Origin of the sequence: Echinicola jeungdonensis (assembly GCF_030409905.1) — a bacterium.
GTDB lineage: Bacteria > Bacteroidota > Bacteroidia > Cytophagales > Cyclobacteriaceae > Echinicola > Echinicola jeungdonensis.
The window spans coordinates 230,685-288,355 of record NZ_JAUFQT010000001.1; the positions used below are offsets into that span (position 1 = coordinate 230,685).

The 57,671-nt window shown below is 40.3% G+C and carries 42 protein-coding genes (2 of these 42 cut by a window edge); 19 read left to right on the plus strand and 23 right to left on the minus strand.

Annotation, left to right across the window (positions count from 1 at the left end; genetic code table 11):
• On the minus strand, window positions 1-229 hold the beginning of the coding sequence (locus QWY93_RS00980; RefSeq protein WP_290246330.1) for an efflux RND transporter periplasmic adaptor subunit. 1,067 nt of this gene lie to the left of the window's left edge; the window shows 229 of its 1,296 coding nt (coding positions 1-229); its start codon is at window positions 227-229; the stop codon falls past the left edge of the window.
• 10 nt (window positions 230-239) lie between these two features.
• Window positions 240-1,586: a TolC family protein gene (locus tag QWY93_RS00985; protein ID WP_290246331.1), complete on the minus strand. Its 1,347-nt coding sequence runs from the start codon at window positions 1,584-1,586 to the stop codon at window positions 240-242.
• Between the two features lie 263 nt (window positions 1,587-1,849).
• Between QWY93_RS00985 and QWY93_RS00990 the strand changes: the two genes are divergently transcribed.
• Window positions 1,850-2,665, plus strand: a complete 816-nt coding sequence (locus QWY93_RS00990) for an aminotransferase class IV (protein WP_290246332.1) — start codon at window positions 1,850-1,852, stop codon at window positions 2,663-2,665.
• A gap of 8 nt (window positions 2,666-2,673) precedes the next feature.
• Here the strand turns inward: QWY93_RS00990 and QWY93_RS00995 are convergent, their stop codons facing one another.
• The 4 genes from QWY93_RS00995 to QWY93_RS01010 all read right to left on the minus strand — a co-directional run bounded on the left by QWY93_RS00995 (window position 2,674) and on the right by QWY93_RS01010 (window position 9,040).
• Window positions 2,674-3,468, minus strand: coding sequence for a thymidylate synthase (locus QWY93_RS00995; RefSeq protein ID WP_290246333.1), 795 nt, complete (start codon window positions 3,466-3,468; stop codon window positions 2,674-2,676).
• A gap of 280 nt (window positions 3,469-3,748) precedes the next feature.
• Window positions 3,749-4,627: a YicC/YloC family endoribonuclease gene (locus QWY93_RS01000; RefSeq protein WP_290246334.1), complete on the minus strand. Its 879-nt coding sequence runs from the start codon at window positions 4,625-4,627 to the stop codon at window positions 3,749-3,751.
• 32 nt (window positions 4,628-4,659) lie between these two features.
• Complete coding sequence (locus QWY93_RS01005) at window positions 4,660-7,965, minus strand: biopolymer transporter Tol (RefSeq protein WP_290246335.1); 3,306 nt, start codon at window positions 7,963-7,965, stop codon at window positions 4,660-4,662.
• Window positions 7,966-7,987: 22 nt separating this feature from the next.
• Entirely contained in the window at window positions 7,988-9,040 is a 1,053-nt protein-coding gene (locus QWY93_RS01010; RefSeq protein ID WP_290246336.1) for an NAD(P)/FAD-dependent oxidoreductase, read from the minus strand.
• 57 nt (window positions 9,041-9,097) lie between these two features.
• Here QWY93_RS01010 and QWY93_RS01015 point away from each other — a divergent pair, with 57 nt between their 5' ends.
• Genes QWY93_RS01015 through QWY93_RS01035 form a run of 5 tightly spaced genes read left to right on the plus strand, consistent with a single transcriptional unit; the run spans window position 9,098 to window position 16,196 of the window.
• Window positions 9,098-9,751: an MBL fold metallo-hydrolase gene (locus tag QWY93_RS01015; protein ID WP_290246337.1), complete on the plus strand. Its 654-nt coding sequence runs from the start codon at window positions 9,098-9,100 to the stop codon at window positions 9,749-9,751.
• Window positions 9,748-10,446, plus strand: a complete 699-nt coding sequence (gene pssA, locus QWY93_RS01020) for a CDP-diacylglycerol--serine O-phosphatidyltransferase (RefSeq protein WP_290246338.1) — start codon at window positions 9,748-9,750, stop codon at window positions 10,444-10,446. Before QWY93_RS01015 ends, pssA begins: the two co-directional genes overlap by 4 nt.
• Window positions 10,436-13,708 (plus strand): type IX secretion system sortase PorU, encoded by a 3,273-nt coding sequence (gene porU, locus QWY93_RS01025; protein ID WP_290246339.1) that lies wholly within the window; start codon window positions 10,436-10,438, stop codon window positions 13,706-13,708. Before pssA ends, porU begins: the two co-directional genes overlap by 11 nt.
• Window positions 13,705-14,919, plus strand: a complete 1,215-nt coding sequence (porV, locus tag QWY93_RS01030; protein ID WP_290246340.1) for a type IX secretion system outer membrane channel protein PorV — start codon at window positions 13,705-13,707, stop codon at window positions 14,917-14,919. The genes porU and porV overlap by 4 nt, the downstream gene beginning before the upstream one ends.
• Window positions 14,920-14,921: 2 nt before the next feature.
• Window positions 14,922-16,196 carry a M16 family metallopeptidase gene (locus QWY93_RS01035; RefSeq protein WP_290246341.1) on the plus strand — a complete coding sequence of 425 codons (1,275 nt, stop codon included), beginning with the start codon at window positions 14,922-14,924 and terminating at the stop codon, window positions 16,194-16,196.
• 152 nt (window positions 16,197-16,348) lie between these two features.
• Here QWY93_RS01035 and QWY93_RS01040 read toward each other — a convergent pair whose 3' ends face one another.
• From QWY93_RS01040 to QWY93_RS01050, 3 genes are read right to left on the minus strand one after another with little or no spacing between them, the layout of a single operon-like run.
• Window positions 16,349-17,305 carry a glycosyltransferase gene (locus tag QWY93_RS01040; protein WP_290246342.1) on the minus strand — a complete coding sequence of 319 codons (957 nt, stop codon included), beginning with the start codon at window positions 17,303-17,305 and terminating at the stop codon, window positions 16,349-16,351.
• 5 nt (window positions 17,306-17,310) lie between these two features.
• Window positions 17,311-18,225 (minus strand): GNAT family N-acetyltransferase, encoded by a 915-nt coding sequence (locus QWY93_RS01045; RefSeq protein WP_290246343.1) that lies wholly within the window; start codon window positions 18,223-18,225, stop codon window positions 17,311-17,313.
• A complete protein-coding gene (locus tag QWY93_RS01050; RefSeq protein WP_290246344.1) occupies window positions 18,203-18,646 on the minus strand; it encodes a sugar 3,4-ketoisomerase in 444 nt (147 codons plus the stop codon). The genes QWY93_RS01045 and QWY93_RS01050 overlap by 23 nt, the downstream gene beginning before the upstream one ends.
• 526 nt (window positions 18,647-19,172) lie before the next feature.
• Between QWY93_RS01050 and QWY93_RS01055 the strand changes: the two genes are divergently transcribed.
• A complete protein-coding gene (locus tag QWY93_RS01055) occupies window positions 19,173-19,769 on the plus strand; it encodes an IMPACT family protein (RefSeq protein WP_290246345.1) in 597 nt (198 codons plus the stop codon).
• Here QWY93_RS01055 and QWY93_RS01060 read toward each other — a convergent pair.
• From QWY93_RS01060 to QWY93_RS19630, 4 genes are all read right to left on the minus strand, one after another.
• A complete protein-coding gene (locus tag QWY93_RS01060; protein ID WP_290246346.1) occupies window positions 19,753-20,364 on the minus strand; it encodes a 3'-5' exonuclease in 612 nt (203 codons plus the stop codon). The genes QWY93_RS01055 and QWY93_RS01060 overlap by 17 nt on opposite strands.
• The gene (gene nhaC, locus QWY93_RS01065) at window positions 20,361-21,842 is read right to left on the minus strand and encodes a Na+/H+ antiporter NhaC (RefSeq protein WP_290246347.1); all 1,482 of its coding nucleotides are present in this window, start codon (window positions 21,840-21,842) and stop codon (window positions 20,361-20,363) included. Before nhaC ends, QWY93_RS01060 begins: the two co-directional genes overlap by 4 nt.
• Window positions 21,843-22,480: 638 nt before the next feature.
• A complete protein-coding gene (locus tag QWY93_RS01070; protein ID WP_290246348.1) occupies window positions 22,481-22,867 on the minus strand; it encodes a hypothetical protein in 387 nt (128 codons plus the stop codon).
• A gap of 39 nt (window positions 22,868-22,906) precedes the next feature.
• Window positions 22,907-23,185 carry a CPBP family glutamic-type intramembrane protease gene (locus QWY93_RS19630; RefSeq protein ID WP_353959605.1) on the minus strand — a complete coding sequence of 93 codons (279 nt, stop codon included), beginning with the start codon at window positions 23,183-23,185 and terminating at the stop codon, window positions 22,907-22,909.
• Between the two features lie 322 nt (window positions 23,186-23,507).
• Here QWY93_RS19630 and istA point away from each other — a divergent pair, with 322 nt between their 5' ends.
• Window positions 23,508-25,085, plus strand: coding sequence for an IS21 family transposase (gene istA, locus QWY93_RS01075; protein ID WP_290246349.1), 1,578 nt, complete (start codon window positions 23,508-23,510; stop codon window positions 25,083-25,085).
• 18 nt (window positions 25,086-25,103) lie between these two features.
• A complete protein-coding gene (istB, locus tag QWY93_RS01080; protein ID WP_290246350.1) occupies window positions 25,104-25,826 on the plus strand; it encodes an IS21-like element helper ATPase IstB in 723 nt (240 codons plus the stop codon).
• 1,342 nt (window positions 25,827-27,168) lie between these two features.
• Here istB and QWY93_RS01085 read toward each other — a convergent pair.
• The 7 genes from QWY93_RS01085 to QWY93_RS01115 all read right to left on the minus strand — a co-directional run bounded on the left by QWY93_RS01085 (window position 27,169) and on the right by QWY93_RS01115 (window position 32,722).
• Window positions 27,169-27,357 (minus strand): hypothetical protein, encoded by a 189-nt coding sequence (locus tag QWY93_RS01085; RefSeq protein WP_290246351.1) that lies wholly within the window; start codon window positions 27,355-27,357, stop codon window positions 27,169-27,171.
• Between the two features lie 49 nt (window positions 27,358-27,406).
• Window positions 27,407-27,925 carry a hypothetical protein gene (locus tag QWY93_RS01090; protein WP_290246352.1) on the minus strand — a complete coding sequence of 173 codons (519 nt, stop codon included), beginning with the start codon at window positions 27,923-27,925 and terminating at the stop codon, window positions 27,407-27,409.
• A gap of 136 nt (window positions 27,926-28,061) precedes the next feature.
• A complete protein-coding gene (locus tag QWY93_RS01095; RefSeq protein ID WP_290246353.1) occupies window positions 28,062-28,643 on the minus strand; it encodes a CPBP family glutamic-type intramembrane protease in 582 nt (193 codons plus the stop codon).
• A gap of 50 nt (window positions 28,644-28,693) precedes the next feature.
• On the minus strand, window positions 28,694-28,855 hold the full coding sequence (locus QWY93_RS01100; protein WP_290246354.1) for a hypothetical protein: 162 nt from the start codon (window positions 28,853-28,855) through the stop codon (window positions 28,694-28,696).
• A 98-nt stretch (window positions 28,856-28,953) separates the two neighbouring features.
• The gene (locus QWY93_RS01105) at window positions 28,954-29,289 is read right to left on the minus strand and encodes an HTH domain-containing protein (protein ID WP_290246355.1); all 336 of its coding nucleotides are present in this window, start codon (window positions 29,287-29,289) and stop codon (window positions 28,954-28,956) included.
• Window positions 29,290-29,377: 88 nt separating this feature from the next.
• Complete coding sequence (locus QWY93_RS01110; RefSeq protein WP_290246356.1) at window positions 29,378-31,531, minus strand: peptidase domain-containing ABC transporter; 2,154 nt, start codon at window positions 31,529-31,531, stop codon at window positions 29,378-29,380.
• A 24-nt stretch (window positions 31,532-31,555) separates the two neighbouring features.
• Complete coding sequence (locus tag QWY93_RS01115; RefSeq protein WP_290246357.1) at window positions 31,556-32,722, minus strand: HlyD family secretion protein; 1,167 nt, start codon at window positions 32,720-32,722, stop codon at window positions 31,556-31,558.
• An 894-nt stretch (window positions 32,723-33,616) separates the two neighbouring features.
• Here QWY93_RS01115 and QWY93_RS01120 point away from each other — a divergent pair.
• Both QWY93_RS01120 and QWY93_RS01125 read left to right on the plus strand, forming a co-directional pair.
• Window positions 33,617-34,096, plus strand: a complete 480-nt coding sequence (locus QWY93_RS01120; RefSeq protein ID WP_290246358.1) for an Mpo1 family 2-hydroxy fatty acid dioxygenase — start codon at window positions 33,617-33,619, stop codon at window positions 34,094-34,096.
• 414 nt (window positions 34,097-34,510) lie between these two features.
• Complete coding sequence (locus tag QWY93_RS01125; protein WP_290246359.1) at window positions 34,511-36,535, plus strand: monovalent cation:proton antiporter family protein; 2,025 nt, start codon at window positions 34,511-34,513, stop codon at window positions 36,533-36,535.
• 299 nt (window positions 36,536-36,834) lie between these two features.
• Here QWY93_RS01125 and QWY93_RS01130 read toward each other — a convergent pair whose 3' ends face one another.
• Complete coding sequence (locus tag QWY93_RS01130; protein ID WP_290246360.1) at window positions 36,835-39,123, minus strand: patatin-like phospholipase family protein; 2,289 nt, start codon at window positions 39,121-39,123, stop codon at window positions 36,835-36,837.
• Window positions 39,124-39,299: 176 nt separating this feature from the next.
• Here QWY93_RS01130 and QWY93_RS01135 point away from each other — a divergent pair, with 176 nt between their 5' ends.
• The 8 genes from QWY93_RS01135 (at window position 39,300) to QWY93_RS01170 (ending at window position 54,406) form a co-directional block, all read left to right on the plus strand.
• Window positions 39,300-40,013: a DUF4494 domain-containing protein gene (locus QWY93_RS01135; protein WP_290246361.1), complete on the plus strand. Its 714-nt coding sequence runs from the start codon at window positions 39,300-39,302 to the stop codon at window positions 40,011-40,013.
• Window positions 40,014-40,362: 349 nt separating this feature from the next.
• Window positions 40,363-43,110, plus strand: coding sequence for a substrate-binding domain-containing protein (locus QWY93_RS01140; RefSeq protein WP_290246362.1), 2,748 nt, complete (start codon window positions 40,363-40,365; stop codon window positions 43,108-43,110).
• Window positions 43,111-43,779: 669 nt separating this feature from the next.
• A complete protein-coding gene (locus QWY93_RS01145; protein ID WP_290246363.1) occupies window positions 43,780-46,932 on the plus strand; it encodes a SusC/RagA family TonB-linked outer membrane protein in 3,153 nt (1,050 codons plus the stop codon).
• 12 nt (window positions 46,933-46,944) lie between these two features.
• Window positions 46,945-48,687 carry a RagB/SusD family nutrient uptake outer membrane protein gene (locus tag QWY93_RS01150; protein WP_290246364.1) on the plus strand — a complete coding sequence of 581 codons (1,743 nt, stop codon included), beginning with the start codon at window positions 46,945-46,947 and terminating at the stop codon, window positions 48,685-48,687.
• A gap of 396 nt (window positions 48,688-49,083) precedes the next feature.
• Window positions 49,084-50,421, plus strand: coding sequence for a sugar porter family MFS transporter (locus QWY93_RS01155; protein WP_290246365.1), 1,338 nt, complete (start codon window positions 49,084-49,086; stop codon window positions 50,419-50,421).
• Window positions 50,422-50,601: 180 nt separating this feature from the next.
• Complete coding sequence (locus QWY93_RS01160) at window positions 50,602-52,101, plus strand: glycoside hydrolase family 32 protein (RefSeq protein ID WP_290246366.1); 1,500 nt, start codon at window positions 50,602-50,604, stop codon at window positions 52,099-52,101.
• 72 nt (window positions 52,102-52,173) lie between these two features.
• On the plus strand, window positions 52,174-53,517 hold the full coding sequence (locus QWY93_RS01165) for a sugar porter family MFS transporter (protein WP_290246367.1): 1,344 nt from the start codon (window positions 52,174-52,176) through the stop codon (window positions 53,515-53,517).
• A 1-nt stretch (window position 53,518) separates the two neighbouring features.
• Window positions 53,519-54,406 (plus strand): carbohydrate kinase family protein, encoded by an 888-nt coding sequence (locus QWY93_RS01170; RefSeq protein ID WP_290246368.1) that lies wholly within the window; start codon window positions 53,519-53,521, stop codon window positions 54,404-54,406.
• A gap of 244 nt (window positions 54,407-54,650) precedes the next feature.
• Here QWY93_RS01170 and QWY93_RS01175 read toward each other — a convergent pair whose 3' ends face one another.
• Entirely contained in the window at window positions 54,651-55,733 is a 1,083-nt protein-coding gene (locus tag QWY93_RS01175) for a Gfo/Idh/MocA family protein (RefSeq protein ID WP_290246369.1), read from the minus strand.
• Window positions 55,734-56,422: 689 nt separating this feature from the next.
• Window positions 56,423-57,671, minus strand: the 3' portion of a protein-coding gene (locus QWY93_RS01180) for a transposase (protein WP_290246189.1). 104 nt of this gene lie beyond the right edge of the window; the window shows 1,249 of its 1,353 coding nt (coding positions 105-1,353); its start codon lies off the right edge, out of view — the gene reads right to left on this strand; the stop codon is at window positions 56,423-56,425.

The window sequence follows — 57,671 nt, forward strand, 5'->3', positions numbered from 1 at the left end:
TTTCCCCTGCCACATCAGGACTTAACTTCACCTCAGTTTCGGGTTGGATCACCCCAGAAGCACTTACTTTTTCGACGATGGTTTTCTTTTCAGCTTTGGCCAGCTCCACTTTAACTTCCTCTTTTCCTCCTACCCAACCTGCTTTTCTGGCAATAAAGACAAAAACAATCAATACAGCAACCACTGCCATTAATATATATATTAATTTGTTGGACCTTTTTTTCGCCATGATTTTATTTTTATAATGTTAACGGATTCCCCAAATAGAAATCGAGAACTTTTACACTGAAAATGTATTCATACTTTGCCTGAAGCATATCTGCTTGTGCCTTGAAAAGATTGTTTTGTGAAACCTGAAAATCCACCGCATTGATCACTCCTACCTCAAACTGCTTTTGAGCCATCCTAAATGCTTCTTCCAGAGCCGCTACCTGCTTTCTGGAAGATTGATATGTTTTCAAAGCCCCCGTAGCATTGGTATATGCAGTTTCGATATCTTGTCTCAAGAGGTTTCTGGCTTCCTGTTCCTGCACCTCTGCCAATTGCTTTTGGACCCTTGCCCTTTGGACTCCTGCTTTATTTCTAAAATTGGAGAAAATGGGAATATTTAAATTTAAGCCAACAGCCTGAGAAAGGTTATTTTCTACCTGGGTGCCAAAAGGAGCGCTGTCCCCAAAACCATCTGGTTGATCCACATAATTGGAAAAAATATTTCCACCCAGCCCAAGACTGGGATAAAAATTACCCTTGGCAACTTTTAATCCATAACCCGCACTTTCCACGGCCAACTCCGCAGATTTGATTTCGGGCATATTATTTTCCGCAATTTGATAGGCTTCTTCAACATTATCAGTCGCAATCCAATAATCTTCTGCATTTAAATCCGGAACCGCCACTCCAAAATCTTTTTGAAAGGGAACCTGTATGGCCTGGCTTAAGTCCAATTTGGCCAATCTTAGATTATTTTCTGCATTGGTCAATTCCATCTCGCTGGTGGCATTTTGAGCTTCCAGGTCCAATTGATTTGATAAAGGCAGGGAGCCGACTTCCACCAACTTTCTTGTCCTTTTCAGTTGATTAGAAGTGATTTCCAATTGGGATTTAGCCACCTCTAGTTGTTCTTTTGCAAAAACTACATTGACAAAAAGGTTGATAATATTTAGGGTGATATTATTTTTGGTGGCTTTCAGGTCAAACTCTCCTTTTCTAAGTTCCGTTTTAGCTTGTTGAATACTATTGGTGACCTGTCCTCCGGAATACACGGTCATACTGGAATTGGCACTGAGGTTAATATTCCCAATTCTTCTGGTTTCAAAAAGGTTGGTAACCGGGTTGATGGACCGTCCCCAATTGTACCTTGAGGAAGTTGATGCAGAAAGGGAGGGCAATCGCTGTCCCTTTGCTTCCAACAAATCGGCTTCATTCCCCACTAAGTTTAACTCGCTCCTTTGAAGGTCCAAATTATTTTTAAGACCAATATCAATGCATTCTTCTAAACTTAAGGAGGTAATGTCAGGCTCCTGGCAATAGGCCCTGAAGATAAAAGCCAGCATAAAAAATAGCATTCCTAAAAATTTATTCTTCATTCTTTTCAATATCTCATTTTTCAGCATTAAATAATTTTCACCCTCTATATCTATCCCAAAAATACCCCTTAACCTTAGAAAAGAATTCTTCTACCTTTTGAAGGCAATCCAGGGTTAATATGAATCCTTCATTTTATTATTACTAATCTAATCATTAGGATTCAATTCTCATTTTTTTTTTGCCTAATAAAGGTTGTTCCAAAAAAAATTGTGCTGATTTTTTATTTATTTTGGCGCTTAAGCCTGGAATAAGCCGAATTATCATGAAAGAATTCAAACCTATTTTCATCTCCCCAAGCAAAGCTGATAAGTTTGACATTGTTGCAGATGCCCAACCGGACAGGGCTGCTTTTTTTGGGGATGGATTGTTTGAAACCATGATATTTATGAATGGTAAAATCCGTTTTTCCCAATTCCACCAAAACCGGCTTCAAGAAGGTTTAAAACAGCTTCACCTTTCAGGAAAAAACTTAAGCCATGTGGAAGCATTGGAATTTTTTATATCCAAAAAATGGGGAAAAGATCAGCCCCTTAGGATAAGATGGAATATCTTTCGGGCAGGCTTGGGCAAATACAGTCCCAGCACAACAGAAGTGAAAGAGAATTTTTTGATCCAAACCCATCAAAATTCGCCAAAGATAAAAAAACAAGTTATTGTCAGTAATTCGGTAAAGGTTCATCCATCGCCCTGGTCCCATTGCAAGACCCTTAATGCCCTTCCCTATGTGATGGCAGGGGTAGAAAGAATGGAAAGGAAAGGGGATGAAATTATTTTATTGGACCATGAGGATCATATTTCAGAGGCAGGAGCCTCCAACCTTTTCTGGATCATTGGAAATGAATTTTTCACCCCCTCTCTTTCTTGTGGTTGCATTGCGGGAGTTGGCCGTGCTATAATTTTGGAAAAGCTGAAGGAGTCTGGTATCCCTGTTCACCAAGGCCAATTCAAAATAAAGGAGCTGAATAAGGCGGACAGGTTATTCACAAGCAATGTTACTGGAATTAGTCATATTGCCCAATGTGAAGGGAAATCCTATAACGCTTCCCCCCTGCCATTGATTGAATCAATTTTTGAATAATATTCGGGTTATACAGATACCGAAGCCTTGATATGTGGGTGTGGATCGTAATTGAGCAATTCAAAATCCTCATATTTGAAATCAAAAAGGTCCTTAACCTCCGGATTGATTTTCATGGTCGGTAAAGGTCTGCAGTCTCTGCTCAATTGCAGTTTTGCCTGGTCCAAATGGTTCAAATACAGGTGTGCATCCCCAAAAGTATGGACAAACTCTCCCGGCTGAAGGCCACAAACCTGAGCTATCATCATAGTAAAGAGGGCATAAGAAGCGATATTAAAAGGAACGCCCAAAAATACATCTGCACTCCTTTGGTAAAGCTGGCAAGATAATTTCCCCTCCGCTACATAAAACTGGAACATAGTATGACAGGGAGGCAAAGCCATATTATCCACATCCGCCACATTCCAGGCACTGACCAATAACCTTCTGGAATTGGGGTTATTTTTGATCTGATTTATCAAATTTTTGATCTGATCAATTTCCCCTCCTTTTCCATCAGGCCAATGTCGCCACTGGTAACCATAAACAGGGCCCAAATCGCCATTTTCATCTGCCCATTCATCCCAAATCCTCACTTTATTATCTTTAAGGTATTTGATATTGGTATCTCCCTGAATAAACCAAAGAAGTTCATGGATGATGGATCTTAAATGGCATTTTTTGGTGGTCACCAAAGGAAAACCTTCCTGAAGGTCAAAGCGCATTTGATAGCCAAACACACTAATGGTACCTGTTCCAGTCCGGTCTCCTTTTTGGATACCTGTATCCAATATATGCTGCATTAACTGATGATATTGCTTCATGGGAATTGAGGGATTTTTTTTATCGGATGGCAATTTATGCAATCCTTCAAATTTGTAAAAGGGGATAGAATTTTTATTTAAAATGAAGAATTTTAAATCATTAATTATTCATTCTCAATTTTAAATTCATAATTCAACTTTCACTCTCTTTCCTTATTTCCTGATTTTGAACCAATTAAAGCTGATTTTTGTTCCTTTCTTTCAATTTGGGTGGCTTTGGACCCTTTCAGAACCCGTCGGACCCTTATCAATTACCAATTTCAAATCTCATCCCTATCCCCTAAAGAATATTCAATGCTTGTTCCTTGATCTTTTCCAGTTCATCTTTCATTATGATTACATGCCTTTGGATGGCAGCATCATTAGCTTTGGAACCAATGGTATTGATTTCCCGGCCTATTTCCTGGCTGATAAAGCCAAGCTTTTTGCCTTGTTTTTTACCCTCATTCAAATTCTTTTCGAAATAATCCAAATGGGTGCCCAGCCTTACTATCTCTTCCGTAATATCCAACTTCTCAAAATAATAGATCAGTTCCTGCTCAAAGCGGTTTTCATCAAAATCATTTTCCTCCATCCATTCCTGAAAATTATTCCTGATCCGGTTTTTGATCCTTTCTTTCCGCTTGGGCTCTTCCTGCTGGATTTGTGCAAGCCTTTCCCGGATTTCCTGGAGGTTTTCCATGAATTTATGGAACAATGTTTCCCCTTCATCCTCTCTAAATTGGTTACACTTTTTTAAAGCCTCTTGAATCACATTTTTAACCGTTTCCCATTCTTCAGGGTTTTCACCCTTTTCATTCAAAGAGGTGACCACATTGGGGGCTTGAGCAGCCATTTTAAACAATTCCACATCAGTAGCTCCCACCTTTTTGGCCATGGCCTGGTATTTTTCAAAATAGGTAACAAAAAGTTCCTCATTGATACTCACGGGAAGCTCATTACTGGACTTAGCGGTAAATTCCAGGTTCAAATTCACCTTTCCCCGGTCCAGCATATCCCCTACCCAAGTTCTGACCTCTATCTCCTTATCAGAAAATTGCCGGGGACTTCTGAGGTTTAAGTCCAAAAATTTAGAATTTAACGTTTTTACTTCGGCGCTGATGATATAACGCTCATCTTCAAAATTGGCTATACCATAGCCCGTCATGGATTTAATCATGCTGCAAACTTAATCAATAATAACAGTTCATTTTAGAAATTATACCCCAAAGTCACATAAAAGCGGGTTTCCTCAACATTATAGTTTCTTACAGGCCGGGCAACATCAAATTTCACATAGTAATTGAGCAAAACAGTCCTCAAGCCTCCCCCAAAACTCTGGAGCCATGGGTTGTTAAAGTTATTAAGGGTGATTTTAAAAGGAGACCCTTCCGTGTTGATCACTTCGGTATTTTGGTCATTGACCCTCTCCCATGGGGCGGAACGGTCCCAGGAAGATCCTGCATCATAAAAACCTACCAATTGGAAATTTCTAATAAAATTGGAGGCGATATTTCCCCTGGAAAGATAGGCAAACAAGGGTATCCTTAACTCTGCAGTAAAGGTGATTACATTCTTACCACGGATTTCATCATAATCATAGCCTCGGAGGTCCACAAATTGAGCAAATAGAATATCGGAGTTTTCAACCCCATCATTATTCCGGATTGGACTGGATTCCGGCCGGTTGGAAGGGGGCTGATAAAATTCATTAAAAAGCCAATTATCCATACCACCGACCAGGTAGCGTTGTGGGTTATTTCCAAAATAAGACCCTGCAAAAAGCCTAGTGGCAAATGTGATGCTTTTATGGATTTTTTGATAATTCCTCAGGTCCAGGTAGGCGTTGCTAAATGACCGCTCGGATTTGTCGATACCTTGATAATGGATAATTCCAATCTTTCCCTTAAAGCCTTGCTCCATATAAAGCCCTAAAAGGGTGGTTTTATCCATCACAAATTCTGCTTTACCACCGAGGTAATTTACATCAAAACTATTATCAATCCCCCCATTGCCTCGAATCAGAGAGTCAGAATTCAGGTTAAAATACTGGGTTTTGGCAAAAAATGGTGCCAAAGTCACCCGGCTATGCACATTAATTGGATAAGAAATACCCAATTCTGTTTTATTTAGGACATACCTCTGATGTGTCAGGTCACCCTCCGTGATCACCAAAGCTTTTCGATCATACCTTCCCCTGAAATCAATTCTATGCTTTAAATATTGGTACTCAAAGAAAATATCACTTCCAGACCTGAAATCCATGGTGGTCATCAGCCCTCCGGTAAAGGAGTGGTTATCCAGTAAATCCGTCATTTTTGCATTGAGACTGATTCCAAACCCTCTTAAAGGGTCCACCACAAATGAAGTATTGAGGCTGTTAGCAATGAATTGGGGAATATATTCCCTTGGCCCGGTCACCCTCCTTTGCATACTTTGTTGGCGGAAAGCATCCAGGATATCACTTCTACCGGTTGTATTATCCAGGGACTCTTCCTCCACAGGTTCTGGGACAGAGTCAAATTGGTAATTTTCTATATCAATGCCCCCTTCCCTTTCAAACCTTAACCGATCCAGGTTTATGGATCCTGTTTGGGGTGCTGCAGGTTGTAAAGTATCCAATTGAACTACTGGTTCTTCAGGTAAAGTATTAGAGGCTTCTTTCTCTTGATCTTTTTCCTCATCGGGAGCCTCCCCGGCATTATTATCAATCCTTCTGGTGGAGATCCTTTCATTTAGTTTTTTGGCTTGTTCCAACTGGACCCTGGGTATACTTGGGGTAAACTTGTCCAAATTTGGATAAGGTTCCAGTATCAATTTACTGCGTATGCCGTCATGGTAAGAATAAGCCCAACGGTTTACTGATGGGGCATAATCAAAGCTTTCTAAACTTTTGTCAAAAGCAGAGACCTGGCTGGAAACGGAACTTCCCAAACCCAATCTCATTACATTTGTGATACCACTTTGATCACTGAGATGAAGGACAAAATTCCTGTTCATTACCCTTGGCATATAATTAACCGAATTCATATTGGTAAGCCGGCTGGTCACAATACTATCCCCCAAATCCATGCGGAAAAGGTTAAAATATTCAGGCAACTTGCGGACATCCGGCGTTCGGGTAAGTACACTGTCCGGCAAATCCGCCTTATTGGAAGCAAAAACAATGGTGGAATCGTTGATGAAGGTAGGGGTGATGTTATCAAAAACATCATTGGTCAACTTCTTCCCTCTCCCCCTTATATTGAGGGTATAAATATCACTCCGGCCGTTGGAAATAGCCGAAAGAACCATATTGGTACCATTGGGAGCAAAATCAAGACTGGTAACCTGGGTGATATTTCGGAGGAAAATTTTGTCCTGACTACTTCCATCGATGCTTCTCATTCGAAGTGTGGTTACCCCCCGTTTGAAGGTGGCGATGGTAAGATTCAGAGTATCCCTCCAGGCAATTACCGGGGAGGTAAAATTGGCTTCCTGATCATCTGAAGAATGACCGCCTTTGTAAATGGTTACTTCCCGGTCAGTACTAAGATTTCTAACCTTTACTTTATATTTTCCATTGTTATTCTCCACATAAGCCAAATGTTTGGCATCAGGGCTGAACTTGATATCATTTATGGCTCCTGGTTTACCTTTTGAAGTAGAAGCAATTATTTTTTCCGTATCAGGGGATTCAAAAGTATTGAGCACATTTTCATTGAGCCCCACATAATAATCCCGCCATTGCTGGATAAATTCCTTGAAACTCTTGCCCAATGTATTGGCAATGCTGGTTTCTTCATTCCGGTTGATACGGCTTAAATTCAAAATACTGGAAACATACCGCTTACCATACCTCTCCACAATAAAATTCCATATTGACTGCCCGACTAACTCCGCTTGTTCAGAGTTCAGTTTATAAAGCCTGGGCTGCTCATTTTCCTTTAAATAATGCCTTACAAAATCATCCATTTCCCTGTCCCAACCTTTGGCAAGGTAAAGGGCAGCGCCATCAATAAACCAATCCGGGAAACTGTTGATCAAATTAGACTGAAAAGCATCAGCTATAGTGGACCCGTATAACATTTCCTCAATAATGATTTTGGAGGTTCGGTAAACTAACTCCTCCTTAAAAGTGGCCCATTTCCCAGTGTATGGAACCTCTGCCAAAAGTTTGGAAAAATAGGTCTGGCCGCTGACGGTGTAATTGTTTTCATTGAGGTCCAAATTACTTTGCAACCAGTCTTCTCGGGAATTATAAATATAAACCTTGGGTTTGGTATAGGCCACATAACCGACCATTTGGGTAATACGTTCAAATTGATTTTCCAGGTAGTCGATGGCCATCCGGGCATTTTCCCTTCCGCCATCATAATAATAAACTTCAAAATTGTTTGAACTGTAAAAATACCAATCGAGCTCCTTGTGCTGCAACCTGTTTTTCCCAAACCTTTCCCGGTCAAATTGGGCCTTCAGATCCAAAGTAGATCCAAGCCATAAAAGGGCAAAAGAAATAACAAACAAATATACTTTCATTGATCTTTATAACGTCTTTGTCTTAAATATACTTAAAAAATCGACTTATGTTAACACCTTTTTCCGGTTCCTCACCATGGATCAACAAATCCAACATCACCTTACTGAAATAAGGAACCAAAGAAACCCCTTTGGCTCCAAAGCCATTGAATATATAAACGTTTTTCTCTTGAGGATATTTCCCTAAAAATGGTCTTCTATCCCGGGTAGCTGGTCGTATCCCACTTTTGTGTTGAATAATTTCCCTATCGGAAGCATGAACCAACTTTTCCAATTTTTCCAAAATAGTCCTTTTTCCCTGGCTGCTTGGCCCGGTGTCCAGGTCATGCCGACTATAAGTGGACCCCACCCTTATCAAACCATCAGGCATGGTGATCCTAAACACCCCGCGGTTGATGATTTCATAAGGTTTGAATTCTTCATTTATTTCCAGAATTTCACCTTTAACGGGGGCAAAAGGCAGCCAATCAAAAAACCGGCTTTTCATGGCTCCAATGCCATTGCAATAAATAAGATTTTTGGCTTTTATTTCCCCATAAATAAAACCATCATCCTTTCTGATTAATTTATCCTCATCAAAAGTCGATTGTACCAAAAATCCCTTTTCATTCAACCAACCCGTATAAGCATCCAAAAGAGCAGCCAGGTCCACAAAGCCACAATTTTTCAACAAAATTCCTCCATAAGGGTCATTGACCTCATCATATTTGCTGGACATCCTGACCGTTTCAATATAACCCCTAAACCCCTCATCCCCACTTTTTCCCATCCATTCATTTTGTTCTTCAATACTGACAAAAGGCCTGTAAATGGGCCTAGGGTATATTATTTTTATCCCCAACAGGTCTTCCAGTTCCCGGTATAGCGGAATGATTTCCGGAAAAAGCAGATCAGCATTCCAGGTTTTGACCATTTTCCTCCCGGTAACCGGATTATAAAGTCCAGCCGCCACCCTACTGCTTTTATTTTTTCCAGGTTCATCAATCAGGCCAACGGTTTTTCCGGCTTTTAGCAAACGTTGGGACAATACCGTCCCTGCCAGGCCCTGTCCAATTAGTAAAAAATCTACTTCCATGCCCAAAATTAAATTCTTTCTTTGTTATTTTGGCACGAATTCAAAACTGATTCGCGCATGTTGAATGTTAAAACTTTTACCTTCAATCCCTTTCAGGAAAACACCTACCTACTTTATGATGAAACTAAAGAGGCAATCATCATCGATCCCGGGTGTTATGAAAAAGAGGAAAAGGAAGCCTTGCATCAATTTATCAAGGAAAACCAACTCAATCCCGTCCAATTGCTCAACACCCATTGCCATATTGACCATGTGCTGGGAAATGACTATGTAAAGAGGACTTTTAACATTCCTTTACTGATCCATCCAAAAGATGATCCAGTATTAAGGGCCATCAGTGCTTATGCTTCCAATTATGGATTTCCAGCATTTGATGAATGTGAGGCGGATGATTATATTGAGGAAGGTCAGGAAATCAATTTTGGAAAAACCACCCTCCAAATCCGCTGGGTTCCGGGGCATTCCCCCGGACATGTGATTTTTTATCATCCTGAGACCAAAACCTGCATTGGAGGGGACACCCTATTTCAAGGTAGCATAGGGAGAACGGACCTTCCAGGGGGAGACCATGAAACATTACTGGAAGCCATCAAAACTAAAATGTTTAGCCTTCCGGATGATGTAAAAGTCTATCCAGGCCACGGCCCTACTACCAGTATTGGCTTTGAAAAAATCAACAACCCATTTGTCGGAGAAAGAGCACAGTTTTGAGTATCAAAAAACACATCCCCAATGCCATCACCAGTTTGAATTTGGTGGCCGGAATGGCCGGAATTTTCTTTGTACTTGAAGGCAAACTCACTTATGGGACTTACTTTATTCTGGCGGCAGCTTTCTTTGATTTCTTTGATGGATGGGCTGCCCGGATGCTTGGGGTAAGTGGGGAGATAGGCAAGCAGTTGGATTCCCTGGCAGACCTTGTAACCTTTGGAGTATTGCCCACTTTTGTGGTATTCAAAATGCTCCAAACCGCATTTCCCGATAGCCTCCTGCCCTTTTTGGCCTTTTTTATAGGAATACAATCCGCCCTGAGGCTTGCAAAATTTAATATTGACACCCGTCAAACCGACCGGTTTATAGGTCTTCCCACTCCGGCCAATGCATTGTTGCTGTCTACTCTACCTTTTTTGGCGAATAAATTTATTTGGGCTCAAAACTTAATTTTCCAAGGATATTTTCTTTTGGCCTTTGCCCTGGTACTGGCATTTTTGCTTACTGCTGAGCTGCCATTAATAGCCTTAAAATTCAAGAATTATGCCTTGAGGGAAAACATCTATAGGTACCTGGTGGTCTTGATTGGTATTGTAAGCCTTGCATTTTTGGGTATTGCTGGGATTCCTTTTGCCATTTTGGGTTATATTGTCCTTTCTATAATAGAAAACTGGACAGTTTCCCATGAAGGGTAAGTGGAATATATCATATTTGTTTTGGGCTTTAGCAGGATTTTTCTTTCTCAATGAAACTAAAGCCCAAACGGATTTTTATAAAATCCCCATTACTGATGAAGGCATCTATAAAATCAGCATATTAGAGGCACAATCCTTCGGCGCAAGTTCATTGGAGGACATTACCCTATATGGTTCTCCCGGAATACTTCCCCAGGAGCTGAATAGCATGGCCCTTAAACTCAGGGAAATCCCAACCCTGATCCAGAATAACTCCTTGTATGTTTTCTTGGCCGGCCCACATCAGGTCATTCCCGATGAAGATGGATTGAGTTACCAACACCATTATTACTCAGACACCTTATATTATTTGATTGAAGTTGGGAAAAGCCGCACAAAGGAAATCCCACAAGTTTCAGTACAAAATGGAGAAGAGGCTGGTGGAAAATGGCTTTACCAAGTTGGTGTACATAAAAAAGAAGAAAATAATCTCCTGTCTTCCGGAAGAAAATGGTATGGAGATAGGATTTTTTCAGGCCAATCCTCTACCCTTGCACTTCCACAAACCATTCCGGAAAATGCGCCTTTATTTTTTAAGGCCAATTTTATGGCCCAGTCCACTTCCCAAAGCCAACTATATTTAAGATTGGGTTCCACTGAATTGGTCAATATGTCCATATCTCCCATTCCACAATCTACTTACGGGATCAAAGGCCGGGAAAAATCCTCCTCTGTAATAATTTCCTCAAACAATATTTCGGAAAACGCCCCTCTCAATTTCCAAACCGAAACTGCTGACCCCAACGGAATGGCCATGGTGGATTACATTTTACAGGGAAGGGGATTTGATTCCAAGTTATTGCCTGAAGGAATATATTATAGCCTTGAGGACATTCCCTTTCAGGTAGGAATTCAAAGTCAACAGGAAATCTGGGACATTTCTGATTTTTATGATCCTAGAAGATTGAACCTGCAGCTTGGAACAGCCTTACTTCAAAACAGCCAAAAATTAGCCATTTTTGACCCACAAAATATACCTGAAATCCCCCCAGTAATTCCTGCAGATCTATCCTTAAAATTGCTTCAAAATGAACCGGAATTGATCATCATTGCTGCTCCGGAACTGGAAAACCAGGCCAGAAGATTGGCCGAACATAAGATTTCAAGGGGATTACCCACCTTGGTCACAACTCCTCAAATGATTTATGATGCCTACAGTTACGGCACCCAGGATGTGTCCGCTTTAAGAAATTTCCTTGCTTACCATTACCAGCAGCATCAACAATTAAAAAATGTACTTTTTTTTGGAAAGGGAACATTTGATTATAAAAACATTTCTGGAGGCCGGCCTAACCTTGTCCCTACTTATAGTTCCAGAAATAACCTCAACCCTTTAACCTCCTACAGTTCTGACGATTATTTTGGGATCTTGGAAAATGGTGCCGGAATTTGGGAAGAAAGCAGTGAGGGTGATAGGCCATTAAATATCGGTGTGGGAAGAATTCCTGCCATCAATGTCCAGGAAGCAAAAACGGCAGTGGATAAAATCATCCGCTACGAATCTGATGCTCCATTGGGGAACTGGAAAAGGGAGGTATTATTTGTGGCTGACGATGGGGACCAAAATATTCACTTGGGTCATGCTGAATCCCACTCTCAATTTATACAAAACCAAAATCCTGAAATCAGGGTCAACAAACTCTATTTGGATGATTATGAACAATTAGAGGAAGGTAGTTCTCAATCTTCCCCCGCTGCCAAGTCTGCTTTTTTCCAACATATTGAAGAAGGGACTTTATTCATCAACTATATAGGCCACGGTAATGAATCCACCTTGATGGCTGAAGAAATTTTCCAGGTCACCGACTTGGAAGACTGGCCCAGCAATGAGATTCTTCCCCTTTTTGTAACGGCTACCTGTGAATTTGGCCGGCATGACAGTCCTTATTCCAGGTCTGGGGCAGAGGAATTATTATTTGCCCAAAATAAGGGAGCCATTGCCTTGCTGACTACTGGGAGGCCTGTCTTCAGCAGTCTTAATTTCGCCTTAAACCAGGCCTTTATATCAGCAGTTTTTTCCAAGGAAAATGGTGAATATCTAAGCCTGGGGGAAATCTTTAAAATCACCAAAAACAACAGCCTCAACGGCCCGTACAACCGGAACTTTTCCCTCCTGGGAGATCCCAGTTTAAAATTAGCACTTCCGGAACTTTCCGTTCAAATGGAAGTACCAATAGACCTGGACTCAAAAATGCAAGTGGATACTCTCCGGGCCCTTCAAAAAATAAGCATTAGGGGAAACATCCAAGATCCGCTCACCCAGTCTAACGTTTCCTCTTTTAATGGTGAATACCAAATCACCTTGTTGGACAAGGCTGGAGAATTGACCACCCTGGGGGACGAAAGCCAGCCCATAAGCTATGACAACCCCAATATCCTACTCCATCAAGGAACGGGAAAGGTAAAAAATGGTCAGTTTGAGGCGCAATTGATCATTCCCCAAAATATAGATTACAAATTTGGAGAAGGGATTATCCGCTTATATGCCCGGGAAGAAAGCAGTCAACTGGAAGCATTTGGGGCCCAATCCGTCATTATCGGAGGGTCTGATTCCAGGCCGGCCAATGACCTTGAGGGGCCCCATATACAGCTTTTTGCGGAGGATAGCTTAAAGAAAGTTGAGGTTATTCCCAGCAAACAAATGAGGTTGCTGGTCCATCTTCAGGACTCCAGCGGCATTCAAATTTCTCCCAACAATCTCGGTCAGAACATTACCTTACAGATCAACCAAGGAAAAACTATAATTTTAAATGATCATTATTATTCCATAAATGATGGTTTTACCCGAGGAAGAATTGATATTACCCTTGATGACCTTCGGGAAGGGAATAATATTGTTCAGCTCACCGCCTTTGATAACCAAGGAAACTCTTCCACCGCTCAACTGGAAATACGGGTGGAAGGTTCTGACCAACTGTCCATATTGGACCACATGGCATTTCCCAATCCTGCTGAATCTGATTGCCATTTTTGGTTGGAACATAACCGGCCAGGGGAAACCCTAATTTGCCAATTGTCAATTTATTCTATGGAAGGCAGGGAAATATTTTCCACAAATAAGCGTTTTCCAAAAGCTGATAGGATTGTTGATGGTTTAGCCTGGTTTTTTTTACGAAACAAAACAAGTTTTCCCGCAAAAGGGACTTATATTTACAAATTAGAGCTTATGAGCGAAACGGACAATACGTCTGATTTGGCTAGTGGAAAAATCTATATTCAATGAAAATAATAAAAAACAACTTGAAAGGATTTACTTTTTTAGCTTCGCTATTTTTCATCACATTTATTGTAAAGGCACAAAATTCTGCCATAATCTCCGGTCAGGAAGATGGTAGAAGGGTCATTGCCACTGCTGTTCCATTTTTGAATTTTGCACCTGACAGCAGGCACTCTGCTATGGGTGATGTGGGGGTAGCCACCTCCCCGGATGCCAACTCCGCCCACTGGAATGCTGCCAAACTAGCTTTTATAGATAAAAAAATGGGTTTCTCTCTTTCCTATTCTCCCTGGTTGGGAAAATTGGTTCCTGATATGTCCCTCAATTACCTTACTGGTTATCGCAGGATTGATGATGTTTCCACTTTTGGAATTGATTTGAGATACTTTAATATGGGAGATATCCAACTGACCGATGGAAGGGGCCAGGATATTGGAGAGTTTACCCCAAGGGATATCGCCATTGGGGCCACATATTCCAGAAAACTGTCTGAAAACCTTTCCCTAGGAATTTCAGCACGCTTTATCCATTCCAATTTATCAGGAAATATAGGGGCTTCCAGTGGAGCAGAAGGTCGCCCCGGTGTTAGTGTGGGTACGGATGTAGGGGTTTATTACCAAAAAGAAGTCCTTTTTTCGGATAAAGATGCCTTATGGTCACTGGGAGCCAATGTCAGCAATATCGGCCCCAAACTGACATATAACAGTGCAGAGGATCTGGATTATATTCCTACCAACTTCAGAATGGGTACTGCATTGGCCATCAACCTTGATGAATACAATGATTTAACCTTTGCCCTTGATTTGAACAAATTAATGGTCCCTACTCCCCCTATCTATGCAAGAAATGAGGATGGCTCCTTACGACAGGACAGCAATGGTGATCCCATTATTGAAAGCGGCAAAGATCCTAACCGCTCCCTGATCAGTGGTATCTTTGGTTCTTTTGCCGATGCACCGGATGGTTTTGGTGAGGAAATGCAAGAGTTTATGATTTCCTTTGGTGTTGAATATGAGTATGCAGAAAAATTTGCCCTTAGGACCGGCTATTTCCATGAAAACCAAAATAAAGGCGGAAGAAAATATTTTACCATGGGGGTTGGTTTTAATATTAAAAGGTTAGGGTTTGATTTCTCCTATTTGGTACCCCAAAAGCAAAACCACCCCTTGGCAGAAACTTTAAGATTCTCCCTGGCTTACGACATTCCAAAACCTTAAACATGACTGTAGTAGACCGATCAAAAGCTCCGGCTTTTCAGATACCAGAACATATAGCATTAACTAAACCTCAAAAGCGGACCTTGAAAAACGGGGTCCCTTTGTATTTTTTCCCCACCCCGGCCATTGATGCCATCAAAATAGAAATCAATACCGCCTCCAATAAGCATTTGGTTGCAAAAGAAAAAGCACTGGTTCCTTTTTTTACATTGCACATGTTAATGGAAGGGACGCAAGAAAAAAACTCTGAGGAAATAGACCATTTTTTTGATCATTATGCCTCCGAAATTGAGGTCATTTCCACATTTGAACAAAGCGGCCTATCCCTGCTGACTACCAAAAAACACTTTGCATCAGTTTTACCTGTATTCCGTTCACTTTTTACAGAGGCTGTATTTCCTGAAAAAGAACTGGAAAAAAGAAAATCCCAAAAATCCCTAACCATTTCCATTCAAAAAGGACAAAATGGAGCTAGGGCCAACCAATTATACAGGAAAGCGCTCTTTGGTTCCCATCACCCTTATGGGTTTGTGGCAGAAGAATGTGATGTGGAAACCGTCCAAAGGGAAGACCTGGTGGATTTCTACCACAATACCTTATTGGTAACCCCAGAAATATTTGTCACTGGGAATTTGGAGGAAAATGAAATTGATCAATTGGTAAAAGCATTTGAAGATTTGCCGGTCATCCAAATCTCGGACACCTTGCCCGATTTTGAAGTTTGGCCTGAAAAAAGGCTGACCGAAATCAAGGAAAAATCCGTACAATCCAGTATCCGCCTAGGACAACACCTTATTCCGAAAACCCACGAGGATTACCATGCTTTGACGGTCTTTAACACCATTTTAGGAGGTTATTTTGGCAGTCGATTGATCAAGAACATCCGGGAAGAAAAGGGCCATACTTATGGGATTTACAGCTCCATAGGCAACTTGCAACTTTCAGATTATTGGGTGGTCATGGCCGATGTCCAAAAGGGATATGCGGAGGAAGTCATCCAGGAAGTTTACAAAGAAATCGAAAGACTTAAAAACACCCCAGTACAAAAGGATGAACTTGAAATCGTCCGCAATTATATGATCGGCAATTTTTTATCCAGCTTTAGCAATGCCTTTGACCTGATCAACCGCTTCAAGAGCATTCATCAGGTGGGTCTGGATTATGATTTCTATGAAACCCAATTGGCTTATTTCAGGGATTTTAAACCTGAAGAAATTATGGAAATTGGCCAAAAATACTTTAAGCCGGAGAACATTATTGAGGTTATTGTAGGTTAGAGATAGGGATTTTTGTTATATAGAATTTGGGGTATTTGGTATGTGGAAACCGAATCCCTACCATAATTCCGATTGTCCAGCCCGATTTTAAGTTGTCCCAACGGCTTAGCCAACGGAGACTAAAAACTCACTAAAATCTCAAGTATCAAGGTTCACCTCTTCACTAATTCATATATCCAAGAAAGATCCAGGCTACTCTTTTGCCAAACATGAAACAATTTCCATTTCCAACCTTTTGCTCCTTGCCTTTTGGCCAATTCCAAAAACTTTCCTGAAACCTCAAAATTAGCTGAAAAAAGGGCATGTTTGGTTTCATGATATATCCTGGAAATCAAAGCTTGGTTTTCGGTTGGGTTTTGATTGAGACGGGAAATTTTTTCGCACACTTTTAAAGTGGACGGCAAAATAATGGATTGCTTTTTTTGGTATTGTTTTCTTGAATATGCCGCCGGATGCAACCTTTTTTTTACCCCCCTATAATGGCTGAAGGAAAACCGGTATTTTCTGGCCATCCGGACCAAAATATCAAAATCCTCATAGGAAAGAGACTCATCATAGCCTCCCTCCTTTTTTAAAGCTCCGCAATCAAAAACTAGTGTGGGCGTGCAGACACAATATCGCTCCACCACATCAGCATAAATCCATCCTTCTGGAATCCATTCCTGAACCTTTCCGTTTTCATCAGTTGGAAAGAAAGTCTTTTTGACTTTCCCATCAGCACTTACCAAATAAGCATTGGAAGAATAAACCTTTGCTTCCGTCTGTTTTGAGAATGCACATACCGCTTCCCCAATATGCTGGGGCATCAATACATCATCTCCTGAAAGATCAAGGACAAATTTTCCATTTGCCCATTTCAAAGCTTTGTTGAATGCTTTACAATAATTGATTTTCTCAGGCAACAAAAACACCTTTGTCAGCTTTATCTTATTACCATTTTGCTCGACCCATTGTGCGATTTGTTCCTGGCTGCCATCCCCACTTCCATTGTCAAAAACGATCAATTCTATAGGTTGATAAACCTGTTCTAAAACAGAATTTAGGGCTTCCTCCACAAAATCTTTTTGCTGATAACAGAGACAAATTACAGTAACCAAAGGGGCATCCATAGGGCTTACAGTTGAATTTGCCAGGTTAATTTGTTGGAGGAATTATTAGCCACTTTTGATTTAAAATGTATCAAGCTGTGGTTGGCGGATCCCTGCCATTCAGAGGAACCCAAATCTATAAAATCGACCCCTAACCTATCTCCCAATTGGATGACTGAATAAATAGCTACCTCACCGGTAAAGGTTTGTTGATTGTTAGGGTTCATGGCCGGCAAAAAATAATATAAACTATTGGAAGTCAACTGGACACAAAGCACATGGGCCACTGCTTCGCCCCCTTCTTCCACAGTTACCAAATGATAGCGGTCAGGATAAGCGCTGACCTGTTGTATTAATTTTTCCTCATCTACTTTATATTCATGGTCCCGTATGGTTCGCCACCATTTTATGTCTTTCAAAAAATTAAAATTTTTTATGGGGCCCACCTCCACGTCTAAATTGAACTTTTCCTGCTTTTTCTTATTTTTTGAAGCCTTTTCCTGCAGGTATTGCTTGATTTCTTTTCTGTTTTCAAAAACCTGATGCATCAACATCTTTTTCATCTTGAAACCCAAAGTATTCAGGATGTAGTGGATCATTGGGTTCTGAGGCTGATAAGGGTCAGGAGCTTGAGTTATCTCCAGGGACCTCCCCCCTAATCCCCTAATGGCAATCAATAATTGCTCTACAAAAAACTGAAAACTTTCAGAAGAAATTTTCTTTTCCACCCAAAAACCACCAAAGGGCGCCTCCTTAAGGGAAGTCATCTCTCCATTTTCCTGAAACTGAAAATAAATCGAAGCCTTTAGTTTTTGTTTTTTGAACAATTGGGCACAATAATATTTTTCCCCATTTGAAGGGGAATAATCGTGTAAAAAATAATCATGATCCACTTGACCGACTTCTTTGAGCAGAAAATCATAGTTTTTTTCGGTATTCATCTTGCAACTTTTCAAAAACTTTTTTGTCTCTGATATAATCATCTTCGGAAAAATTTTCGTTGGCCATGACCAACAATATGGCATTGGAATAAAAAACAAACTCCGACCAAACCAAATGAGGAAGAAACAATACCTGTTCTGGGCTTTCCAGGGTAAAAAGGTACTGTTTTTTAGCAAGGTCCTCCAATTTCACCTCTACCTTACCCTGCAAACATATTGTCACTTGTTGGTCTTTGTGATGGGCATGAACGCCCCTGACCGAATTTTCCGGCACTCCGGATATCCAAAATGTCCTTTTTATCTGAAAAGGAATTTGTTGCTGTTCCAGGTAATGGAGCATTCCCTGAGGATTTTCGGTTTTTCCCACCTGAAAAACATAAGGTTTGGTCATTTTTAAGTTATTGGTACTATTTTGGATCATTCACCAAAAATTATTTGGTTTCCAAGTTAAATAAAATCCCCTAGTCGATCAGGGAATGGCCCTATTTCTTGGGCAAAATTTTACAATAATTTAATGTTTGGTGGGTATGGTGATTTGTTTTTTTCTTATCCCCTTTTCTATCAGTACCTTTAGTTTAGTTCAACCCTTAAAGGGGTTGGCAGGACATCACGATTCAAATAACCCTGGGTTTGCACCCAAGGTTATTTTAGTTAAAGCCTTAACAAGCTTCTTTTATGGATTTTTTTAAAAAAACGAGGACTTACCCCTCTCAAGGAAGATTTAGGGAGTGCTACTAGGGTTTAATTTATATGACATGGAACCGTTCTTATTCTAAAAAAAGTTTAGGAATATAAGGAATAAAAAAACCAATAGGTTTTACAAATCACGAATAAAAAAATTAACAATTGACATATCAAAATATCCCGAATCCCGATTCACTTTTTTTATTTCACTATCAAGCTTAGTTTTGAACTTTAAAATTGGATAATAGCAGAAAAAGAGACGGATGGAAGATACATTTTTGACATTGGCGGAGGATTCTGAGGGGCTTTACAAGGAAAAGGGGAGCAAATTCCTGGCATTTGCTTTTCCGGTAAGTGATGAAGAGGAAATCAAGGAAAAGCTGGATGGGCTTCGAAAAAAATTCCATGATGCAAGGCACCATTGTTATGCTTATATCCTTGGCAAAGACCAGGATACCTTCAGGGCCAATGATGATGGAGAACCCAATCATTCTGCAGGAGACCCTATTCTTGGCCAGCTTCGCTCCAACAACCTGACCAATGCATTAATTGTGGTTGTCCGTTATTTTGGTGGTACTAAATTGGGCGTAGGTGGCTTGATCAGTGCCTATAAAACGGCAGCTGCGGAAGCCATTGCAGCCAATCAGATTATTGAGGATGTAATTACCAAGACTGTTCGATTTCGTTTTGATTACCTCGATATGAATGATGTCATGCGCCTGATCAAGGAAAAGGACCTTAAAATAAAAAAGCAGGATTTTGACAATACCTGCTTGATGAGTCTTTCTGTGAGGGAAGCATTACTTGATGAGGTGTTAGAAAGATTGAAAGACATTCCCTCTGTCAAACTTTCCGATTAGCCAACAAATCATCTAAATAGCCTTTTTGGTACAGTTCCTGGAAAACTACCAAACAGGCCCAGGCATCTGTAGCGGCATATAATTGTTGTTTGGCCGTCAATTCCTCGGCTTCCCAATTGGAAACCTGTTCGGACTTAGAAATCCGAATGTTTAGCACCATGGCACTTAGATTTCTGACCCCCACATTATGGAAGCCTACCTTTTTCAATTCTTCATTCAAATCGAAAAAGCTGGCCTGCTTAAACCGGGAATCCAATCTTCTCAAATCTTTGATATCATCCCTAACGGCAGCACCTATTTTGACAATTTGGGGATCCTCAAGAATTTCCCGGATTTCATCAGGAAAGCCTATAAGGTTTAACCGGAACAAAAAAGCTTTTTCTTCAGTAGATAATTGCAAAAGTGACACCTCATGCTTCACTCCTTTCTTAAAAGAAGGCCTGGTTTCGGTATCAAAACCAATCAAGCGGTGGGCATATAGATATTCCACTGCTTCCGGAATCATTTTTGGGTCATCTATTAATATTATCTCCCCCTCAAATGCCCCAATAGGCAGTTCGTTCACCTCACTTTTACTGATCTTATAAGGAATCATACCGCTAACTCTTTTTGTATTTCTTTCATTTCTTCTTCAGAATAATAATTGATACCCAGCTTTAGGTATCCATATAAAACAGTCATAAAAGGACTGATGATATTAAAAAAACAATAAGGGGCATAAGTCAATGTCGCAACTCCCAATACGGAAGCCTGAGTTGCCCCACAGGTATTCCAGGGCACCAACACGGAAGTCACCGTGGCACTATCTTCCAAGGTCCTGCTCAGGTTTTCCCCTTTTAATCCACGTTTTTTATAAATATCTACATACATCCTTCCCGGCACCAGGATTGCCAAATACTGGTCGGAGGTCGTTAGGTTAAAAAACACACAAGTCGCCGCCGTAGAGGCAATTAATGACCCTAAAGAATGTACTTTTTTAATCACTGCTTCAGCAATAACCAACAACATACCGCTCTCCTCCATGATTCCTCCAAATATCATGGCGCAGATAATCAACCAAATGGTAGGCAACATCCCAGCCATTCCTCCGGTGGAAAGGAGCTCATTGACCATTCCATTGCTGGTTTCTATGCTGATATTCCCATACAAGGACATCATACTCGCCTTAAAGGCCTGGTAAAGGTAACTTCTCCCTTCTTCCCCCGCAATAAACCGAATGACCTCTGGTTGGAAGACCACTGCAAACACCGCCCCCAAGAGGGCACCTGCCAACAATGCTGGCAAAGCCGGAACCTTTTTGACAATCATGCCTAATACTACCACGGGAACAATAAATAACCATCCATTGACCTCAAAATGTTCCACTATTACCTGGGAAATCTCTTTCACCTGTCCCACTGATCCCTGGGCTTCATAATTATATCCCACTATTCCAAAAAGAATCAGTGCCAAAGTGATGGAGGGAACTGTGGTCTTGGTCATATGGCGGATATGGGTAAATAGATTGGTTTCCGCCATGGCCGGTGCCAAGTTGGTGGTGTCGGATAGAGGCGACATTTTATCCCCAAAATAAGCACCGGAAATAATGGCCCCAGCAATTATTCCTTCATCAAAGCCCAAAGCTTTTCCTATTCCCAATAAAGCAACACCTACGGTAGCTACAGTGGTCCAACTGGATCCGGTGGCTACAGAAACTATTCCGCTGACCACACAGGCAGCTATTAGGAAAATTCCCGGATTGAGGATTTGAAGTCCATAATATATCATCGCAGGAACAATGCCGCTCAACAGCCAGGTCCCGGCAAGGGATCCTATCAATAGCAAAATCAAGATAGAAGGCATGGCAGCCCCGATACTTTTTACAATTCCCGATTGCAGATCATTCCAGGAAATTCCCAGCCTGAAAAATGACATCAGCCCTGCCAGGGTTGCAGAAAGGATCAATACCAATTGGTTGGAGCCCGAGAGGCCATCAGCACCAAAAACCCTGATATTAATCACCAGCAAAATGATAAGAAACAGGATAGGAATTAAAGCCTCAACCAATTGAGGTTTTCGATGCTTATTGCTCATTTATTTAACTTTGAGGTCAATTTCTAAAATTTAAATTTAAGAAAAATAATCGTTTTATTGATTTTTCGATTTCTGGGTAGGGAAAGTAGTTGAATATTAAAAAGATAGCCTAAACCTAGCTTTTATGCGGTATCAAATGCCCATCGGAATTTGGATTCCCTGCCCAATTTGTCTTTTAAGTCAAAAACACAATATATTCTCCAAAGAAATTTCCGTATTTAATGGATGGTTGATAGTGTTTCAAGAACCGTCCCGATAGCAATGGGGATAGGGATTAGATGATTTGTACTGATAAAGCATGCGGAGCCCCTATTATCAAAACACGATTATTCGAAGGTCAGAATAAAATTTCATTATCAATTGTGGGAAAAACTTTTGAGACGGCCCCTTTAATTTCTCCCAATTTGAAATTTCACGATCGATTATTTCACCCCATTATTACAATTACATCACCTATTCTCTCTTTTCAATCGGAGTTTTCCCTTTAAGCCCCGCTTTAAAATCATCTCGATTTTTCAGAAACTTAAAAGTAAAATAAATCACCACTATAATAAACAGCACTGACAACACAATAATTATGATTTTTAATTTACTTTTTTTATTCCAATAGGCAAAAATGTGGACTCCGATCCTTAAAATTAATGGGCAATGTTACCCCTACTCTTCATATCAAAGCAATATACAAGGATAAAACCTAAACAATAATACAACATATCCTTAAAATCAAATGAACCTATCAAACCTGGAAAAAAATAGCAAAACAGCTCTTGAGACAGATAAATAAACAATACCAAAAATGCATTTTCATTAGCTTTTTCTTGAGTTGTATTAAGTGGGGTAAGAAGAAAATAGACAAAAACCAATGAAACTAATCCAGCGCCAGAATCAGCAAGTCCAAAATCAAAGAATCCCAATTCATTTTGAAAAGGCCGATAATGACTTACCAAAACATACCCTAATAAAAATAGAGATATTAATTTAAAATGGGAAAAATTATTTTCTATATAGGTCACAAAATTATTCATATTTTTTTTACATTAAAAACGAATAGAATATTTTTATAATTAAATGGACAAAACCACCACTAATAATACAAAAAAATTCCAAGATGAATGGAACAAAAAGGAATACAATATTCCAAACTTAATTCTTATGTATCCTAAAATTAAACCTCCTATAAATTGAGGAATAATGGCTATTAATAATTTAAAAGAATCCGGATAACCAATTTCATTTATTTCATAATTAAAAACATGTACAGGGGCAAAAAATGAAGCTGATCCGAAAACAGCGAATTTTGAACTAGAAGGTGTTCTTTTACCCCTGATAAAAACAGCTAACATGAAAATCAAATAGGTAACATACAATGTAATTTTTACAATCTCATCATTCCCAAAAGTAAACAAAAACAACAAACACAATAGGGATTGGATAATCCGGAGTAAACTGACCCCTCCGAATTAGGCAATTATTCAGGTACCAAAGTGGCTTTAAGGGCCAGAATCGCCTGTCATTCCGGCGGATGTTGACCCCCTGAAGAAAAAATTGAGCTAAATCCGGAGCAAGCTGACCCCTTTGAGGCTTAAATTCCGGAGCAAGTTGACCCCTCTATGGAATGGTTTTGGTTTTTTAGCGGACATTTTCGAAACCGCTAAGTATAATCCGATGGCAGGTAAACCAAAACCGATGAGTCAGATCAAGCAGATGATTATTTTACGGCAGCAGGGCAAGGGCATCAAAACCATAGCCCGCATGCTGGAGATGAGCAAAAACACAGTCAAGAGCTATCTTTTTAAGCTGGACAAGCTGTTGGAAAACAATAAGAAAACAGGGCTTACGACGGAGAAGCTCCTGTCCATGGAGGTACCTGAGATTGAGAAACAGTTCCTTTCAGGGGACCCTTCTTACAAAGATCCCCGGTACGAACACTTTATCTCCAACCTTGCTTATTATCAAAAAGAGCTCCAGCGCAAAGGGGTGACCAAAACTCTTTTATGGGAAGAGTACAGGCAGTCCTATCCCGATGGATACGGCCGTAGCCAGTTTTGCCACCACCTCAACCAACAGGATCTTGCCCGGGCAAAGCCATCCATGGTACTTGAGCATAAGCCTGCAGAGAAGCTGTATATAGACTTTGCAGGCAAGCCCATCGCCTACATAGACAGGGAAACCGGAGAAGAGGTCCGGTGCCAGCTGTTTGTGGCCTGCCTTCCCTATTCGGATTATGCCTTTGCCATGGCCGTGGCCTCCCAGACCATCCCGGACTTCCTATATGCCCTAAGCCGTTGTATGGAGCAGTTGGGGGGTGTGCCACAGCTGTTGGTCCCCGATAACCTGAAAGCCGCAGTGAACAAAGCCGACAAGTATGAGCCAAGTATCAACCAGGCCCTTGAGGATTTTGCCAACCACTACGGCACGGCTGTAGTGCCTGCCAGGGCGAGGAAGCCGCAGGACAAGGCATTGGTAGAGAACCAGGTAAAGGTCCTTTACTCCCGGGTATATGCCAGGCTCAGGAATATGCAGTTCTTCGATATACACAGTTTAAACAGGGCCATTGGCCAAAAGGTAAAAGCCCATAACCAGACCCGGATGCAGCAAAAGCCCTACTGCAGGGAAGAGAAGTTTCTCGCCGATGAGAAGGGCCTGTTGGGGAAACTCCCCGGGGAACGCTTCGAGCTGAGACACTATGCCCGGCTGACCGTTGCCAAAAACAACCACATCTATCTGGCCCGGGACAACCACTATTTCAGTGTCCCCTATACACTGATAGGCCAAAGGGTAAAGGTGATCTATACACGGAGTATGCTCTATGTGTTCCATAAAGGGGAACGGGTGGCCATACACAGCAGAGGCTTCAATCAAGGGAGTTATTCCACGCTCAAAGAACACCTGTGTTCCCAGCACCAGCATTATAGGGACAGAAGTCCTGAATATTACCGCAGCAAAGCCGCCCAACACTCAAAGGTCTTGTCCAGGTACATCTCCCTGCTGTTTAAACAGGGCAAGATCCCCGAACAGCTTTACAGGACCTGTGACGGGCTGCTCGCCCTGGGCAGGAAGGTGGATAAGGAGCGACTGGAGAAAGCCTGCAATACAGCCATGGAGTACAAAGTATACTCCTATACCTTTATCAAGAACATGCTGGAAAACAATATGACAGAAGCTACAGCGGAGCCGTCTGCCAGGGAACTTCCTGAACACGGGAATGTCAGGGGAAAAACATATTATGACCAATATCAATAACTTAAACTTTAAACAACTATGCCCAATCCGATCGAAACACAACTTATCAAACTCAGGCTCCACGGCATGCACCAAACATGGACAACGCTACAGGAGACCCGTAAAAACCAAAGCCTCTCCCTTGCCGAAGGACTTGAGCTTATGTTACAGGCAGAAGAACAGGAAAGAGACAACAGGAGGTTTAAAAGACTGGAATCCAACGCAGGGTTCCGTTACAAAGCTTCACTGGAAGAACTCTCCCTGGACAAAACCAGGGGCCTGGATGATATGCTCCTGGCAACCCTGGCAACCGGGGAATATATAACCAATGGGGATGCTGTACTTGTCACGGGGGCTACCGGCTGTGGAAAAAGTTACCTGGCCTCGGCCCTTGGCCACCAGGCCTGTGTGCATGGGAAAAAGGTCGCTTACTTCAACACCCAAAAGCTCATGATCAAAATCAAGATGGTCAGACTGGACGGCACTGCCATCAGGTTCTTTGATAAACTGGCAAAAACGGACCTGCTCATCCTCGATGACTTCGGCCTGACAAACCTGGATAAACAGCAACAGATCGATCTTATGGAGCTTATCGAAGACAGGCACGGTAAAAAATCCACTATTATTGCAAGTCAGCTCCCTGTCTCAAGCTGGTACGATGTCATAGGTGAGCCGACCATCGCAGATGCCATTCTTGACCGGTTGGTACACGTCTCCTACAGAATCGAGCTGAAAGGGGAAAGTCTCAGAAAAAAAATGTAAAATTGTCAGGCCATCTGATTATTAAACCAAACCTCTCCTAAAGAGGGGTCAATATGCCCGGAACAGGGGTCAATATCATCCGGAATATCCAGGGATAACCATAAAAAATAATTCTTTCTTATAACTATCCAATACCTAAAAAGGAACTCCTCAATTAATGGAACCACAATCCCTCCTGCAATTAAAAAAATAATTTTATTATTCTTAATTAATTTTTATAAATAAACATCTCCACCGTCATCAACATCTAAATTCAATAATTCAACCATTACTAAAAAAAATTAATGAAAAAAAGAAATTTAATATAAAAAGGTATTTCAGTTATTTCCAAGAGACTTCACTTCGATCCAATTTTGGATATTTTAAAAAAATCATTAGTTTTTTTTGCTCTGCATACATAAATTAAAAAAAAACAACACGATAAAAACATACTAAACAAGAGGTTATTTAAAATAAAATTTATACTTAATATAAGTGAAATTACCCTAACAAGAACTCACTCCTAATTTAACTGTTTATAATTTTATTTTTTTTTAAAACAGGTTTTTGATCCAATTAAACACATTATCCAAATCCATTTGAAATAAGACGACAAGCAAAGCTGTTGTTATAACAATAATGAAATTCTTAATAATATTTTTTCGATTAATTACAGACATGGTTTTATTGTTTTTCAATTATTGGAATAAAAACCAATTTTCGAGGTTTTTCGCTTTAGCGATATAGGAACTGCTCACCATCTAACTACCAGACTGGTAGAAGTTTTAAACTTCAACCAGTAATTTCCGGCAATTTGCAATTGTCCGTTCCATTAATTTAACCCAAAACCACATTTCCTTCCCTGGAATTTGATTTAGGAAAAATTGAAACTTTAAAACCTAATCTCTATTTTCAATCGGGGGATTTCCATTTAATCCAGCTTTAAAATCATCTAAATTTTTAAGGAATTGAACAGTAAGATAAATCACCAATAACAATAACAGCAACATCAAAATACTTTTGACTTTCTTTTTCATTTTTTTATCACTTCAAAAGGATAACAAAGCACTAATCTGATTCAAAACAAACCATCTATTAATTTTTTCCATTCTCATTTTTCCCTACTTAAAAATCTTTTCAGAATTAAATACAGCTAATGTCTTAAGTCCCTCTTCCCAATTAATTTAAATCTAACCCAGTCTACCCCAAACCAGTTGACCAGTTTTTGATGGTTTTAATTGATATTATTAAGAAAATTGAAAATTACCGTTTTGGGGTAAAGTACGAACCCCTATTTTTTTGGAATGTAATAAAAAACAGTCAAAAAAGAGGTTGAAATTACTTTTCAACCTCTTTACCTTTATTACATAGGGTACCTATTACCTGTAGGACCTAAAATATTCTCAGGTTCCTGAGACAACACGAGATCTCGAAAAGAACACCAAGCTTTGTGCGCTCGCTGCCCCAATTCAAAGAAAACTCCTTCTCCTCCAGTTGTTACCCTCATTTCTTTAATTGATAAATCCTCCAATAGTTCATTTGATCTTTTCATAATTGTTTATATTTATCACCACCGGCAATTAAAGAGGCCGGAATCTCTATTAAATCAACATATATATAAATAATACCAAGATTAAGTTAACCATTCCATGGTGAACAACCCCCCATCCAAAACCTAACTTCAAATGAACATAACATAAAACTAAGCCAGTTAAAAACTGAGGAACAATCCCAACCATTAAATGAATCATGTTACCTTCAAAACCCTCTAAATATTTAAAAATATGAAAAACAGCAAAGAAGAAGGATGATCCAGTAAAAATAAAAATTGTTTTCACTTGAAATAAAGGAATTTTAACAATTACCAATATAAATATAAAATATGCAAAAAATACAAAAATTCGATAAAATGTATAATCTCCTAACATAATAAAATATAAAAAAAGAAAAACAATGCTTAATACTACCTTATTAGGACAAGATATATAGAGTCTGTGAACAGTTTCTTCAATTAATGGAATAATACTACTTCCTAGAATAAAAACAAAAGGGAGCATATTTTTAATATCCTCAAAATTTCTTACTTTGGATTCTAGTAAACCTAAACCAGAAATATACATCAAACTAATTGCAAAAAAAATTAAGGTGAAATTTATCAAAATATATCCAATAAAATAACGTAATTTTACCCAAAAAGAGGTAGCTGTACACTTTGATTGAAGAGAAAACAATTGAAAAAACAACCTAAAGGATCTATTAATCAAATAAGTATGCATAAGTTATTAATATAGAATTATAAAAAACATGATATAAAACACAACTTATAAAATTAATTTTTATTTTTATATAGTATAAAATTATTCCCAACATAATTTGAGGGAAAATAAGAATTGGCAATAAAACAAATGAGTCAAATATTTCTTCTGTAGAAAAGTTCACCAAATGAGTTGTCCCAAACAATACCCCATGAATAATAGAATTAATCCAATCTGTAAAAACCTTAAAATTGATTAAATAGACATGAATAATAAAAATTATTATCCAAATAATTTCAAATTGTATATGATAATCACCCATTAACAAATATCCAAATGTCAAGGCAATAGCCAATACGATTTTCCATTTCCCCTCATTAATCCAAGATCTAAAGCAATACTCTTCAATCAAAGGAACTATTCCCGCTGTAAAAACCAGAAAAGGAAAAAAATATTCCTTAATATCCCGAATGTCACCTGGAGATGAAAAATATTTGCTTATATCAAAAATACCAACAAGTTTTACAACTGTTAAATTGAGAATAAGCACTATAATCAATTCGGGATATTTTAGTTTAAGCATAAGTTAAGAATAAAGCATAAAGGAGTTTCCTCCTTTATACTTATTAAATACTACATTTTACAATCACATTCATGAGAATTCCAACCATCCCTAAATTCATTTATTGCATCTTGAATTGCCAATGCATCCCAAATAGTCTTTATCGTTCTAAAGAATCTTCCCCCTTCCACTTCCCTCATCTCCTCAAAATTTAAATCTCTTAAACTCTCCATAATTCAAACAATTTAAATTCTCCCAACCTTTACCGGGCTTAGGAATCTCCCAATCTCGGAAAGAAATTCTATTTAGCTAGCATATAGAATAGTTCCGATCATATAACTAATTTATTTTCTGTCCGTGCATAAAAAAAGCACGGGAGAAAATCTTTTAAAATTTTTCCTCCATTAATTTTCGAAACGTCAGTTTTTCCAAGAACCCTAATTTTCAAATCGAGTTGGATTTCTTCATCATCATTGTACACAAAACTGTTCTGCTTTCTGGAAAACCAAACATCCAATCCTAAATCTTTCAGGTAATCTATGTAGGTATAAAGCTGCCTTCTACTTACACCCAGCCTTTCGGCCAACTCATTGGGCGTCCCTGTCCTTTGTTCTTTGATTAGCTTATTTAAGATTTGCATCCTTTCAATTTGTCTTATAAAGTTCATAATGGGTTGGATTTAAAGTCAAAAATTATTTAGCTAAAATTGTCACTCCATTAATATTCCAGATGATAGACACCTACTTTTTTGAATCTTAATTCATCATCAGCATCTGCTTCTTTAACATCTGGTGATATTTCCCTTCCATGGAAATCAATTCTTGGTGAGTTCCCTCTTCTATTAATTGCCCCTTGTCTAGAACCAATAGCTTGTCAAAATCCTGCACTGCTGCCAGCCTGTGGGTAATAAAAATGATAGTCTTTCCCTGGTCCACTAATACTCGGATTGTCTTTTGAACAAATTGTTCGGATTCAGGATCAAGGGATGCTGTGGCTTCATCCAGAATCAATACCTCAGGTTCCCGGTACAGTGCCCTGGCTATGGCTATCCGCTGTTTTTGACCACCTGATAAAGTTGCACCATTTTCACCCAGATAAGTCCCAAATCCATTGGGCAATTCTTCAATAAAATCCATCATTCCCAATTGGTTACAAATACCCATCACTTTCCGCATATCCGGTTGGTAATCTCCAAGAGCAATATTCTCCAGCACATTACCTGCAAAAAGATCAATATTTTGAGGTACCACGGAAACAATTTGCCTCAAACTGTCATTTGAAATGTATTGTATATCATATTCCCCCAAATAAATATGCCCGGATTTCAATGGGTACAAGTTTTGTAACAAAGACACCAGGGTACTTTTGCCTGATCCACTTTCCCCAATAATCCCGGATACTTTTCCTTGCGGAATAGCCAGGTTTAGTTGCTCAAAGACATTCTTTCTGCTTCCGTACCTGAAGGCCACATCCTTAAAAACTATATCCCCCAAGGCTTTCTTCTCCATAGAAAATGTCTCCACGGTAGTCTCTACTTCAAGGTCCATGATTTCAAACAGCCTGTCCGCAGCAATCAAGGCATTCTGAATGGTCTTATTCATCCCTATCAAGCTAGCCACAGGGCCGGTCAGGTAACCTAACAATGCATAAAAAGACATCAACTCCCCGGGAGTAATTTCATTTTTTAATACATACCCTGCCCCTACCCACAAGAGAACAATGGTAAATCCCCGGGATACGGTTTCCGATGAGGTATTGGCAAATACATCATTCATACTGGACTTATAAACCGTCCCTAATAAAGACACAAAACGCGTCTCTGTCTTGATATTGGCATGGTCTTCAGCTCCAAATCGTTTGATAGTGCCTGCCGCTGTGATGGACTCTACCAACTGGGATTCCAGATCCGCACTCTTTTCCATCAAGGTTCTTTCTACCCTTTTGTTTAGGTAGTTGGTTGAGAAATAAATGAACATATACAATGGAATAACTGCAACCATAATCAAGGCCAGCTTCCAGTAAAAAGTAAACATCAGGGCAAAGGAGAAAACAACAATAAATACATTGACGATCAGATTGATGGATACGTCATTGATAAAAGCCCTGATCTTCACCGCATCGGTGATCCTGGAAATAATTTCTCCCACACGCATGGTATCAAAAAACCGCTGGGGCAGTGTCAACAGGTGTTTATAATAACCCAAAATCAGCTTGGCATCAATCTTCTGACCTACTTTGATGATAAAAGTTGTTTTAAACACCCCTATCACCAACTGCAAACAAAGTAATACCACCATCACCACCGAAAGCAAATTCAAGAGGTTGGTATTCCTTCCTACAAAAACATGATCCACAATCTTCTGCACATATATAGAAGTGGACAGCCCCAATACGGTGTACAAAACAGCTCCAACCAGTGCCTGGGTCATTACACTTTGATGCGGACGAACCAAAAACCAAAACCGACGCCAAGTACTGACCTTTTCATTAACGGCCTTAAATTCTTCATTTGGCATTAACAGTACCAAAACACCCGTCCATATTTCTTTAAACCTCCCATGGGGCAACTGGTGCATTTTACCATCAGCCGGATCCATCACCTCCACGATTTTTGGAGTAATTTTATAAATCACCACAAAATGATGCAGCACCTTATTGACTATTACGTGGGCGATACTTGGTTTGGGAATTTCAAACAATGCTTCAAATTTCCCCTTCACACCTTTGGCTGAGAATCCCATCTTTGTACTTGCCTCGATCAAACCAAGTATATTGGTTCCCTTTTGATCTGTAGAAGCCATCTGCCTGATTTTGGACACTGGAAGCTGGAGCTTATAATAGTTTGCGACAGATGCCAAACAGGTGGCCCCACAGTCTGTAATATCCCTTTGTTTTATTTTGATATTCATGATAAAAAGTACTTTGGTAAAAAATCACTGGGTCGTTGGGTTCAGCCAATCATCCACCTTATCATATAAAAGTTGAAACAAACTTCTTTTGGCGATAATAAACCTGCTGTTTAAAGTCATTCCCCGCTTTATCTCACCTTCAATACCACTTTCCAGATTTAACTTGGGCTCTGGGACAGTGCATATTACCGTAAAAGCAACCTCTCTTTCAGAAACCATATTGAGGTCCTTCGAAATCTCACTCACCTGCCCTTCCACCAAGCCCCATTGGTTATAATTATAAGCATCCACCTGAAACAACACCTTTTGCCCAGGCTTTATAAAAGCAATATCAGCTGGAGAAACATGAACAACCGCCATTAAAGCTGAATCAGGAGAAATCTCTGCAATTTTTTGATTCGTAAAGACAAAATCACCTTCCTTGATATTCTTGAGGTTCATTATATCCCCATCCACGCCAGCCAAAATTTTATATTTATGAAGTCTCTCCTCTAATTGTCTTATCTGATTAACCAACTCCCTTCTTTCTTCTTGGTAGTTAAGAAGTTCGTTCTCCCAACTTGCTATCTTCCTTTTATGAAAAATATCCAAATTTGATTGGGCTTTACTGTAATTGACCCTTACCTCATCAAATTCTATAAATGGAATAATTTCGCTTTCATATAATATCTCTGCCCGATTAAAATCCCGTTTTTCTTTTTTAAGAATCGATAAATAGTTTTTAACTTCAGAGTAATACTCCAAAAATGAGGCTTGATAATAATTTGAGTAAAAATCAATGGGTTTAAGATCCTTAACTTTTGACGGTGTCAAGAGAATCAATTTTTCCAAATCTTTTACAAATCCACTTAATGTCCGGCTTCTTGTTTTTAACCCTTCAATTTCCAATTCAACTTGGTTAGTTTCTATTTCAGCAAGTACATCCCCCTTTTTGACCGATCGGTTTTCTCCCAGATTAAAAGAGACAAGCCTTCCCGAAACAGGGGCATAAACATTATTTCTTCCTAATGCGGATTGGAATGTCCCCCTTGATTGTACCGAAACATCAACTTTAATAAAGGGTAGACTTATAATGACCAAAATAATCCCTGCCAGTAGACTCAAATAAATAATTTTGGAGCAGACAGTTATTTTACTTTGATAATACTCCGTAGTTTGATGGACAATGGAAGCTGGAAAAATTGTTTTCATAAAAAAAATTGAATTAAAAAACCATTACCTTATATTAAAAAAGAAAAACTAAAAATAAAAGAGTAACCGACAACAAATAAATAACTTTACCAATTTTAAATATAATAAAAACAATAAAAAACAAATACCTGAATTTAAAACACAAAATCCACGTAACAAAAACCTGTATAATGCACTTATTACCCTTCAAGGCTCAAATATTGGATATTTATAAATTTTTGTCGCAAACATCAAGTAAGAAATACCAAATAAAAATCCTTATTTAAAATAGAAACTAATATTTGCCAAATCATAAGCAGCGACCTAAGTAATGCTCCCCCATCTGACACGTTGGGTGATTTATTGAATTGAAATTATTTCCATTGGGGAAGTCATTATTTAGTCTGAAACTCCCTCCTGAATGAACCTTTCTTAAAAAAAAACTTTCCTTACCTATTCTTTTAATAAGTGTGGTTCCAAATCCATAAGTGAATTAACTTCAGCCCCATCTTATTTCAGTCAAAACTTTACTTAACTTTTAACCCATCACTTATTTATTAGGGGTTATTTAAAGGGTTCACAAAAGTCATTAAGCTATACTGAGATAAGGCCTGAAGCCACTACTTCCCTTGACTACGGTAGATCCATTAAAAACTTATACCAATTACTTTATGCGGGCTAGCTTTCCCCTCAAGGTAACCAAGGGTTGTGTGTAGGATTAATGTCTACCGGTGACCTTCACCCTTCTACCATTCGATCACCTAATCCTATTTTATGAGCACAAATCACAAAAAATAATAATTTCCCAAAAAAACCAAATTCAACATTTCACCCCATGTAAGTAAATTTTCCCAATAGAATTGTTAAATTAATAAGGTTGAACCAGGCATTGAAGTCTTAACAAACTCCTTGGCCATGAGAAAAATCAAACAATTATTGAGTGAATACGGCCTTAGCCACCAAAATCCCACCAATAAAATGATCCATTGGGTTTGTGTGCCCCTAATCTTTTTTAGCATCGTGGGCATAATATTTTGTATTCCTATCGGACCGCTGGACTTTTTGGAGGATTACCTGGGCCCCTTTGCCAATTGGGCCACCTTTTCCCTGACCGTTGTTTTATTTTATTATTACTCCCTGTCCCCTCCATTAGCCCTGGGCATGTTTCTGTTTTCCGCTTCCTGCCTGGCCTTGGCCAACTTGATCCGGATTATTAGCCCCGTTCCCTTATGGAGCATTTGTCTGGTCCTATTTTTTATAGGATGGGTCCTACAGTTTTATGGTCACAAAATTGAAGGCAAAAAACCCTCTTTTTTCAAGGATGTCCGGTTCCTACTTATCGGCCCCGCCTGGTTGATGCATTTTATTTACAAAAGATTCGGTTTTGCTTATTAACACCTTTGTTTTGATCTTACATATCAAAACAATTCATAACAACTACTAAAAAACTTTCCTAAAGCCAATTTATTTGTCGAACCGGAGTAATGATGAACCTATATGACAGACAGGTCTTCGAATATCCAAAGCTAAAAGTCGAAAGGAAAATGCGAATTTAAAAAAGTGATTTTCCTAAGGAAGCTTTTGTAAAAAAATTCTTTCCAGTCACTAAAATCTTAAGACTTGATACCAAAGGATACTCCACAACCAATACTATTTACTTTCCAGAGCGGTCTTGGCCTAATAATAATTGCGGTATAGCATGCGGGTAAGGGGCCAGCGAACTTAAATATAATTCCCCCAACCTATGTTATTCATCTTTCTTATTGTAATTTTAGCCTAATAGGGTCTAAGGTTAATTATTGAGTTTTGATGAATTCATTTATTCTTGCCGTAACGGAATTGCCGTTGCTGTCCGATATTGTGATAATCTTCGGATTGGCCATGTTGGTTATCCTGTTGTTTATGCGGCTCAAAGTTCCTACGATTATTGGATTCTTGTTTACAGGAGCCCTGGCGGGGCCTTATGGCCTTTCCCTGGTAAAAGCATCCACCACCGTGGATGTCCTCAGTGAAATCGGGGTTATCCTTTTGCTTTTTGTAATTGGAATGGAATTTTCCCTGAAAAGCCTAATGTCCATACGTAGGGCAGTTTTTATTGGTGGCTCTCTACAAGTTGCTCTCACTATAATAGCCACTTCCTTTTTGGCTTATTTTATTGGGTTTAACTGGAATATAGCGGTATTCTTTGGTTTTCTCTTTGCCCTTAGTAGTACGGCAATTGTACTTAAATTGCTACAGGAATCAGGGAAGGTCAACACACTTTCGGGGAAAATCACTCTTGCAATATTGATATTCCAGGACATCATCATTGTGCCCTTGATGTTGTTTATTCCCATGTTGGCAGGGGAATCCGAAAACATTTTACTTTCCCTTTTTTATATGACCGTCAAGGGTGGCCTGGTAGTTTTAATAACCTTATTAAGTGCCAAGTACTTGATTCCAAATCTGCTTTACAGGGTCGCCCAAACCCGAAGTGAAGAACTATTCCTCTTGAGTATTATTGTGATTTGTTTTTCCGTAGCCTACCTAACTTCACTCTTGGGGCTTTCATTAGGCTTGGGCGCTTTCCTTGCAGGTTTGATCATTAGTGAGTCAGAGTACAACCACCATGCAACCGGAAAAATCCTTCCCTTCAGGGAAATTTTCCTGAGCTTTTTCTTTGTTTCGGTGGGCATGCTCTTTGACGTTACTTTTTTGTTCAGCCATATAGGGATTATTTTATTGATTCTCCTTTTCACTTTTATAGTCAAATTTGTTATTGCCTCCATTGCCGTTCGTTCCATAGGAGTACATTTTAAAGATGCTTTTTTGGTGGGGCTTTCTATCTTCCAAGTGGGGGAGTTTTCCTTGCTTTTGGCCAAAGTAGGATTGGAATATAACTTGCTCAATGACGAGACTTATCAGTATTTTTTGGCAGTATCCATTTTGACCATGGCCATTACTCCCTTTGTGATCAATAAACGGGATAGGTTGGCATACCATCTCCTAAACCTGCCCCTTCCTGCCAGGATTAAATCCCATCTGGTCAATCCTGTTACCAATATTACCATGGCGGACATCGGGGGAGAGGAGCTTGCTGATCACCTGGTTATCGTGGGTTATGGACTTAATGGCAGAAATCTGTCCAAGGCTGCCAAAAGAGCCAATATTCCCTATGCTATTATTGAAATGAATCCAGAAACGGTGCGGGCAGAAGCTGAAAAGGGAGAACCTATCATCTTCGGGGATGCAGCCAATGAAACCGTTCTTAAGCATGTTAATATACACAAAGCACGGGTGGTAGTCATCGCCATTTCCAATAATGACGCCACCAAGAGTATTATTTCTGCTATTCGTTTGCTTTGTCAAAATGCCACTATCATCGTTCGGACCCGCTATGTGAATGAAATGGAAGAAAATCTGAAAATAGGTGCGGACGAGGTAATTCCTGAGGAATTTGAAACTTCCATTGAAATTTTCACCCGGGTGCTTAACAAATACCTGATCTCCAGGGATGAAATAGAGGATTTTACTGAAGAAGTAAGATCCTATAATTATGAAATGTTTCGGGCCACCCAAACCAATGGCAGGGACAGGCTCAACCTGGATTTGCCGGAAATCAATTTTGTCAGTTTAAAGGTAGGTAAAGATACCGGCACCTTCATAGACAAACCCTTGAAAGAAGCAAAAATCAGGGAAATCATTGGGGTGAATTTAGTGGCCCTAAAAAGAAATGGAAAAACCACCTCTGACATCAATGGGGAAACCAAATTAAAACTTGGAGATGTAGTCTATGTGGTTGGAAAACCGGAATCCTTAAATAAATTCGAAAAGGAGGTAACCGGAGCCAATTAGAAATTGAAAAAATCCAGAAATACTTATTGCAATCGGGAGAGCAAAGAAGATAAGGCCCTGCTCCTACACTCAGGGACCTCACTTAGGCTGCCCTTCAGGGTGACACAATCTTGACTCCGCACTCTCTTCTAAATCCTAATAAATGAGAATTCCAAAGGGATACAGGGTGTAAAAAGTTGTATCAAGTATCAGGTTTTAAAATCAAGATGGTAGTTCCTAAGTTCCAAAATCTTTTAGGATCATGCCTTTTACAATTTGAGAGAAGCCAAAGTGACTGCCAGAGCAGGGTCGAGGGCAATCTACCGGGAATCCATAGAAAAAATTTCCCTGATTCGTTTTAGGGAATTTTGGTTTTCGGCACTATAGATACTTTCCATAATATCTCTTTTTTCCATTGCTGTCAATCGCCAGTTTAAAGAAGCCCTTTGGATTTCCGGGTCAGAGGTTGTTAGGTTCCCTGGGATCAGGCCTTCCTCTTGACTCTCATAAAAGTCTTTGGCAGAATACTCAAATTCCACCCTTTCAACTGGGATTGAAAGCATTTCCTCAAAATAATTAAAAAGTGATTCATTATGTAAAGTTTGTACATTGTCCCAATTGATATATATGTTTTTCAACGGGGTCACCAGCTTTTGGGTGATAGTTGGGGGCGTTTTCTTTTCTATTTCCAGGGTCTTCTCTGAATCCCTAATGGTCACTAAAACTACACCGGAAGTATTTTCGGAAATCCAATCTTCAAAATGATACAGAAATTTTAAAGCATCCATTACCCCAAAATTGTCGGATAAACCCGAATCCATGATTTCCATTCGTGGGTCAGAAGGCAATTGGATATTGGGAGTAATAAAGGGAAATGTCGCTCCCATCCGGAGGGCACTGATAAAACGAAGGTTCTTGGCATCATGATTCCGGAAAAACCGCATAAAATCAATGGCTTGGCTTTTTTCATTTTCCCCCTGATGCCTCAGCAATGAAACACCCATATAACTCATTGAATGGGGAGCAATAAATAATTTCCGGGCATCATTAACAATCAAGGGGGTAATGGGCAACATAGGAATTTTGGCTTGGTATTCCGGTTCCTTATAAGCCTTTAAAGGTTTGTCCAAAACACCTTTGGTATTGATATTTAATTGGTTTTCAAAAGCATAACCTCTATCCTGCAAATATTCCCTTCCATTGTACTCAACCGTTTGGTTTCGGATCAATAAGTCATTTACCATTAATGTAAAAATGATGGAGTTAAGGTTGTCCGAAGCGATTTGCTCCAGGTATTTTTCCTCGGTCAAATCCAAAGTACTATCGCTTTGAGACCTTAAATACAGTTCACGGAAAAAAGCCGCACCGATTACTCCACCAGAAGCCCCGGTGATCATCCGGGTATTTTCCATAAACTTCCCCTTGCTGGAAATATGAAGTTGCTGCATCACATGAAGGGTCCACAAAGCAGCCCTTTGACCACCTCCACTACAGGCTAATAGCAGGATTTTTGGCTTGTGCTCTTCAGGAAACCTTGATTTCCAGTTGTTCAGGATTTCCAAAGTTTTGGCCTTATCTTTCCGGATTGTGTCAGGATGAAGCAAATCCTCCAAATGATCCAAATCATAAACTGCAGGAGGGTTATCATAATTGAGGCCCAAAGCAGAATGTGGCCTGTTCATCAACCTGGTTTGGGAACCCCAATTAATAACCAGGAAAACCGAAAGGGCAACAAAAACGGACCAGCTTCTCATCCAAAATATGACCGCGCCAATAAGCAAGGTCAAAATTGAAAATATCAACATGACGCTCATGGCTGCAGGAAACTGCAAAAACTCATAATCCCGGAAAAAACCCAAAAACAGGATAATAAATACCAGCACTACTTCAATGATAAACAAATTCAAATGGTTCTGGTCAAACACTTTGAGCAACTTATTGCCTTCAAAGCGGTCCAGATCATGCCGGATCACCCTTGGTTTCAGATTGATATCCAAATATGTTAACACCTTATCCGAAGTCCTTTTTCTGTCCTTATAGCGCTTGATTACATTGGCACGGGGCAATTTGGATTTCCTCAACTGCTTATCTACAGTATCTGTAAACAAAACAAAAAAGTCCTTATTTGTAAATGAAAAATAATAGAAGAAGATCCAAAATGTGAGGGCATTTCCCACCAGAAAACCCATAAAATACTTTACAATTCCCCAAGTATTAAAATCGTAATTTTCTAATTGAAAAAGAATCACACTAACAAAATAAACAACATAAACGATCATAGGAATTATGCTGTTATTGATACAAAACCTCAAAAATGGCCGCGATAAAATGGCCAGAAATTTAAATTTGGCCCCATCCATAATATAAGTGGTCATATGGAAGGCCATTGTAAAAACGGCAAAACCTATTCCCATCAAAAAGAAGCCCATCCAGGAAACATCATTGAGGTATTCAGGGTCCAAAAACAAGTAGGGAATGCCCAGCACCTTTCCAAACTCCTCCAATATAATCAACAACAACAGCACCCAGATCCCCACCAATACCAGGTTCTTCTTCAAGTGGAGCAATAATAATTGGATAGGAAAACTATAAAAAAAGCTATTCCACATATTGGGTGTTTTTATAACTTAATATACGCGTTTTCAGCATTTAATAACAATTCTTGAGAAAAATGTATTCGGTGAATAATGTCCTTCCCGGGGAATTTTCTCATTAAAAAAAACTTTCTATTTGGGCTTTGTCCATTAGGTATTACCTTAGGCCTTCAATAGCAAAAAATGGAACAATGAGAATTTGGTTTTTGTGCAAAGTAAAATATGCAAAAGAAAATGAGCAGGGATTGCTCAAAAATGTCACCGAACAATACCTGATCGATGCGGTATCATTTACCGAAGCAGAAGCGCGAATTTATGACATGCTGGGGAGTGTCATACGTGGAGATTTTCAGGTTACCAATATCAGCAAAAGCAATATTGTAGATGTCTTCTTCTATGATGATATTGACATTTGGCATAAATGCAAAATCACTTACGTGGTGGCTGATGCAGACAGTGGAAAGGAGAAAAAAGTCACCCAATACATGCTTGTGACCGCCCATGATGTCAAGGAGGCTTATGACAGGATCCATGAAAGTTTAAGTAATATGTTGGTCAGTTTTAGGGTACCTGACATCAACGAAAGCCCCATAGTGGAAATTTTCCCATATGAAAGCGAGGATGAAGAACTTCTTCCTCCACCCCCATCCAACCTGAAACCCATCGGTGAGGTAAAAGCCGACCAGGAAAGACGTGAGGAAATTAGAGCGGAAAGAGATAGAATGAACAGCCTTCAGGATTCGGCCCTTGCGGAAGAAGAGGAAAATCCACCACTTAATGAAGCACCAGATGAGGAAGGCCAGATGGCTGAGGAAACAGAAAATGATTTTCCGCATGACTCAGAAATGGATGAGGAGGAAGATTATTCGGACCAATACCAGCCTGGATCCGAAGAAAACAAATAAAATTAATTCCGATCTATAAAATCATCAAAAAATGTTGGCCAACTCCTAGGCCAACATTTTTTTTATACCTGTGGTCAAAATTATATTTTGATCCATAGGGGCTGGAATGACCACTTGAAATCATCAAAAAAAGCTGCTTAATTTTTCTCCTTTTTAATTTATTAATCAATCGGTTCTACAAATAACCTCCATTAACCCTTACAAAATCATACATTCTTTAGATAATCATCCTTTCTCCCCCCGCTTTTTCTAACTATATTCCAATATGAATACCATGAAAATTTTGCATATTTGTTATTAACCTGGTTCTGGGCCTATTAGCAAAAACCCTTTATTCCCTAAACTCCCCATGAAAAAGCAAGCTTGGCTGTTAATTTTCTTATTAGGATTCCTATTTGCATGCCAACAACAAGAAGACAATCAATTTAAAATAGGATTTTCCCAATGCGTAAGTAATGATGCCTGGAGAAGGGCAATGCATGAGGAAATGCAGAAGGAACTTTCCTTTTACCCTAACTTTGAGCTCCAAATCAAGGATGCCAAAGGCAACAATGAGCAACAGATAAAGCAAATACAGGAATTGGTCGATGAAGGGATTGACCTTCTTATCGTCTCCCCGAATGAATCCGATCCTATCACCCCAATCGTTGAAAAAGTTTTTGAAAGTGGGATTCCTGTCATTGTGGTGGATAGAAGAATTACTTCCAACCTCTATTCAGCTTATATCGGGGGAAATAATTATGAAGTAGGATTAACGGCAGGACAATACATCAAAAACCTGCTAAACGAAAAAGGTAACTTACTTGAAATATGGGGATTGAGAGGAAGTTCACCTGCCATCGAAAGGCACCGGGGTTTATTGGATGCCTTACAGGGCACCGAAATCCAGATTGTTGATCAGATCAATGGGGAATGGGAAAAAGACACTGCCAAAAACCGGTTAAAGAATTACCTTCTGGAAGATCAAATCCCTGAATTTGATCTTGTTTTTGGGCATAATGATGTCATGACAATTGGGGCCCATGAAGTATTTAAAAGCCTTTCCCTGCTTCCAAAAAAGTTTATTGGGGTGGATGCTCTTCCAGGTCCTTACGGAGGTATCCAGGCAGTTCATGACGGCATTCTAGACGCCACCTTTTTCTACCCTACCGGAGGGGACAAAGCCATCGAATTGGCGCAAAAAATCCTGAAAGGGGAACCTTATCAAAAAGAAAACATCCTTCAAACGGCTGTTTTGGATTCAACCAATATCAGGATCATGAAACAGCAAACCGATAAAATTATTGCCCAACAGGAGGATATTGCAAGGCAAAAAGAGCGGATTGATGTCCAAATGGAAATTTATAAAAACCAACGAATTTTCCTTTTTGGCTTTGGCCTAACCCTTTTTGTGGCTATTATTTCTTTGGCTTATGTATTTAAATCCCTTAGGGACAAACAGGAAATCAACGAAGAATTACGGGAAAAGAATAAACAGATCATGGATCAAAAAGATCAGGTCCTACAATTGTCCAAAAAAGCCGAAAAGGCTACCCAGCAAAAATTTGAATTCTTTACTAATATTTCCCATGAATTCAGAACCCCACTGACCTTAATCCAAGCTCCTGTAGATGAACTCCTGCAATCTAAAGAAGCTGCTCCCTTTAAAAGTGATTTAATGCTGATCCGGAAAAATACGGTCAGGCTGCTCCGACTAGTAAACCAGTTGATGGATTTCCGGAAGTTGGACCATGGAAAGATGAAGGTAAATGCTCAGGAACTAGACATTATTCCTTTTTTGGAGGAAATCCTCTCTGCCTTCCGGAAAACTGCCAAGAGCCATCAAATCAACCTTAAATTATTGACCGAAGACCGGACACTCCGCCTTTGGTTTGACCCTTTGATGCTGGATAAAGTCATGTTTAACCTCTTGTCCAATGCTTTTAAATTCACCCCGGACAAAGGTTCAATAATTGTAAAAGTTGAGGAGGACAAGCTCCATAACCAAGTAAAAATTATAGTAGAAGATTCTGGTAGCGGAATGTCACCTGAGCAGGCCAAACATATTTTTGACCGGTTTTACCAAGGCGAATCCAATAATCAAATGGGAACCGGACTAGGGCTTTCCCTTTCCAAAGAACTCATTCGCCTCCACCATGGAAAGTTACTGGTAAATAGTGAAATGGGAACAGGTACCCAATTTGAAATCCAACTTAAAATTGGAAAGTCCCATTTTGAGAAAAAAGAATTGGAAGAGCATCCCAATTATCAATATTATCCCACTGAGCAACTTACCTTTTTTAACGATAATGAAGAGAAAGAAGTCACTGACCCTGGCATAGATAAAAATCCAAAGCCTCAAACCGTCCTGATCATAGAGGATGAAACTGAAATTCGGGAATACCTTGCCAAAAAACTAGGGAAACATTATAATATCCTGGAGGCGGAAAGTGCTGAAATTGGCCTTTCCAAAGCAATGGATCAGGTACCCGACTTGATTACATGTGACCTAATGCTCCAAAATAAAGATGGTTTTCAGATCATTGAATCCCTCAAAAATGATTTGCGGACCTCCCATATTCCCATAATTGTCATCACCGCAAAAAGCTCCTTAGAGGAAAAAATTAAAGGCATCAAACTGGGTGTGGACGATTATATCACCAAACCTTTCAGTTTTTCCCTTGTCCTGGAAAGGGTAAAAATGCTTTTGGTCAGTAGACAAAAATTAAGGGAACACTATGTCCATGAGCTTCCTGTAGAAAAAAATGGCACCCCTACTGCCACACCGGACAAGAAGTTTATCAGTGATTTCACCTCCATTGTGGAAGAAAATATTGCCAACCCCCAATTTGGTGTCAATGACATTTGTGTTGCCATTGGTCTTTCCAGGGGCCAGCTTTACAGGAAGGTTAAAGCTTTGCTAGGTTACAGCATCAACGATTACATTAGTAAGGTCCGTTTAAAGAAAGCGAAGCATTTATTAATGACAGAAAATACCGCCATTGCAGACATTGCCTTCCAGGTGGGCTACACTACTTCTGCCTATTTTTCCACCGCGTTTAAAAACCATTTTGGAAACACCCCTTCTGAGTTCAGGGAAAAGCATCAGGATAGGTAATGAAAACTGAAACATTTTTGAAAAATTGGAACGTTTTTGAAACTTCTTCACCTTCAAAACCCTTTAAAAAAGCCCTTTAAACAGTATTTAAAGGGCTTTTTATATTGGCTCCCATAGATGCGCCAAATTTAAAAGTTTTTGATACAGTTTTATAATACCCTCTCCCTTTTTGATCATAGCTTAGTATCAACATTAAGCCATGAACAAAATAACCACATATTATTCCTCAAATTGCAAGATACTCATTCCTTTATTTGGAAGCGGCCATTACCCTTATATTATTACTGACTTTCAGTATTTATCAATAAGGGAGACAAGTTATTTCCCTGGTTATTTTTTTAAGCATATACCAGATTCTACCTCAAGCCAAATCTGTTACAAAATAAAACCTTGTATAAGGAGGTTTATGGCTATTTCTAAAGGCCATACAAAAAAGCGTGTATCAAAATCCATTTCCATTTTATTCTTTCTATTTCTTCCTCTATGGAAAACTCAAAAGGTGTTGAAAAGTGAATTGGAAGAAAAATGGATAAGAAGAGGCCTATTTATGGCCTGAAAATTTCACATAACAAATATTAATTAACCCTAAACCCAAAAATGATGAAGATGTAACGATAACAAAACAAGCAAAACAATTAAATCCAATTTTATGACCAAACTATTACAAGCATGAAAAGAATTTGTCACCATTTACTCTTAGCGGTGCTGTTTATGCCATTGATGGTAATGGCACAGGAAAGAACCATAACAGGAACCGTTTTTGATGCGGCAACCGACCAAACGCTTCCAGGAGTTTCCATCCTTGTCAAAGGAACCAATGAAGGTACCACAACAGACATTGAAGGAAAGTATTCTATTGAAGCTTCCGGAGAGGACCAACTTGTGTTTTCATTTATCGGTTACCAACCGGTCACCGAAATCGTAGGTAACAGAAGCGTGATTGATGTTACCCTGGAAGAAGATGTTTCAGAACTAGAAACCGTCGTGGTGGTGGGATATGGCAGCCAAAGAAAAGCTGACATGACCGGAGCCATAGTTGCGGTAGACCTTGACCCAATTGAAGGACAAAGCCGAAGTTCAGGTAACCCTATGCAAGCCCTCCAAGGCCGTGTACCCGGGCTATATGTGGAGAAATCCGGAGATCCTTCCGGATCCAGCAGCCGGGTATTGATCCGGGGTGCGACTACTTTGGGAAACAATGATCCATTATATGTCATCGACGGTGTGCCTACCAAAAGACAAGAGGTATTTGCCAGTCTAAATCCTGATGCCATTGAGTCCATTCAGGTCTTAAAGGATGCTTCTGCAGCCTCTGTGTATGGATCTAGGGCAGCCAATGGAGTAATCGTAGTCACCACAAAAAGTAAAGCTGGAGGCGGAGAACGGCTGAGCATCAACTTCAATTCCAATGTATCGGTATTGACAGAAAAACCTCAACGGTATGATATGCTCAATGCCCAGCAACGAGGAGAAGTCCTTTGGAGAGCTTCTGTCAATGATGGCGCTGATCCAGCTGGTGGATATGGAGAGATTTACGACTTTGACTGGAACATGGATTTTGACAATCCTGTCCTCAACAGTGTTACCGTTCAGCCATTTGTAGGCGGAAATCCAGATGTACCTGCCGGGGATACTGATTGGCAGGATGCCACCTATGAGACAGGTTATGTTTTCAATAATGAACTGACCATCTCTACCAACACAGAAAAATCTTCCCTGATGGTGAATTTGGGGCACCTGAAAAATACCGGTGTTTTAAAATATACCGATTTTGAAAGATATACCGCCCGGTTAAATGCCAACACTTATTTGTTCAATGATAAATTAAAGTTTGGCATCAATACCCAATTTTCCTCTTCCAATGAAACTTTGGCCTCTATTGATGTGGGTAGTGCTCCTACCCCTTCCCTGGCTATTACCTTGGCTCCTACCATTCCTGTATATGACAGTAATGGAGAATTTGCAGGACCTTTGGGATCCGGATATTCGGACCGGAACAACCCTGTTTTGATGCAATATCTGAACCGATGGGACAATACCCGGAAAAACAATTTCTACGGTAATGTATTTGCCGAATTGAATATCCTGGAAAATCTGACCTTTAAAACCAGTTTAGGCCTTGATTTCAGTGATTTTGCCAGAAAAGACATTGAGCCCAGAGTAAACAATGGCTTTATCACCAGAAGCAACAACCGCTTGATTTGGGATACCAATAAATTCACCAGTTTGGTATTTTCCAATACCTTAAACTATAAATTGGAGGCGGGCGAAAATCGCTTTGAATTTTTATTGGGGGTAGAATCCATCAAAGACGATTTTAACAGTATCTTGTCCATGGCAGATGGATTTGCAGTGGAAACGGAATCTTATTTTGTACTGGATGCCGCATCCGGGGCCAGAACAACCAATGGTTCCTCCACCGGAAATAGATTACTTTCCCAATTTGGAAAAATTAATTATGGGTTTGGAGACAAATACCTTGCATCCTTCACCTTGAGAAGGGACGGGTCCTCCAGGTTTGGTAGCAACAACCGGTATGGGATATTCCCAGCAGCCACCGCAGGTTGGAGGATCAGCCAGGAGGACTTTCTGAAAGGCAATGAGTTTATTTCCGACCTGAAACTCCGGGCAGGATATGGTGAAGTGGGTAACCAGGAAATTGGGGATTTGGCCAGGTTTGGATTATATGAATCCCGCTATGGCGCCAACCAGGCTCAAATTACAGGGGGATTCTTTGAGATCTACTACAATGTGGGTACTGCCTATGATATTAACGGAAACAACACGGGAAATTTACCTTCAGGATTCGTTTCCATCCAAGCCGAAAATCCTGACCTGAAGTGGGAAACTACCAAGGAATGGAACTTTGGGTTAGATTTTAGCCTGCTCGATTATGCTTTGACCGGTTCCTTTGATTATTTCACCCGGGAAACCAGCGATATCCTAACCACTCCTCCGATTGCCTCTGTAATTGGGGAAGGTCAGCAAAGGGTATTGAATGGTGCCACCACCAAAACCCGGGGTTGGGAATTGGCATTAAATTATTCCAGGACCTTGGATAATGGCCTCACTTTCGGTATAAACACTAATTTCGGTTCCTTTATGGATGAAATCACCGAACTGCCAGAAGAGGTAAGAGCAGCCTTCCCAGGTACTGCCCAAAATTCCATCATCGGCCATTCCCAATTCTCTATTTTTGGGTACAGATCTGATGGTTTGTTCCAAAGCCAGGAAGATGTAGACAACAGTCCTGATCAGGTAGGTGCCAGGCCAGGAGGTATAAAATTTCAGGATTTGAACAATGATGGAGTAATCGACTCCGATGACCGGGATTTTATAGGCACCACCCTCCCCGATTTGGAATATGGTATCGGAATCAACCTGAATTATAAATCCTTTGACTTTTCTGTATTTGGTTCAGGTGTTACCGGTAGAATCGGCCAGGACCCTTACATTTTCTGGAACAACTTTGTTCAAGGCCGGGAAAATGCCGGTTTGGGTGTACTAGATGCCTGGACGCCCCAAAATACCGATACGGACATCCCTTCCCTATCCCTTGCATTTAACGACCAAAGGGTTTCGGATTACCTTTACAGAAACAACTCCTATTTCAAAGTTAGAAATTTACAATTTGGATATTCCCTTCCTGAGGAACTGATCAGCCGTTGGGGTGGAATGACCAAGTTGCGGGTTTATTTCCAAGGGGAAAATCTGTTTTGGTTTACTCCAAAGGACTATATAGGATCTGATCCTGAACGGACTAATGTGGATAGAATACCTGTCCCCAGTGTGTATTCTTTGGGCGTTAATGTAAACTTCTAAAAAATGAATATCATGAAATACAATAATATATATATCCTAGGAATCCTGGCAACCTTTCTTTTGGGAGCATGTTCAGAAGACTTTTTGGAATATGAACCAAAAGGGGTATTGTCCAGTGATAATGTTACCACTGCCGATAATGCCGAAGCATTGGTGATTGCTGCTTATGCCGGCATCGGAAATGATGAAATGATCGGCCCGATTACACATCAATGGGTTTATGGAAGTGTAAGGTCCGATGATGCCTATAAAGGAGGTGGAGGCCGATCAGATTTGGATGTAATAGACCGTTACGAACAATACAATTTAACGATTCCCGATCAAGGGGATTTTTATGCTCCCAGAACCTGGACAAATCATTATAAAGCCATTTCCAGGGCCAACTTTGCTTTGAGTGTGATCAATGATATCCCTGATGCAGAATACCCCAACAAAACCATTCGTCAAGCTGAACTCAGGTTTTTGCGGGCTCATTCCCACTTTATGTTGAAGATTTTGTTCAAAAAGATTCCTTACATCACTGAGGATCTAGATCAGGATGAAATCGACCAGGTATCTAATGACGTTCCTAATGACGAATTGTGGAACATGATCGCAGATGATTTCCTTTTTGCTTTCAACAACCTTCCACAAGCACAGGAAGAAGTTGGGCGGGCAGACCGAAATGCAGCAGCAGCTTATCTGGCCAAACTTCGATTATACCAAGCTTATGAGCAGAATGAAAATCACCAAGTGGTCAACATCAATGCTTCCAGGTTGGAAGAGGTAATCACCTATGCAGATGAAGTAACCGGAAGTTTGGAACCGGACTTTGGTAACAACTTCCTGGATGGTTTTGACAATGGTCCTGAATCTATTTGGGCCGTGCAATTTTCCATCAATGACGGGACGATTGTCAGCCGGGTAAGCTTCGTCACAGGCTTAAACTCCCCTCATGGAACAGGGCTTTATGGCTGCTGTGGGTTCCACCTGGCCAGCCAAAACATGGTCAATGCATTCAAAACTGATGCTAACGGCCTTCCTCAGTTGGACACCTTTAATGATTCGGATATCTTCAATACCGTTGAACCCGATGGAACTACTCCAGAACTTTCAGGTGTAACCGTAGATCCTAGAATTGACCATACTGTTGGAATTCCTGGCAGACCTTTCAAATACAGAACAACAGTCAATGAAGAAGGAGACATGATCTATAACTTCAGTTGGGCAAGGGACCCCGGAGTTTATGGATATTTCGGAAATATGAAAGAACAACAAGCCCCTGACTGTTCCTGCTATGTAAAAGAAGGTCCCTTTATCGGAACCTCCAAAAATGTGGATTTCATCCGTTATGCCGATGTACTCCTTTTCAAAGCGGAAGCTTTGATACAGTTGGACCGCTGGGATGAGGCACTACCTATAATCAACCAAATCAGAGCACGTGCCGCGGCAAGTACACAAAGACCATTGGCTGCAGGAGCTACAGATGTCTATAATGTGGAACCATATGCTTCTTTCCCCAACAAGGAATTTGCCTGGAAAGCGCTCAAGTTTGAAAGAAGGTTGGAATTTGCAATGGAAGGCCACCGATTCTTTGACCTGGTGAGATGGGGTGAAGCCGAAGAGGTGCTCAATGCTTATCTGGATGATGAAAAAACCAAAAGGGACTTCTTATCCACCGCAGAATTTACCGCAGGCAGGGATGAGTATTATCCTATCCCCCAAAGAGAGATTGACTTTACCGGTGGGTTATATGTTCAAAACCCAGGTTACTAATATATATAATTGGGTTAATTAGAGTGTTTTTAAAGGAAATGCACGGACTTAAGGTCCGTGCTTTTTTCCTCTTTTCATAAACCTCATGCCCATCTAATAAAACTTCATTTTAATAACTTCCCTCCTTGATAACTACTTCCGGTTTTCCAAAAACTATAGAATCAATATATGGAATTCAACCAAAGTTTATCTTAGATGGAAAAAGACACAAAATTGAATACCGGACACAATTTCGTAAGGTATTCAAACTCAAAAAAACTAAGGAAAACGATTGTACAAGGCTCTTGGAGCCAAATTAGTCGGGTAAAATGGATATGCACAGAATTTAAAAGACTTTGATACAGTATTAAAAAATATTGGGTCCAATTCCTCCTAGTTTAGAGTCAACAATAAACCATGAACAAAGTAACCTTATATTACCCTCTAATCGTTTCCCTATCCGGGTTTCTTTTTGGGTTTGACACCGTGGTCATCTCTGGTGCCAATCTGCCATTGAAAAATCTTTGGGGAACTTCCGAATGGTTTCATGGTTTCGTTATTATGTCCGTAGCCCTTTGGGGAACTGTTTTGGGCGCCATTTTTGGTGGAATTCCCTGTAACCGATTTGGAAGAAAAAACACTTTATTTTGGATTGGGGTCCTATTTTTAATTTCAGCTTTGGGTACCGCTTTGGCCACAGACCCTTATGTATTTTCTTTTTATCGTTTTATTGGCGGACTGGCTATTGGAGCTTCCTCCATTGCTGCTCCCACTTACCTTTCTGAAATATCCCAAAACCACCACCGGGGTAAAACTGTCATTTTATTCCAAATCAATATTGTCATTGGCATCCTCGCTGCCTATACCTCCAATTATTTTCTCCAAGGGTTTGGGGGAAATAATGATTGGCGATGGATGTTGGGAGCGGAAGTGGTCCCCGCACTGATTTATTTAGGTCTGATCCTAAATATCCCTAAAAGCCCCCGCTGGCTGGTACTTTATCAACACAAGGATGAAGCAGCACATAAGATCCTTAAAAGGTTGTATTCAGAAACTGAAGCCAACCATATCCTGACCTCCATTCAAAAGGATCAGTTTGAATCAGCAACCATGCGATTGTTTTCACAGCAAAATCAGTTTGCCTTGATTTTGGCCTTTCTCATAGCCATTTTCAACCAACTTTCAGGGATTAACTTCATCCTATATTATGCCCCTGAAATAATAGAAAAAGCAGGCTTCATCACCAAGGAATCCTTATTGGGGACAGTATTTATCGGATTCACCAACTTGGTATGTACACTTCTGGGCATGTACCTTATAGATCTTGTGGGAAGGAAACAATTAATGCTAATCGGATCTCTGGGTTATATATTCAGTTTAAGCCTGATTTCTTTTGGGTTCTATACCGATATCAATCCTATGTATAAGCTGATGTCTATCCTCCTATTTATTGCCTCCCACGGGATTGGCCAAGGAGCTGTGATTTGGGTATTTATTTCTGAAATATTTCCCACCAAAGTTAGGGCTTTGGGACAATCATTTGGTTCTGGGGTGCATTGGAGCATGGCCGCATTGATCACCCTGTTTGGGGCGGTGCTGATCGAAAACCTGGCACCTTGGCAAATATTTATGATTTTTAATGGCTTTATGGTGCTGCAACTCCTATTTGTGATCTTCATCATGCCTGAAACCAAAGGCCTAAGCCTGGAAAAACTACAAAAAAGATGGCATGTCGATAAACCTATAAAAAATTAAATTATAAATTATGAATAAAACAAAACCATTTAATTCCATCTAAATTAACAATTATACCCTTAAATTATTACAAAAAAATAAATATGGGCTCCCTTGCTCTTGCCAAATTATTATCAAAACCTATTAACCTTTATTTAACCAGTTGGCAAGGCAGGTGGATGCCCTTAACCTAAAATAATCATGAAAAAATTTACCCAAATCATTTTGCCTTTTTTTTTCCTCCTTCAATTTGCATGTGCACAGGAAAAGAAAAATGAAAGCATGGAAGAAATTTCCCCTGCACCCTTTTCTGAAAAATTCCGTCCCCAATACCATTTTACCCCTCCATCCCAATGGATGAACGATCCCAACGGAATGGTTTACCTGGATGGGGAGTATCATTTATTCTACCAGCATTATCCGGACAGCAATGTTTGGGGGCCCATGCACTGGGGCCATGCCGTGTCTACCGATATGGTTAATTGGGAACACCTTCCCATAGCCCTTTACCCAGATAGCCTGGGCACCATATTCTCGGGAAGTGCCGTAATTGACCATAACAACACAAGTGGTTTAGGTGAAGAAGGAAAAGGGCCAATGGTCGCCATCTTCACCTACGACCATGAAACCATTGGTCAAACACAAGGGATCGCCTATAGTAATGATAAAGGAAGAACCTGGTCAAAATTTGAAGGAAATCCTGTCTTAGATAATCCCGGGATTCCTGATTTCAGGGACCCCAAAGTGAGTTGGTTTGAAACCGGAGAAGGGGAAGGAAAATGGATCATGACCTTAGCGGTCAAAGACAAAATCAGCTTCTACTCCTCCCCTGACCTGATCAACTGGTCCCATGAAAGTGATTTTAACCCGGATTGGGCAAGTTATGGGGGAGTTTGGGAATGCCCTGACCTCTTTGCCCTAAAAACACCCAGTGGAGAGGAAAAATGGGTTTTGATCGTCAGCATCAACCCAGGAGGTCCCAATGGAGGATCAGCCACCCAGTATTTTATTGGAAATTTTGACGGGTCCTCTTATACAGCGGATGGCCAGGAAATCAAATGGATAGATTATGGAACGGACAATTATGCAGGGGTAACCTGGTCCAACATACCTGAGGAAGATGGAAGAAGGTTATTTATCGGTTGGATGAGCAACTGGGACTATGCCACAATAGTGCCCACTTACGAATGGAGATCTGCTATGACCCTTCCCCGGAAATTGGAACTATTTGAAAATAATGGTGAAATGTTGATGGCTTCCCGTCCCGTTCAGGAGCTGCAGAACTTAAGGACTACCTCAGAAAATATAGAGAGCAACTCTGTGGAATTATCCCATAAGCTATACGAATTGGAACTTGGTAAAGAAGCCGGGCAAACAGCATCACTGACTCTCAGCAATGCAAAGGGGGATCAGGTAGTCCTTCGAATTGAAGAAGATCAAATTGTATTGGACAGAAGTAAGTCCGGTGATTTAAGCTTTTATGAGGGTTTTGGAAAGGTTCAAACAGCCCCAATTGATGGAATTCAAATCACTGACCTTAGTGTTTATGTGGATCGTTCCTCTGTTGAATTCTTTTTCAATAATGGGGAAAGGGTGATGACAGCCATCATTTTCCCGGGAAATTCTCTGACAAAAGTGGACTTGGAAGGGTTTGGTTCCCAAAACAAGGTACATTATCTGGAGTCCATTTGGGCTCAATAATGAAGCAAAATAAAATTTCAAATCACAGTTCTTCTGGTTAGCTTTATAAAGTTGGCCCCTAAATAACCTGATATGAAAAGTAAAAAGTACGTTATCTTTCTTTCCATTGTCGCTGCTTTGGGAGGTTTTTTGTTCGGATTTGACACGGCGGTAATTTCCGGTGCAGAAAGATTTATCCAAACCAATTGGCAGCTCAGTGACTGGACCCATGGTATGGCTGTAGCCATTGCCCTATACGGGACGGTTATCGGTGCCCTATTTGGGGGAATTCCCGCCGACAAATACGGAAGAAAAATTTCCCTTCTCTGGATTGGGATATTATACCTGGTTTCCGCCCTGGGGTCAGCCCTGGCCCCTGATGTGATCATCTTTATGATTTTCAGGTTTATTGGCGGCTTAGGTGTAGGTGCCTCCTCGGTAGTGGCCCCCATGTATATCAGCGAAATTGCCCCCGCCAAAAACAGGGGTGTACTGGTCGCCCTCTTCCAGTTTAATATCGTCTTTGGAATCCTGGTAGCGTACTTTTCCAATTATTTGATAGAAACGGCCAACCTACCTGAAAGCTGGAGATGGATGCTTGGGGTAGAAGCTATCCCTGCATTAATATATTCAATTTTGATTGCCAAAGTTCCCAAAAGCCCCCGTTGGCTTATCGCCCATCAAAACAACGTGGAAGAAGCCCGTAAAATCCTGACCAAAACAGATCCCGAAGGAGTAACCGAAGCCATCCGTTTGGCTATTGAGGAAAGGGAAAGGGAAAAAGACAAAGTGGGTTTTGGCACCTTATTCCATGGGAAACATATGAAAATGACCTGGTTGGCCATTTTGATTGCCATGTTCAACCAGCTTTCAGGTATCAATGCCATCATTTATTTTGCCCCAAGGATCTTTGAAATGGCAGGTATTGCCTCAGAAAATGCCCTTTTGTCTACCATCGGCATTGGAGCCGTTAATATGGTGGCCACCATGATGGGACTGTACCTTATAGACCGGATTGGAAGGAAAAAATTGATGTATATCGGTTCTTTTGAGTATATTCTTTCCCTGGGATTGATTGCTTATTCCTTTTTTGGAGGGCAAATTGGTGCTGAATTATTGCCTCTTTTTGTCTTTATGTTCATTGCCTCCCATGCCATTGGACAGGGTAGCGTGATCTGGGTTTTCATTGCAGAAGTATTCCCCAATGAAATAAGGGCTTACGGACAATCTTTGGGCTGTTTTACCCACTGGATTTTGGCCGCAGTGATTGCCAATATCTTCCCCTTCTTTGCTAATGAATTTGGACCTGGAAGCATCTTTTCATTCTTTGCTGTCATGATGATACTTCAATTGATATGGGTAGCCACCAAAATGCCTGAAACCAAAGGAAAGTCCCTGGAAGAAATTCAACAAGACTTGATCAAAACACATGGATAATATGAAAAAGAAAGTAGTCATTTTCGGAGAAATGTTGTGGGATTGCTTTTCGGATAAAAATTTACCCGGGGGGGCTCCCATGAATGTTGCCCTGCACGCCCAGTTCCTTGGATTGGAAACCAACTTTATTTCTGCGGTAGGAGAAGATATTTTAGGCAAAGATCTATTACAATTTGTAGCAAAAAAATCCCTGAACACCACCTATATCCAAGAACTTACCGACAAACCCACGGGGAAGGTTCTGGTCGATGATAGTGACAGGGAAAATGTCAAATATGAAATCATGAAACCTGTTGCCTGGGATTTTATCCGTTGGAATACGGCCGTTCAAACCCTGGTAGAAAAGGCTGATGCTTTTGTTTTTGGAAGCCTTGCGGCCAGAAGTGATGAAAGCAGGTCCACCCTATTACGGTTGTTGGAAACGACTGCCCTTAAAATTCTGGATATTAATTTAAGAGCTCCCCATTATGATTTTGGAGTTTTAAAACAATTGCTGGACAAAACTGATGTCCTAAAAATCAATGAGGAAGAATTGGAAATTTTAGCGGAATTTGAGGGCATTTCACCAGATTGGGAAGAGGCAGTTAAAAAGCTCACCGAAAGATATGACCTGAAAATGGTTTGTATCACCCGTGGAGCTCAAGGAGCCCTAATATATGATGGGGAAAAAAGTTACCAGCACCCTGGCTTTAAAGTCAAAGTTACCGATACAGTAGGGTCGGGGGATGCCTTTCTTAGCGGTTTTGTTTACAAATACCTTCAAGGTGCACAACCCAATGAAATTTTGGATTTTGCTTGCGCATTGGGAGCCTTTGTGGCCACCAATCAAGGGGGTACCCCAAAATATGATATGGAAAATGTCCAGGCCATAATTAAGGGAGTGACTTGAAATTTTAGTTATTGGGAAACGGGTTAAACCTTGATTTGGGAAAGATTGATCTTTGGATGATAGCTGAACCTTCATCCATTATTAAAAAGAAAAAGGTTATTAAACCAAAAAGGTCAAATTTTAAAAAAAGGATACCCAAATAACCGACTAAACCATTTATCATTAAACCCAGTTTTAGCTAACCCAAATATATCTTATGATCCATAACATTTCAGGGATGCAAACCATTCATCCCTGTTTTTATTTAAATCTTCACTCTGATGCCTTTCTCGGCGGATTGAAAGGCTGCTTCCACTACTTTTATATCTTTTAATCCCTCCTCACCTGGCACCATGACCGGCCTATTTTCTAAAATGGCCATTGCATCATGGTCCATTTGGAAAGCTTGTTGGCTTTGTACTTGATCCCTGAATTGCACCCCATCACTTGTAGAACCTTTGAGTCCACGATAAAATTGAAATGGCTCCAAACGAATATGTCCCCTGGAACAGGTAAGGAAAAAACGGTTATAATTAATCCCCAAACTAGTGGCACAGTTGGCCATCAATCCATTGGGAAATTCCAAAATAAAATTCATCGTTTCATCCACCTCATGAAATTTATTGGGCCTAAATGCACTTTTATAAGCCATCACAGAAACAGGCTCCTGTCCACTGATAAAGCGGGCATTATTTATGGGATAAACTCCCATATCATACATAGCTCCCCCTCCCATACTTTTATCCAATCTCCAGTGACCACTTCTCCCGTCAAAATACCCTGCAGATGCATCGATCACCTGCAAGCTTCCATAATTATCATTCCTGACAAATTCCCTGATTTGACGGGTATTGGGTTCATGCTGCATGCGGTAACCAATGCATAACTTTACCCTGTTTAGTGCACAGGCTTCTATAATTTCTTCGCATTCCTGGACATTTAAGGCCATCGGCTTTTCGCACCAAACATGCTTTCCTGCATAGGCAGCTTTAACAGAAAATTCTGCATGCATGCTGTTGGGCAGGACAACATAAACTACATCGATATCCGGATTGTCAGCTATATTTTTAAAATTTTCATAGTTATAAATATTTGCATCCGGGATACCATATTTTTTTTGCCAAACTTGAGCTTTGGAAGGAGTACCTGTTACAATCCCTGCCAAATAACAATGCTTGGTCATTTCCAGGGCAGGTGCTAGTTGGTAAGTACTATAACTCCCCAAACCAACCAGTGCTACACCCAATTTTCGCTGGATCCTCCCAAAAGTTTTCCCATAAGAAAATACGGGCAAGGTCAAAGCAGAGGTAGCAAAAAGGGCAGATTGTATAAATTGGCGTCTTTCCATGGGTTTTGGGAATATTGGGTAAAGGACATAATTTACAAAAAAGCATCCTGAAAGACCATTAATTAAAGCAAAGGATAGATTTGGGTTTCCTCAAAGGTTTACACCCATTTATTAAATTTTATAAATGCGTTTAAATGAATCCTTAACCGGTTTTAGCTAGCATCTTAACCGTTCTATCATTACAGCTTGCTATCCTCTAACCCAAATACCATTAAAAAGCCCTTTTCGACATAATTTATTGGGATAGATTACTTCACCTCATTCCCTTCCATCTGAATTGCAAATTGCCAGAATATAAAGGTGTAGTCTCAGGCTTCACCTTGAGCGAGGGGGCCAAGGAAGATTTAATCAACCTTTCTATTTGACAATGGAATGATGGAAAGTAGCCTATTCACCTTAAAAAACGGAAAAAAAGGAAAAGAGAAAGCAGAAAAGGCTAAAAAAAACCACGAGCGAAACCCGTGGTTAATAATAATTATCATTAGGCCTCTTTGGGAAATAGACATAATTAACCTTTTAGTGACTTAACTAAAAGGTTAATTTGTTTTTAGGGTACTTTGAAGTAAAATTCAGAGTACAATTTGTGTAAGGAAAAGTACAATTACTGAATTGAAGGGGTTGATTTTTGGGGTGGTTTTGACAATTGGACACACCTGTCCTGTAATCCTTCTTTCCGGCGGTAGTTTTTGTCAAGCAGCTTTGTTGATGGGCGGGGATTCCTGTTGGTTTCTTCGTTTGGCAACTGCTACGGCGTTGGCTGCCATAATGCCGAACAGCACGGCCAGCTTTTCCCTTTTATCTCCCTTTACTCGTATTTTAACCAGTCCATAGTGGTTTTTATGGTTGCCGAAAGCCCCTTCCATTGCCGTTGCCCTTTGTTTGGAGACTTCAGCACTCAGAATCTTTTCGGCTTTGTTGTGCGGTTTGGGGCCTTTTTTGGGGAAGCCGGTGAATATGTCTTTGGAGGTACAATACTTTCTGTTGGCATTGGTGGCATAAATCCGGTCGGCACCCAGCTGGGAAGTCTGTCCGAAAATCCGGGTATGTTTTACCGTGGATATTTTCAACCGGGTACATTCATTGAAGTTGTTGAAGTCCAGTTTATCGATAAATGATAGCCCGCCTGTCTGAAGGATATGGGCTTTCATACCGAACTCCACAGGTTTGTTTTCCTTTCCCCGGACGATCGGCCGGAGATAAGGTTTATGGAGGGAAACGATGCGGTCCTTAAGTTCGGAGGGAGGATTTTCCAACAAAAACTGCTGCTGGACCAAGACTTTTTTGATGGTCTTCAGACAGGCAAAGTCATTTGGTTTAAGCCCCGCCCCTTGATAAAAGTCTAGGATCTCTTGTAACTGGCCAAGTCCTTTTTCCAACAGGAAGACCAGGGATTTTTTCCTTTTGAGGGTTTCCTTAAAGGATTTGCGTCTTTTACGGAAGTAGCCAAGCTGTTTGGCCTTCTGCTCCCTGTATTTTGACCGGGGCCTTTTTATGCCCAATTGTTTACATTTTTTGAACAGTTGCTTTTCAAACACCCACTGGCAGCATTCCCAGAGTAGTTTGGGGTCGGTGGGGAAACGGACATAACTTTCATAACAGGTGGCATCCATTAATAAGACGTGGCTGTTGTCCACATCCTGTTTCCAGTGATCCATTAGTACCTCTTGGATCTGTTCCCAGTGGCAATGTTCCTCGATGTAGGCCCTGATCCGTGTCATAATGGTAAGGTCCCGGATCTGTTGGTCTGCTGCCAATACTTTCCCGCAGAAATACTGAAGGCTCCAGTCGGTATTGAAACGCTCTATCAATTGGCGGTCTGAGGTATTCAGGTAGGCTTTCAAAAACATCAGGGCAAACATGCCCTTGGCACCGAACCACCTTGGGGCACCAGGCCCCTGCAGCTTTTCAGGAACAAGGCTCGAAAGCTTTTCCCATGGC

What these genes read in the sequence shown, in the direction of transcription:
- porU (WP_290246339.1), top strand. Translation starts at nt 10,436, where the DNA reads ATGAAGGGTAAGTGGAATATATCATATTTGTTTTGGGCTTTAGCAGGA.
- QWY93_RS01135 (WP_290246361.1), top strand. Translation starts at nt 39,300, where the DNA reads ATGAGAATTTGGTTTTTGTGCAAAGTAAAATATGCAAAAGAAAATGAG.
- QWY93_RS01095 (WP_290246353.1), bottom strand. Translation starts at nt 28,643, where the DNA reads ATGCTTAAACTAAAATATCCCGAATTGATTATAGTGCTTATTCTCAAT.
- QWY93_RS01070 (WP_290246348.1), bottom strand. Translation starts at nt 22,867, where the DNA reads ATGAATAATTTTGTGACCTATATAGAAAATAATTTTTCCCATTTTAAA.
- QWY93_RS01040 (WP_290246342.1), bottom strand. Translation starts at nt 17,305, where the DNA reads ATGGATGCCCCTTTGGTTACTGTAATTTGTCTCTGTTATCAGCAAAAA.
- QWY93_RS01175 (WP_290246369.1), bottom strand. Translation starts at nt 55,733, where the DNA reads ATGGAAAGACGCCAATTTATACAATCTGCCCTTTTTGCTACCTCTGCT.
- istB (WP_290246350.1), top strand. Translation starts at nt 25,104, where the DNA reads ATGCCCAATCCGATCGAAACACAACTTATCAAACTCAGGCTCCACGGC.
- QWY93_RS01010 (WP_290246336.1), bottom strand. Translation starts at nt 9,040, where the DNA reads ATGGAAGTAGATTTTTTACTAATTGGACAGGGCCTGGCAGGGACGGTA.
- QWY93_RS19630 (WP_353959605.1), bottom strand. Translation starts at nt 23,185, where the DNA reads ATGTTAGCTGTTTTTATCAGGGGTAAAAGAACACCTTCTAGTTCAAAA.
- QWY93_RS00995 (WP_290246333.1), bottom strand. Translation starts at nt 3,468, where the DNA reads ATGAAGCAATATCATCAGTTAATGCAGCATATATTGGATACAGGTATC.
- QWY93_RS01145 (WP_290246363.1), top strand. Translation starts at nt 43,780, where the DNA reads ATGAAAAGAATTTGTCACCATTTACTCTTAGCGGTGCTGTTTATGCCA.
- QWY93_RS01155 (WP_290246365.1), top strand. Translation starts at nt 49,084, where the DNA reads ATGAACAAAGTAACCTTATATTACCCTCTAATCGTTTCCCTATCCGGG.
- QWY93_RS01055 (WP_290246345.1), top strand. Translation starts at nt 19,173, where the DNA reads ATGGAAGATACATTTTTGACATTGGCGGAGGATTCTGAGGGGCTTTAC.
- QWY93_RS01130 (WP_290246360.1), bottom strand. Translation starts at nt 39,123, where the DNA reads ATGTGGAATAGCTTTTTTTATAGTTTTCCTATCCAATTATTATTGCTC.
- QWY93_RS00985 (WP_290246331.1), bottom strand. Translation starts at nt 1,586, where the DNA reads ATGAAGAATAAATTTTTAGGAATGCTATTTTTTATGCTGGCTTTTATC.
- istA (WP_290246349.1), top strand. Translation starts at nt 23,508, where the DNA reads ATGGCAGGTAAACCAAAACCGATGAGTCAGATCAAGCAGATGATTATT.
- QWY93_RS01045 (WP_290246343.1), bottom strand. Translation starts at nt 18,225, where the DNA reads ATGAATACCGAAAAAAACTATGATTTTCTGCTCAAAGAAGTCGGTCAA.
- nhaC (WP_290246347.1), bottom strand. Translation starts at nt 21,842, where the DNA reads ATGAGCAATAAGCATCGAAAACCTCAATTGGTTGAGGCTTTAATTCCT.
- QWY93_RS01110 (WP_290246356.1), bottom strand. Translation starts at nt 31,531, where the DNA reads ATGAATATCAAAATAAAACAAAGGGATATTACAGACTGTGGGGCCACC.
- QWY93_RS01005 (WP_290246335.1), bottom strand. Translation starts at nt 7,965, where the DNA reads ATGAAAGTATATTTGTTTGTTATTTCTTTTGCCCTTTTATGGCTTGGA.
- QWY93_RS00990 (WP_290246332.1), top strand. Translation starts at nt 1,850, where the DNA reads ATGAAAGAATTCAAACCTATTTTCATCTCCCCAAGCAAAGCTGATAAG.
- QWY93_RS01050 (WP_290246344.1), bottom strand. Translation starts at nt 18,646, where the DNA reads ATGATCCAAAATAGTACCAATAACTTAAAAATGACCAAACCTTATGTT.
- QWY93_RS01165 (WP_290246367.1), top strand. Translation starts at nt 52,174, where the DNA reads ATGAAAAGTAAAAAGTACGTTATCTTTCTTTCCATTGTCGCTGCTTTG.
- QWY93_RS01100 (WP_290246354.1), bottom strand. Translation starts at nt 28,855, where the DNA reads ATGGAGAGTTTAAGAGATTTAAATTTTGAGGAGATGAGGGAAGTGGAA.
- QWY93_RS01085 (WP_290246351.1), bottom strand. Translation starts at nt 27,357, where the DNA reads ATGAAAAGATCAAATGAACTATTGGAGGATTTATCAATTAAAGAAATG.
- QWY93_RS01120 (WP_290246358.1), top strand. Translation starts at nt 33,617, where the DNA reads ATGAGAAAAATCAAACAATTATTGAGTGAATACGGCCTTAGCCACCAA.
- QWY93_RS01150 (WP_290246364.1), top strand. Translation starts at nt 46,945, where the DNA reads ATGAAATACAATAATATATATATCCTAGGAATCCTGGCAACCTTTCTT.
- QWY93_RS01015 (WP_290246337.1), top strand. Translation starts at nt 9,098, where the DNA reads ATGTTGAATGTTAAAACTTTTACCTTCAATCCCTTTCAGGAAAACACC.
- QWY93_RS01090 (WP_290246352.1), bottom strand. Translation starts at nt 27,925, where the DNA reads ATGTATATTTCTGGTTTAGGTTTACTAGAATCCAAAGTAAGAAATTTT.
- QWY93_RS01105 (WP_290246355.1), bottom strand. Translation starts at nt 29,289, where the DNA reads ATGAACTTTATAAGACAAATTGAAAGGATGCAAATCTTAAATAAGCTA.
- QWY93_RS01060 (WP_290246346.1), bottom strand. Translation starts at nt 20,364, where the DNA reads ATGATTCCTTATAAGATCAGTAAAAGTGAGGTGAACGAACTGCCTATT.
- QWY93_RS01125 (WP_290246359.1), top strand. Translation starts at nt 34,511, where the DNA reads ATGAATTCATTTATTCTTGCCGTAACGGAATTGCCGTTGCTGTCCGAT.
- porV (WP_290246340.1), top strand. Translation starts at nt 13,705, where the DNA reads ATGAAAATAATAAAAAACAACTTGAAAGGATTTACTTTTTTAGCTTCG.
- QWY93_RS01000 (WP_290246334.1), bottom strand. Translation starts at nt 4,627, where the DNA reads ATGATTAAATCCATGACGGGCTATGGTATAGCCAATTTTGAAGATGAG.
- QWY93_RS01035 (WP_290246341.1), top strand. Translation starts at nt 14,922, where the DNA reads ATGACTGTAGTAGACCGATCAAAAGCTCCGGCTTTTCAGATACCAGAA.
- QWY93_RS01115 (WP_290246357.1), bottom strand. Translation starts at nt 32,722, where the DNA reads ATGAAAACAATTTTTCCAGCTTCCATTGTCCATCAAACTACGGAGTAT.
- QWY93_RS01160 (WP_290246366.1), top strand. Translation starts at nt 50,602, where the DNA reads ATGAAAAAATTTACCCAAATCATTTTGCCTTTTTTTTTCCTCCTTCAA.
- QWY93_RS01140 (WP_290246362.1), top strand. Translation starts at nt 40,363, where the DNA reads ATGAAAAAGCAAGCTTGGCTGTTAATTTTCTTATTAGGATTCCTATTT.
- QWY93_RS01170 (WP_290246368.1), top strand. Translation starts at nt 53,519, where the DNA reads ATGAAAAAGAAAGTAGTCATTTTCGGAGAAATGTTGTGGGATTGCTTT.